We start from the raw sequence: 55026 nt of genomic DNA, 5'->3' as shown, positions 1-55026 counted from the left end.
CCGACCGCCCCGGCCTGAGCAGGCCGGGGCGCTGCCGGCTGCCAGTCACCGGAGCGGGTCGAAGGGGCGTATCTCGTTCGGAATGTGCCCGGTGGCGATTTGCTCGGCCAGCAACTTGCCGGTGGCCGGCCCCAGCACAATACCCCACATTCCGTGCCCGCCGGCAACGTAAACCCCGGGAGAACGGGTTGCGCCGACCACTGGCAGCCCGTCGGGTGTGACCGGACGGGACCCCACCCAAATGTCCTCAAGGTTCTCCAGGTCCATGTGGGTGAACAGCGGCCGGACGGAGGCGAGGATGGCGTCGATGCGTCCCGTCTGCAACGGCTCGTCCGGCCCGCGGAACTCCATGGTGCCGGCAATCCGAAGCCGGCCCTGGTAAGGCGTGCAGGCCACGCGGCGGGCCGGGAAGTAGATGGGAAACTCGGCGGGTTCGTCCGTGGCGACACTGAAGGAATAGCCACGGCCGGCCTGGACCCGGGTCTTCACGCCGAGCGGCTTGGCCAGCGCCGGCAGCCAGGCTCCGGTGGCCAGCACCACGACGTCGGCGTTGACCGGTTCCTGCCCGTGGCTGTCCACGGATATACCCTCCGGGCCGTGGCGCAGGGAACGCACCTCCCTGCCGTTCAGAATTCTTCCGCCGCGGGCCTGTACGGCATCGGCCAGCGCCTGAACAAACGGCCCGGGTTCGATGAAGCGCTGTTCCTCCAGCTCATACACGGTTGAGACACCGGCGGAGAGCTGCGGCACCTTGAGCTGCGGATTGTCGAGGCGCGTGAGCGGCACCTTCTGCCCGGCCTTCTCCACCTGCTGGATCTCGTGGATGAACGGCCTGCTTTCCTTTTCCTGCTCGAATCCGATAACGAAGGGCCCCTTCCGCGTCCACGCGTCCACGCCGCCGGAAGTCAGCTCGTCGAAGGCGTCCAGGGCCATCCGGTCAATCGGCGTCAGCGCAGCCATGGCCTTGCCCCAGGCCTTGGCAGTGGCGTGCAGGCCGAAGCGCGCCAGGAACGCCCACAGCTTGGGATCCAATCGGGCGGGGATATGCAGCGGCGCAGCAGCATCGAGCAGCGCCTTCGGGGCGTAGGACCACAAGGTCGGATCAGCCAGCGGCATGGCCATGCCTGGCGTGAGCCAGCCGGCGTTGCCCCACGAGGCGCCGGCGGCGACACCCGAGCGCTCGAGAACTGTCACCTCGATGCCGCGTTCCTGCAGATGCCAGGCCGTAGCAAGGCCCACCATTCCAGCACCGACAACGACGGCGGTGCTGGGCGACTGTGCACGTGAGTACATTTCCACTCTCCTTCAACCATGACGCATGCCATATTGCATTGGCCCCAGTCTGAACAATGTAAAAACGGACCTCAATTGATTCGGCAATCATTCTGGGCAAAGCTTTAATTATGTCAATTCATTCAGAAAGAGGCGGAACTTTTTCGCAGGAACCGAACAACAGTCGGCACCCGATTCTGGACGAAACGGACCGCCTCATCATTCAGTTGCTGCAGGCCGACGCGCGGATGCCAAACAATGCCATCGCCGCCGCTGCCGGCGTCGCCCCCTCCACCTGCCACGGCCGGATCCGCTCCCTTCAGGACCGGGGCATCATCCGCGGCTTCCACGCGGATGTAGATCCGGCGGCAGTGGGGCGCGGACTGCAGGCCCTGATCGCCATCCGGCTGCATGCCCATGCACGTGCCAACCTGACCGAGTTCGAAAAATATCTCGCCGGGCTGCCCGCCGTCGAAAGCATCTTCTTCGTCACCGGGGACCGGGACTTTCTCATTCACGTCGCCGTGGCTGATTCCGGGGCACTCCGTGAGCTGGTGGCCGCCAACCTCAGCCTCAGGCCAGAAGTGGCCGGGACCAACACCACCGTGATCTTTGAATACATACGGCCAACAGAGAGCTCGCCCGCCGCCTGATTCCATGTTCGGCGTCGCTTCAGGCGGGGGACGCCGTTACCAACCGCCGCGCGTGGGCGTGTGTCCCTTGCGGGCGTCGTCGGGCATTGCCATTTCGGCCCGCAGGCCCAGGAGCCGGATGGGTCGGTCCGGTTCGATTCCGGCCGCAAGATCCAGGGCGCGTGCAAGGATTTCGTTCCGATCGAAGGTCTCGGGGATCTTCTTCGCGTGGGTTGTGGTGAAGAACGGCGCGTACCGCACCTTGAGGGTCAGCCCCACCACGGGCCGGCCTTCGGCCACAACATCCTCCAAGACACGCGCAGTCAGTTCCCTGACGGCGTCGTCCACCTGGCCGGGCGTGGTCAGGTCCTGCTGGAAGGTGGTCTCCCGGCTGTGCCCGCGGGCCACCCACGGGGTGTCGTCCACAACACTGGCGCCGTCCCCGCGTCCGAGCTCCGCATACCAGGGACCCATCCTGGGGCCGAACTCCGGGACCAGGCCCTGGGGGTCGGACGCGGCGAGCTCGGCGACCGTGTTGATGCCGAGCTTGGCCAGCCGGGCAGACACTTTGGCCCCGACGCCCCAGAGGTCCCGGGTGGGCCGGAGGCCCATGACCTCGAGCCAGTTCCCGGCGGTCAGTCGGAAGACGCCGGCCGGTTTGCCGAAACCGGTGGCCACCTTGGCGCGGACCAGGGTGTCGCCGATACCCACGCTGCAATGCAGCTGCGTTTGTGCCAGGACGGCGGCCTGCACCTGCCGGGCGTAGGCTTCGGGATCCTCTGCCTCGGTGCCGATAAAGGCTTCATCCCAACCAAGCACCTGCACGGTGGCACCGGGCTGTGCTCGCAGGGTAGCCATGACGGTCTCAGATGCCGCAAGGTAGGCCTCGTGATCGACGGGCAGGATCACGGCGTCGGGCACTTTTCTGGCCGCAATGCGGAGAGGCATTCCGGAACCCACGCCGAACGCCCTGGCTTCGTAGGAGGCGGTGGACACCACAGCCCGTTCAGTGGGGTCGCCCCGACCTCCGACAATGATTGGCTTGCCCGCAAGCTCTGGGCGCCGGAGCACTTCGACCGCCGCGATGAACTGGTCGAGATCGACGTGCAGCACCCACCGGATTCCGCTCACGCCACCAGTCTGCCCTATACGTTGCCGGCAAGCATCGGCTGCCTCCACGGCAGCGCAAGATGTGAGACGCCACACATTCGTTGACTTTTAAAGTATTAGTGAGAAGATAGATGCATACGCATATACACGCGTACCGCGGGAAACCGGCACAACCGTGACCGCGAAAATCGCTTAGAGATTGGACTGACTCATGCAACTCGAGAACAAGGTCGCATTCATCACCGGCGGCGGATCGGGGCTCGGTCTCGCGACCGCAAAGAACTTCATTGCCGAAGGTGCGAAGGTCATGATCTTCGACTTCAACCCCAAGTCCCAGGAAGTCGCCGATGAGATCGGTGCGAAGTTCGTCCAGGGCGACGTCTCGAAGGCAGAGAGCGTCGAGTCCGCCGTCGCTAAGACGGTTGAGGAATTCGGAAGCCTTGACATTGCTGTCGCCTCCGCTGGTGTCGGCGGCGAGGGCGACGTTGTCACCTCGACGGTCGAAAACTGGGAGCGCACCAACGGCATCGACTACTCCGGCGTCTTCTACACCAACAAGTACGTCATCGAGCAGCTCCTCAAACAGGGCAACGGCGGCGTGGTTATCAACCTCGCGTCAATGTTCGGCCTCGTGGCCGTCTCGAACAACATTGCTTACTCGGCTTCCAAGGGCGGCGTCGTGAACATGACCCGCGCCGCCGGGACGATGTACGCAAAGGAGGGCATCCGCGTGAACGCTGTGGCCCCGGGCGTCATTCGCACCCCGCTCATCGACGAGCCCACCCTCGAACAGTATGCAAAACTGCACCCGGCCGGACGCGTCGGCGAGGCCCAGGAAGTTGCCGACCTCATCACCTTCCTGGCGAGCGACAAGGCGAAGTTCATCACAGGAGCCACCATCCCGATCGACGGCGGCTACACGGCCGTCTAGCTGAACACTGCAGCACACGAAAGCGCCCCCTCCACCGGAGGGGGCGCTTTCCGCTTTCCGGGCTGGGCGGCTACGCCTTGCGCCGCACCACCAGGCCGGTGCCGGCGGGAGCACCGCCGTCGGGCCCTGCCACCGCTTCCAGGCCCTCGATGGTGAGTTCATCGAGATCGGCCGCCGTATCCACGAGCACGGTATCGCCGTCCGCGATGTCACCGGACAGGATGGCCTTCGCCAGGCGATCGCCGATCTCCCGCTGCACGAGCCGGCGAAGCGGCCTGGCACCGTACGCGGGATCAAACCCGGACATGGCCAGCCAGGCGCGGGCGCCCTCGGACACTTCCAGCGTGAGCCGGCGGTCCTGCAGCCGCTTGCCGAGCTCGGCCACCTGCAGTTCCACGATGTGGGACAGCTCGTCCACGGTCAGGGCATCAAACAGGACCACTTCGTCCAACCGGTTCAGGAATTCCGGCTTGAAGGAGGCATTGACCGTGGCCATGACGGCGTTCCGCTTGGCCTGCGCATCCAGGGTCTGGTCCACCAGGAACTGGCTGCCGAGGTTGGAGGTCAGGACCAAGATGACGTTGCGGAAGTCCACGGTGCGGCCCTGGCCATCGGTGAGGCGACCGTCGTCGAGTACTTGCAGGAGGATGTCGAAGACCTCAGGATGCGCCTTCTCCACCTCGTCCAGCAGGATGACTGAATACGGCCGACGGCGGACCGCCTCGGTCAGCTGGCCGCCCTCCTCGTAGCCGACATAGCCCGGAGGGGCGCCGACGAGCCGGGCCACCGAATGCTTCTCGCCGTACTCGGACATGTCGATCCGCACCATGGCGCGTTCGTCATCGAACAGGAAGTCCGCGAGCGCCTTGGCGAGCTCCGTTTTGCCCACACCGGTTGGACCCAGGAACAGGAATGAGCCCGTGGGCCGGTTGGGATCGCTGATGCCGGCACGGGCGCGGCGGACGGCGTCGGACACGGCGGTAACGGCCTTTGACTGGCCGATCAGACGCTTGCCCAGCTCCTCCTCCATGTGCAGCAGCTTCTGGCTTTCCCCCTGCAGCATCCGCCCGGCGGGAATGCCGGTCCACGCGGAAATGACCTCCGCGATGTCGTCGGCGGTGACCTCCTCAGCAACCATTTGGGCGGGCTTATCCGTGACAGCCGCTTCGGCCGCGGCGGCGGCGCTCAGTTCGCGCTCGACGGCGGGGATCTCGCCGTAAAGGATCCGCGACGCCGTCTCCAGGTCACCTTCGCGCGCTGCCTTGTCGTAGGTGGAGCGCAGTTCGTCCAGCTTCGCCTTCAGGTCGCCGACGCGGTTCAGGCCTGCCTTCTCGGCTTCCCAGCGGGCGTTGAGCGCGTCCAGCTCTTCGGTCTTGTCCGCCTTGTCCGCGCGGAGGGCGGCCAACCGCTCCACGGAGGCAGCGTCCTTCTCGTTCTCGAGGGCAAGCTCCTCCATGGTGAGCCGGTCCACGGCACGGCGCAGCTGGTCGATCTCTTCAGGCGCGGAGTCGATCTCCATCCGCAGCCGGGAGGCGGCCTCGTCCACCAGGTCGATGGCCTTGTCCGGCAGCTGGCGGCCCGAAATGTAGCGGTTGGACAGCGTAGCGGCAGCCACCAGCGCGGCGTCCGCGATGGTCACCTTGTGGTGCGCCTCGTAGCGTTCCTTAAGGCCGCGGAGGATGCCGATGGTGTCCTCCACGCTCGGCTCCCCGACGTACACCTGCTGGAACCGGCGCTCCAGTGCCGGGTCCTTTTCGATGTTCTCGCGGTACTCATCCAGCGTTGTAGCGCCGATCAACCGCAGCTCGCCACGGGCCAGCATGGGCTTGAGCATGTTGCCGGCATCCATGGACGACTCTCCTGTGGCGCCCGCGCCCACCACCGTGTGTATCTCGTCAATGAAGGTGACGATCTGCCCTTCGGAGTTTTTGATTTCCTCCAGGACGGCCTTGAGCCGCTCCTCGAACTCGCCGCGGTACTTCGCGCCCGCCACCATGGAGGCGAGATCCAGGGCGATCAGGGTCTTGCCGCGGAGGCTTTCCGGCACGTCATTGGCCACGATGCGCTGGGCGAGGCCTTCGACGACGGCGGTCTTGCCCACGCCGGGCTCGCCAATGATGACCGGGTTGTTCTTGGTGCGGCGGCTCAGCACCTGGATGATGCGGCGGATCTCGGTGTCGCGGCCGATCACCGGGTCCAGCTTGCCCGAGCGCGCCATCGCGGTGAGGTCAGTGCCGAACTTCTCCAGGGACTGGAACGTGTTCTCGGGGTCCGGGCTGGTGACTTTACGGTCACCGCGGACACCCGGCAGGGCGGCCAGCAGCGCCTCATGGGAGGCACCGGCGTCGCGCATTAACCGCCCGACGGCGTCGCTTCCGGCAGAGAGGCCCAGCAGCAGCATTTCGGTGGACACAAAGGTGTCACCGAGGCGGTCGGCTTCGTTTTTGGCGTTTTGGATGGCCTGCAGCGCGGGCCGGGAGAGCTGGGCCTGCTGCGCGGAGCCGCCCGAGGTGGCAGGCAGGGCCTTAATGGCACTGCTCGCCTGGACACTGACGGCGTCCGGGTCAGCGCCCGTGGCGCGGAGGAGTGCAACGGCGACCCCCTCCCGCTGATCCATCAGGGCTTTGAGCAGATGTGCCGGTTCCACTTGGGGGTTGCCGATGGTGGAGGCATTCATGGCTGCTGCCGAAAGAGCCTCCTGGCTCTTGGTGGTGGGTTTGAAGTCCAAAGAGAGCTCCTTTCAAATGAGCATTTTCGCTAAGTTGAGTCTACTACGCTCAACTTTGATCTGAGCAACACCGAGAGGGTTTCTGCCCACGGCGAACCGGACATTTCCTGGCATTGCCTTGCAGCCTGAGAAGTAGTGTCCTTGCACTGTATCGCCGCCCCTTGGATCAACCTAGGATCGATGTGTGACCGGGGACCATAGCTCCACCGGCACACTCCAGCGGAGGTTTGCCATGAAGAAGTTTGCTGTTCTTTACATCGCACCCCAGTCAGCCCAGGCCCAGATGGAGCAAAGTTCGCCGGAGGCCGCGCAGGAAGGCATGAAGGCGTGGATGGAGTGGGCAGACCGTGCCGGAAGCGGCATTGTGGACATGGGCAGCCCCCTGGGAGAAGGCCGGGAAATTACGGCGACGGGCGCTTCAGAAGTCAGCAGCAGCAGCCATGTTGGCGGGTACGGCATCCTGCAGGCCGAGGACCTCGCCGGCGCCGAGTCGCTGCTCGAGGGGCACCCGCACCTCATGATGCCCGGCGCCAGCATCCAGGTCTACGAGTTCCTGGACATGCCAGGGATGTAACTGGGCACCTAGCCGGCGGCGGGTTTGGTCTCGATGTAGTTGATCACCAGGAACTCGCCTGCCGGGACCAGTTCCACATACCAGCGGGTTGGTTTGTCCAGGTCCTCCCAGTTGCCCTGCCCGGCCACCACGGGGCGGTAGACGGCGTCGAACTTCAGGAACGTTCCGCTGTCCGTGGCGCTTGAATCGATCTCCCGCAGCAGGTCAAATTTCCCGCGCCCGCCCGTGCCCGGCTCCCCAAGGCGGACCGCCGCCAGGTTCCGCTGGTTCATCGCTTTCACCGAGGCAAAGTATTCCTGCCACGCGACGTCGCCGTGGGTGGTGAACAGGGTGCTCGAGTAGGCCTCCGCATTCCGGGCCGCGAGCCGCTCAACACAATTTTCCGGGACCGCATTGCCGGGGCTCCAGGCGGTGACCAACTCGGAACCGGCGTTGAGCCAGCCGCTGTAGGCGTTCAGGACGCTGCCGATCGTCTCGCGCGGGGTGCCGATGGGGATCCGGACCGGTGTCAGGTCGTTCTGTCCGACGAAGGGGCATTCCGGCGGCAGCGCCGACACGGGCGTGGCCGGTGCGATGTCCGGCAGCGGCGCGGGCGACGGAAACAGACTGCAGCCCGTAAGGCCGGTCAGCAGCGCCAGGGCGGCAGCCGCCGTCGTCATTTTTCGGCCGCGCGCACGCCCGACTGGAACGTTCATGATTCTCCCCCAATACCGCCGCCCCGTCCGGACGACGCTGACCAGCCTACCCGCCCGTACACTGCCCGACGTGAGAGAGCGTTGGCCCAAAAGGCACATTAAGTGAGAGAGCGTTGGGGGGGTCAGCTCGCGTAGATGGACACGGCGCCGGCCTTGATCACGAAATACACCTGCATGCCCGGGGCGAGCCCCAGATCGGCGGCGGCGGCCGGGGTGATGTCGGCGCTCAGCCGCCCGTTTTCGCCGGCGCGGACGCGGACCTGGTCGCCGTGCGGCTCCAGGTCAGTGATGGCCACCGGAAAGGCATTGCGCGGGCTGCCGTGCGCCTCGGACAGGAAAACGGAAACGGCCGACGGCGGGAAGACGGCCACGCCGGGCTGCCCGGCCGGCAGCGGGCCGGGGACGTCGTGGTGCTGTCCGTAGAGTCTAAGCCCGCCGGATTGAAGGCCGTGTTCGGTGACGGTCCCGGCCACAAAGTTGAGCCCGGCGAGGCCTGCGGCAAAGCGGCTGCGCGGCCTTTGCAGGACCTCGCGGGTGGGGCCTTCCTCGCTGATCCGGCCGTTTTCCAGGATCACGACGCGGTCCGCCAGCATGAGGGCATCGAGGACGTCGTGCGTGATGATGATGGCGCGGCGCCCCGCCAGGACGCGCCTGAGGAGGCGCCGGAGCAGCGGCGCGGCATGGATATCCAGTGCGGCCATCGGCTCATCCAACAGGAGCAACCCGGGATCGGCGGCGAGCGCCCGGGCCACGGCCACCCGCTGCGCCTGCCCGCCGGACAGCTCGGCCGGGCGGCGGGTTTGGAGCTCAGTTGCCTCCACCTCGGCCAGCCAATGCTCGGCGGACCTCCTGGCGGCTTCCTTCGAGACGCCTGCGCTGCGCGGACCAAATGCTACGTTGTCCAATACGTTCAGGTGCGGGAACAGCAACGGTTCCTGGGCCAGGAGGGCGGTGCCGCGATGATGCGGCGCAGTCCATGTTGTGCGTCCGGCGGTGAGGTCGAACAAGGTCCTGCCGTCCAGTTCCGCCCTGCCCGAATCCGGGTGCAGCAGGCCCGCGATGACGTTCAGCAGGGTGGATTTGCCTGCTCCGTTGGCCCCCATGACGGCTACCGTCTCGGCAGGCCCGACGCTCAGGGCAACGTCGAATCCGCGCTGCTCCACCGCTGCCTGAACCAGAAACGTCACCGGACTTCACCGCCTGCGGCGGGCGCCGTCGTCGTACCCTCCGGCTTACTCACCCGCGGGCTGCGGTACGCGAGCGCCACCACGGCAATGGCGACGGACACCAGGACCAGGGAAAGCGCGACGGCGGCATCGGCGTCCGTCTCGCGCTGCAGGTAGATTTCCAGCGGCAGCGTCCGGGTCACCCCCTGCAGGCTCCCCGCGAATGTGAGGGTGGCGCCAAATTCGCCGAGGCTGCGCGCGAAGGAGAGAACCGCGCCGGACGCGAGGCCCGGCAGCACCAGCGGGAGCGTGACCCGGCGCAGCACGGTGCTGGGGCTGGCGCCGAGGGTGGCTGCCACGGCTTCGTACTTGGGCCCGGCGATGCGCAGGGCGCCCTCAAGGCTGACCACCAGGAACGGCAGGGCCACGAACGTCTGGGCCAGCACCACGGCGGTGGTGGAGAACGCGATCTGCAGCCCCGCCACCTCCAGCGTTCTGCCCAGCAGTCCCTGCCGGCCGAACGTGTACAGCAGCGCAATGCCGCCCACCACCGGCGGCAGCACCAACGGCAGCAGGACCAGCGAGCGCAGCACCCGCTGACCGGCAAAACTGCCGCGGGCCAGCACCAGGGCGAGCGGCACGCCCAAAATGATGCACAGGACCGTGCTCGCTGCCGAGGTGCGCAGGCTCAGACCCAGCGCAGTCAGCGAGGATTCGGACGTGACCAGGGGGATGAAGTTGGCCCAGTTGACCTTGGCCACCATGGCTGCCAGCGGAAGCACCACTAGGAGCCCCCCGGCAGCCGCGACGGCGTAGATCCAGGCGGGAATGCCCGTGTATGTGGCGGCTTGGCGGGCGGTCACGAGTTCACCTAGGGTTTGCCGAAGCCGGCGGCGGCCAGCGCAGCCTGGCCTTCAGGGCCCAGGACGAACTGTACAAACGCGTCCGCCGCGGGTTTGTTCCGGGCACCCTTCACCGCGGCAAGGGGATAAGTGTTGATGGCCTTGGCTGCCTCGGGGAACCTGACCTCTTCCACCTTTGAACCCGCGCTTCTGGCGTCGGTGACGTAGACCAGCCCCGCGTCGGCCTCCCCCGACGTGACCTTGCCCAGGACGTCGGTGACCGAGGATTCCTCGCTGACCGGGGTGAGGGTGGTGCCGGTTTCCTGCTCGATGGCTTTGGTGGCGGCGCCGCAGGGCACCTGGCCGGCGCAGGCCACCACCTTGACGCCGGACCGGGCGAGGTCACCGAAGCCGGTGATGCGGGCCGGGTTCCCGGGCGGGACCACGATGGTCAGCGTGTTCGTGGCGAAGTTGCCGGGTTGCCCGGCCACCAGGTCCTGGGCCTTGAGTTTATCCATGTTCCGCGTGTCTGCGGAGGCGAAGACGTCGGCCGGGGCGCCCTGGGTGATCTGGGTGACCAGGTCCGCCGAACCGGCGAAGCTGAGGGCGACACCTGTCCCCGGGTTGGCCGCCTCGAACTTTCCCGCGATGTCCGTGAAGGCCGTTTTGAGCGACGCCGCAGCGAAGACGGTGACGGTACCCGCGGTGCCGGACGCGCCGCCGTCGACCGTTCCGCCCGGGCCCGACCTCCCGCCCTGGCCTGCCGGGGAACAGCCCGCGAGCGCCAGCGCCAGCCCGAAGACCACTCCGGCGAGGGCGCGCCTCATGCGGAGCCCTTGCCGTGGGGCGTTTCGATGATGACGGTGGTGGCCTTGACTACGGCGGTGGCCACGGAGCCGAGTTCCAGGCCGAGGTCGCGGACGGCTTCGCTGCTCATCAGCGAGACCACTCTGAAGGGGCCGCACTGAAGCTCCACCTGCGCCATGACCTTGTCCGCGGTGATGCCGGTGACCAGGCCGACGAACCGGTTGCGCGCTGAGCTGCCGCTGCGGTGCGGATCGTCTGGAAGCTGGGCGAGCTTCTGGGCGTGCCGGGCCAGTTCCAAGCCGTCCACTGCCAGCCGGCCGGCGTCGTCCTTTATGGCGGTGAGGGTGCCGTTGTCCGTCCAGCGCCTGATGGTGTCATCACTGACGCCGAGGAACCGGGCCGCTTCGGAGACGCGAATAGTGGGCATTTACCCATAATAGTCCGCATTTGCGGTTCTGGGTCCTATTACAGGCTTTCCGGCAAGTGTTCCGGTCCGGGCGGGAGGTCTGCGGTGGCGGGTCCGTGGATGACGGTTCCGTCCGCGGCGAACCGGGAACCGTGGCAGGGGCAGTCCCAAGTGGTTTCTGCAGCGTTGAACTCGACGGTGCAGCCCAAGTGGGTGCAGATGGCAGAGAGGGAGTGGAGCTGCCCCTCCGCGTCCTTGTAAACGGCAGTGCTCTTGCCCGCGAGGTCGATGACCGTTCCTTCGCCGGGTGCCAGCGTCATGTGGCCGGGGTAGGGGGCGGCGCCGCCGGTCACGTCCGGCACTCGCTTCTCTTCCGCTGACCCGCTGGCCTTGGCTGCCGGCGTGGTTCGGTTGCTGTTGAACACTTCCGCCCAGGGGTTCTCCCGGCCGCTGATGAGGTCTGTGAGGATGAGGGCCGCAGCCGTTCCATTGGTCAGACCCCATTTGCGCAGCCCGGTCACGACGTACAGATGCTTGGCGTCCACGGACATGAGCCCGACGTAGGGCAGCCCGTCCGCCGGCAAATTGTCCTGGGTCGACCAGCGGTGGGTGACCTCACTGACGCCGAGCCTGTCACGGGCGAAGGAGGCTAGCCTGGCATACCGCCCGGCGGTGTCACCGGGCTCAGACGCAGGATGGCCTTCGCCGCCGGTCAGCACATAAGACCGGCCGTCGAGGCTGACGGTCAGGATGGAACGCATGGGTTCGTCCACGCTGATGAACGTGGCGCCAAGCGGCGGAGTGTCCACAAGTCCGGCCACGATGTAGGAACGGTGCGGCTGGCACCGGGCGTCGAAAGCGCCTTGGTCGCCGAACGGCACATTCGTGGCGACGATGATGTCGCGCGCCCGGACCGTGCCGCCCTCGGTGTCCACTACACCCGGGGTGCCGTCGTTGACCTGCAGCGCCCGGGTCTGTTCGAAGACGAAGCTGCCCTCGCCGTGGACTGCACGCGCCAGGCCCTGGAGGTACTTCACCGCATGGAACTGGGCCTGTCCGTCGAACCGGACCGCACCCTTGACGGGGAACGGCAGCCGCACGTCCGTGGTGAACGTCGAGGGAAGGCCGAGGTCCGCGGCGAGGTCCGCTTCGGCACGGACGAGTTCCAGGGCTTCGTCGGTTTCGGCATAGGTGTAATTGCTGACGAGGCGGAAGTCGCAGTCAATGCCCTCTGCAGACACCACCCGCTGGATATGTTCGAGGGCGCCCTGGTTGGCCTGGCCGTAGATGCGCGCGGTGTCCGTGCCGTGGTTGCGGGCGAGCTCGGTGTAGACAAGCCGGTGGAGGGAGGTGACCTTGCCGGTGGTGTGGCCGGTAACGCCGGTTCCCACCCGCGCCGCCTCGACGACCGCGACAGTGTGCCCGGCCCGCTTGAGGGCCAATGCGGCCGTCAGCCCGGCGACACCGGCTCCGATGACCGCGACGTCCGTCTCTATATCGTGGTCCAGCGCTGGATAGCCGGTCTCCCCGGTGGAGGCGAGCCAAAGGGATACCGGTTCACCTTGCAGCTGGGCGTCCCCTGACATCACCATGGAAAACCTCCCCTTTGCGGAACGCGCGGCGACATGTGTGCTGATCATCCGCCTTCCTCGGTGGAATATCAACGGCCCGGGCAGGCCACAGTCGGGCTGCATCGTCCACCCGCAGACCAGCCGAACTAGACTTCCCCCATGGCGATTTACTTGGATCCGCCCCTGTGGCCTGCCCACGACACGCACTTTTCACACCTGGTCTCGGACACCTCGCTGGCGGAACTCCACGCGTTCGCTGCGGCCGCCGGCATTCCGGACCGGGCGTTCGACGGCGACCACTACGACGTCCCGGAGCGCAGGTTTGAGGACCTCGTGGCCGCCGGCGCCATCCCGGTCGAGGGCCGGATCCTGGTCCGCAAGCTCATTGCCAGCGGGCTGCGCATCCCTGCCCGGCAGCGCAGCAAATCCCTCAAAGTGCCTCTCCTGCACCGCTGGGAAAGCATCATGCCCGGCCACGATGGCCTCTTCCTGGACCTCCTGGACCGGTGGGGTGAGGAGCACCGGAAGTACCACGGCCGGACCCACCTGTTGGCCGTACTCGAGGCCCTGGACCTGCTCACCGACCCCGCCGATCCGCCCCGGACCGTGCTGCTGGCGGCCTGGTTCCACGACGCCGTGTACCGCGGGGTCGCAGGCCAGGATGAAGAGGAATCAGCCCGGCTGGCCGAGGACCGGCTATCTGAGGCGGGGCTCCCGCCTGCCGAGGTGGAGGAGGTGGCGCGGCTGGTCATGCTGACGTCGGACCACCGCCCGGAACCAGGGGATGACGACGGCGCCCTCCTCTGCGACGCGGACCTCTCGGTCCTCGGCGGCGAACCGGAGCCGTACGCCCGGTATGTAGCCGCCGTCCGGGAAGACTACGCGCACATCGGGGACGCCGATTTCGCAGCCGGACGCGCCGCCGTCGTACGTCAATTGCTGGAACTGGATCCGCTCTTCCACAGCGAGCGGGCACGGGAACTGTGGCTCGAGGCGGCGCGGCGCAACCTTCAAAGCGAGCTCGCCTGACTCGCGCTGGGCTGCCTTGCGCTGGACTGCAGTGTCGGCCGGCAGGACAGACGGTCCGGCTGGATGGTTCGTCCAGCCGGACCGTCAGGGAAAAACCTCAGTCTACGACCGTGACCTCACCCACCATCCCCATGTAGTCATGCAGTGCGCAGATGTACTTGAAGGTGCCTGCCTTGGTGAACGTGACCTCGAAGGAAGAGGCCGGACCTGCATTCGCGGGAATGATTCCCGAATTGAGATCGCCGCCGCTGAAATGGGTGGGGTCACCTGACGGGGCGAAGACATTCGCCGGCTCAGTGCCGAAGGTGACCGTGTGGGGCGCATCCATTCCGGGGTTGCTGAACACCACTTTGTCGCCCACATGCACTGTCACATCTGGCTGGACGAAGCGCATGACCATCGCAACGCCGTCGTCGCCGCCTGCCAGCACCAGGTGATCAGTGGCTTGCTTGGCCAAGGAATGATTCAACTTGTAGCCGTCACGAAGGATGGACCGTTCCTGTTTTTGGGATGAGCGATCATAGTCCCGCTGGGAATAGGGGTAATCCGATCCTTCTTCCTGGACGTGCACCGTGCCCTTCATGGCCATGCCGTGAACCAGGCAGTAATACGTGAAGTCGCCCTCCTTGGGGAACGTCAGGCTGTAGCTCTCCACGACTTTAAAACCCGGAACTTCGACGTTGGACATGAGCCCCGAGTTGTAATACGACGTTCCGTCGTAGCTGTCCGTCCCGACCGGACCCAGTTGCTTGGGGTCAAACGGATCAAACGGCCGCAGCGATTGGCCTTGGGCGAGGAAGGACACGGTGTGTATTTCGGCCCCGTTCGCCTCCCAGTTGATGGTGTCCCCAGCGTTGACTGTGATGTCCGAGGGGAGGAAGGCCATGCCCTGAATTGCCTGGTCCCATGATTCGGAGCCGACTTGAACTGTCCAGGAATGCGTCCCCCAGCCGGATGCACCTGCCGGACCGGCGACGGCCACTGATGTCGCCAGCGCGGCGGCAGCCGCCAGGATGAATGGAAGTGTGTGGAATCTGGTGCGAATGCCCTTTATATGCTTCATCGCAATGCTCTCTTGTAAAGCGAACCGTTTTCGGCCATGACTGGCCCATGGATCATGGTGACCGGTTCACCCCAGCCGGGAGACATCCCAAACTGATCACTGTTTCTCGGCGGGCGAATCCTGGGACGCTCCTGCAAGAGCGCAGCAGCGTGGCAGCCAGAAAGATTCACTCGCCGGAAAGCACCACTACCGTGGTGCGGCGCAGATTTTCGATTTTGCAAGCGCCTTCGCTGGCGGGCGTGATAGCCGACGGGCGGAAGCTGAGGCGCAATTATTACACTCCTCCTGCGGCCCCAATTTGTCGAGGTTAATCCGCAGGTTTGATGTTTGTGCGTGGCCGCTTCAGCCTGATGGGCGGTGTCATCGCGCTCATCGCCGTACTGATGGTGATGCTCTCCGGCCTTTCCTCGGGCCTCGTCAACGATGGCGTGTCAGGCCTCAAGTCAATGCCCGCAGCCGCGAAGTCGTGGAACTCCTCGCCCGGCAAAGCCACGAGCACGGCGTCGCAACCGTCATGGTCACCCACGACCACGACGTCCTCGGCTACTGCGACCGCGTCGTTGAAATGGTGGACGGCCGCCTGGGCGCGCCGGCCCCGGTTCGCTAGCCGGACCACCAAAGGCACACGACGGCGGCCGGCTCGGCAGGCCGCCGTCGTGCGCCGTAGTCTTGATGCGTATCAGTCAGCGTCAAAGGACCAGCAAATGCCCAGAATCAGTGCCGCCACCGTCGCGGAGCACCGCGCCGCACAGGAGCGCGCACTACTGGATGCTGCCCACGAACTCCTGCAGGAAACCTCGGAAGCGCCGACCATGGCGGACGTGGCTTTGCGGGCCGGACTCTCGAGACCCAGCGTCTACCAGTACTTCGACTCCCGGCACGACCTCCTCCAGGCTCTGGTCCGCGACATCTTTCCGCGCTGGACCGAGCGTGTCACCGGCGCCATGGCCAACGCCCCCACCAAAGCAGACCGCATCCTGGCCTACGCCATGGCCAACGTGGACCTTGTCGCCGAAGGAGCCCACGCCGTCGGCGCGGCGCTAGCCGCGCTGACCCCCGGGGCCGAACTCGACGAGCAAGCCACCCGGATGCACCGCCAACTCCAGGAACCGCTCATAGAGACGCTCACAGAGCTCGGCGTTGCGGATCCGGAGTCGCTGGCAGAGATGATCAACGCCGTCGTTCACGCCGGCACCCGCATGCTCGAATCCGGGCAAACGCGCGAACAGGTCCACTCCCATCTCAGGACGCTGCTCGGGCCCTTCGTGACAGAACGCCAAAGCACCTAAGCCGCCGGCACGGGAGCCGGCTGGTTAATGCCGGTAGGCCGTGATAAACGGGGTGTTGGTGGGCACGATCTGCTTGCCCAGCGGCATCAGGCTCACCGGGATGAGCTTCAGGTTGGCGATGGCCAGCGGGATGCCGATGATGGTGACCGCCATGGCGAAGGCCGTGACCACGTGGCCGATCGCGATCCAGACGCCGGCCACCACCAGCCAGATGACGTTCCCCACGAGCGAGAACACGCCGGTCCCGCCCGGCTTGTCCACCACCATCCGCCCGAAGGGCCACAGCGTGTACGCCGCGATCCGGAACGAGGCGATGCCCCACGGGATGGTCACGATCAGCAGGCAGCAGATGATGCCCGCCGTGAAGTAGCCCAGGGCGAGCCAGAATCCGCCGAAAACGAGCCAGATGATGTTGAGCAATGTCTTCATCTGTCCATTGTGCCTTGCAGGGTCTGACAAAACCGTAGGGGTCTGCCCTGATTGACCCCTGACTTCCGGCTAAACCGCGGTTGGAGCCTCCGCCCTGCGCTCAGCCCTTGGCGGCCTTCACGAACGCGGCGATCTTGTCCAGGTCCTTCACCCCGCGCGAGGCCTCAACCCCGGAGGAAACGTCCACACCCCACGCGCCCGCTGCCGCGGCGGCCCCGCCGACGTTGCCGGCATTCAGTCCCCCGGCCAAGAGCCAGTTGCGCCCTTGAAGCTCCGTCACGTCCACCATGGAGGCGTAGTCCCACGTCTCGCCGGATCCGGGGACGGCGGCATCGATCAACAGGATGTCCTCACCCCAGTCGGCGAACGCGTCCGCAGTTGCCGCCATGGTGACCGCCCTGATCAGCTTCATGCCGGCGTCGTGCACTGTGGTGACGTCTTCCGGAGTGATATCCCCGTGGAGCTGGATCCACCCGAGTCCGGCGGAGCGGGCGATTGCAAGGGCATCGGCGACAGGTTCATGCCCGAATACGCCGATGGCAGTCACGCCGGCAGGCACGTCTGCCAACAGCCCTGAAACCTGGGACGGCGAGACTGCGCGCGGACTCGCAGTCAGGACAAACCCGACGGCGTCAGCCCCGGCGTCGACGGCAACGCGGACCGATTCCGGCGTGCTGAGACCACATATTTTGACGAACATTTTCGGCTCCTTGAGGCTTTCTGCGCAATGTCCCCCGGGAGGACATTAGCAGGGATTGCCGTCTGCACCGGCAAGACCCATCACCTCAGTGGCCCGACATCACGCGCTCCACCATGTTCCGCCCGGATTGTTCGAAGGCGGTATCCCCAACCTGGTTCGCCCACACCACCGTGCCGATGGCCTGATTGATGTTTTCCAACCGCCACATAGCGGCGTCGGCAGGTCCCACCATCTTGCCCAGTCCGTCATAAAAGGCCGCCTCCAGTTCGGGCCGGCCAACGAACTGCTGGTGGCTGAGCCGGACAAGGTCGTGCACCCACGGGCGCGGTTCCGCCCGGCCAAAATCGATGACTTTGACCTGCCCTTTTTCGTGCAACCAGTTCCGCGGCTGATAATCGCCGTGCGTAGTCACCAGTTGTGTGACGCCCGGTTCCAGCGTGCGCAACTCCCGCGCGAGCCTGGCGAGTTGGCTTTCCGGCACGAGCCCGTGGGCCCGGTCCATCCAAGACCAGGTTTTGGCGGCCAGAGCCTTGGCGTAGTGCATGGAGGTGCCGGCGGGACCGTGGATTTTCTTCAGGAGCGCCCCGGCCTGGCGGTACGTTTCAGGGTCATCCTCGGCCGGTGTTCCTTCCACGAGCGCCCCGGGCAGGAACTCGGTTATGAGGATCCCGGCTTCCGCCGAGGCGTGCCGCAGCTTGGGCACCCGGCCGGCCAGGCCTGTGCGATCGGCCAGGTCTTCGAATCCGGCGCCATGGGCTGCGATTTCGCGGCGGATGTGATGGCTGGTGGTGCTCGCCTTTACGATGAATTCTTCGCCGTACGCCGCCAGAACGTGGAGGACGGTGGTGTCCTGCAGGGGCCAGCTGTAGTCGCCCACCACGCGGAAGGAGCCGAGCCAGCACTTCAGGAGCCGGCTTTGTTCATCCGTGATCCCCCGACGCATCCACCCAGCATGCCACGCGTGGGCGCCCTGCCAAACGATCCGGCCCGACAAACTAGTCTGGACGGATGGAGATCATCCGCTTCGCAGAACTCAGGTCCGAACCGTGGCGCAACGGCGGCGGGGTAACCCGCGAACTGGCCAGCCATCCCAAGGCAGCCTCGGCGCAGGATGGCGCCTGGGACTGGCGCGTCAGCATCGCCGACGTCACCAAGGCCGGGGATTTCTCGGCGTTCCCCGGCATGGAGCGGGTGCTGACCGTGGTGGACGGCGAACTCCTCCTGCTCACCGTGGACGGCGCCGAGCATCCCCTGGAAAAGTACCGGCCCTTCAGGTTCTCCGGTGACGCTGCTGGGCGTGGCGCCCTGCCCACCGGTGACATCCGGGACCTCAACGTCATCACCCGGGCCGGTTCATTCAAGGGCTTCACCTCCATCATTGAACTCTCCAAGAAGCGCGCGCACCCGGTTTTTGCGGGTCAGCTCGCAGTGCTTTTGCAAGGCCAGGCCACGGTGAGCCCCGGCGAAGGTGCCGACGGGGAGGGCGCCGACGGCGAAGCTGCCGCGGCCCCCGCGCAACCCGAGGCACTCAGCCGCTATGACGCCGTCGTCGGTTCCGATTCGCGCTCCCCCGAAATCCTGGGCCGCGGCTTCCTGGCCGTGGTGTCGATCGACCGCGTGACGGGCTAAGCCGGCCCGCAGGCTAACCCCTGCCGGTGGTGAGGCTGGCCACCAACCGGGCCACCCGCCGTCGGGGTTTGCTACCCTGAAACTAAGGCTCCGCACACGGGCCTCCGGACGACGGTTCAGTACCCGGCACGCGACAAGACTGGCCAAAGGATCTGTCATGTCGTGGTTAATCCTCATTCTTTCCGGATCGCTGGAGGCCGTCTGGGCCGCCGCCCTGCACCGAACCTTCGAGTCAACAGGCCGGCGCCGCATCGCCCCGGCCTCCCTCTTCCTAGTCTCCGTCCTCGCCAGCATGGCCGGCCTCGCCATCGCCATGCAGTCCATCCCCACCGGGACTGCCTACGCCGTCTGGGTGGGCGTGGGCGTGGTGCTGACCTCCGCTTACGCGATCCTCACCAAGGCGGAACGCCCGACGACGGCACGCCTGCTGCTACTCACGGGCATCGCTGCGTCCGTGGTTGGGCTGAAGGTGGTGGCGTCATGAACTCGCGTTCCGTTGCGTGGCTGCTGCTGCTCGGCTCCGCCGTCCTCGAGGCCGTCTGGGCCACTGCATTGGGCCTGTCCGACGGCTTCACCCAGCTGCTGCCCACCGTTGTCTTCGCCGTGACCTCCACGCTGAGCATGATCGGCCTGGGGCTCGCCATCCGCAGCATTCCGCTCGGTACCGCCTACGCCGTCTGGGTGGGGATCGGGGCGGCGTTGACGGTCGGCTGGGCGATGGCCACCGGCGTCGAACCCTTCAGCCTGCTGAAAGTGCTGTTCATCGCCGGGATTGTGGGTTGCGCGGCTGGGCTGAAGTCGCTGCCTGCCGGTGACAAAACCCCTGCTGAGTCTCCCCACCTTTGAGGCCGGCCGTCGGCGTGTCCCTGAAACCTGCCGTCGTAAATCACCGGCGGAGCGCCAAAGTCGGGGAGACTCAGCGCCCGGTTTAGGCTTTTGCCATGGACTCCCCCGAAATCATCGCGGCCCTGACCGCCCTGAGGCCCAGGCTCGACGGCGGCCGCCGGACCCTGCTGGGCATCACCGGGGCGCCCGGCTCGGGCAAGTCCACGTTTGCCGCCCGCCTGCAGCAGGAGTTCGGCCCTGAGGTGGCCGTCGTGGTGCCGATGGACGGCTTCCACCTGGGCAACGCAATCATCGACGGCACACCGCTGCGGCAGCGTAAAGGGGCTATGGACACGTTCGACGTCGGCGGGTACCTGTCGCTGCTGCAGCGGCTGGTCCGGCGGGACGAAGCCGTGGTCTACGCTCCGGAGTTCCGGCGTACTCTGGACGAACCGGTGGCCGCGTCCATCGCCATCCCGGCAGCTGTTCCGTTAGTGATCACCGAGGGAAACTACCTTCTCGCGGACATGCCTGAGTGGAAGCACGTCCGGGCGCAGCTGGATGAGGTCTGGTTCATGGATACGCCTCCTGCGGTCCGGTTGGCCCGGCTGGTGGACCGGCATGTGGAGTTCGGCATGGAGCGGACCGCAGCGGAAGCATGGGCCTCGGGTCCGGATGAGACAAACGCCCGGCTTATCGAGGCCAGCCGCCAGTCAGCGGACCGGATCATCCCCTGGGTTTAGCCAACACACAAGAGTCCACAACGAACGGAGCACGCGCATGACTGCACCATCGGTACACCTGGGCGACGGCCTCAACGTCAGCCCCCTCGGCTTTGGCGGGATGGCCCTGACACCGGTTTACGGCGGAATTGACCAGGAGGATGCTCTCCAAACCCTGCACCATGCCGTGGATGCCGGTGTCAGCTTCATTGACACCGCGGATATCTATGGCGGGGGCAGCAACGAGGAACTCATCGCGAAGTTATTGAAGGACCGGCGGCAGGAGGTTCAGCTCGCCACCAAGTTCGGCCTCGTGGGCAACCCCACGGACGGCTACACGGACATCCGGGGCAACGCCGCCTATGTTCGGCAGGCCGTCGACGCCAGCCTGAAACGGCTCGGCACGGACGTGATCGACCTCTACTACATGCACCGCCGTGACCTCCGCGTTCCGATAGTGGAAACCGTGGAGGCCATGGCGGGGCTGGTACAGCAGGGCAAGGTCAAACACCTTGGCCTGTCTGAGGTGACCGCGCAGGAACTGGCCGAAGCCTACGCGGTACATCCGATCGCCGCGGTCCAAAGCGAGTGGTCCATCTGGAGCCGCGATGTGGAACGCAACGTAGTTCCGGCCGCGGCCAGCCTGGGCGTGGGCTTTGTGCCGTATTCGCCGCTGGGCCGGGGATTCCTCACCGGCACCGTGGACGCTTCGAGCCTGGGAGCAACTGACTTCCGACGCCGGATCCCCCGTTTCGCGGAGGGCGCCGCCGATGCCAACCAGGCAGTGGTGGCGGCGGTCCAGGCCGTGGCCACGGAGCTGTCCGCAACCCCGGCCCAAGCGGCGCTCGCCTGGCTGCTGGCCCAAGGGAGGCGACTGGGCCTGCCCGTGGTCCCCATCCCCGGCACGCGCAAAACGCACCGGATCGACGAGAACCTCGGCGCCCTGTCCCTCGTCCTGACCCCGGTGCAACTGGATGCGCTGGATCAGGCCGCGGAAGCCGTCGTCGGCTCCCGCTCCGCGGACCCCAAATGGGTGTCCCAGGGCCGCGAATAACCAGCGCCGTGAATAAACTGGGGCCCATGGACACGCTCATTCACGACTTACAGGACATCACCATCCGCCGGATTTCGGTCAGCGAGATGGACAACAACGTGTATCTGCTGACCGCCAAGGAGTCCGGCGCGCAGCTGCTGATCGACGCCGCGGACGATCTCCCCGCCATTCAGGAACTGCTGACGGACGCCGCTGCGGACACCGCCGCAACGCCCAAGCTCGAGCTGATCGCCACCACCCACCAGCACTGGGACCACGTGCGGGCGCTGCCTGAACTGGTGAAAGCGACGGGCGCCCCAACAGCTGCGGGAAATGACGACGCCGAGGCGTTGCCGGTTCCGGTGGACCGGACCCTGGAGCACGGGGATACCTGCGCCGTGGCCGGCTTTGAGCTGACGGCAGTGCACCTGCGCGGCCATACACCGGGGTCCATTGCGTTTGTCTATCAGGATCCGGCCGGTCCCACCCACATCTTCTCCGGGGATTCACTCTTTCCCGGCGGCGTGGGCAACACCCAGAAGGATCCTGAACGGTTCAACCAGCTGCTCAACGACGTCAGCGAGCGATTGTTCGAGGCCTACCCGGAGGACACCATAGTGCACCCGGGCCACGGCAACCCCACCACCCTCGGTTCGGAACGCCCGCACCTTGAAGAGTGGCGCGCCCGCGGCTGGTGAATCAGCGTTAAACCACTCATCGAGTGATCCGTAACTGCCGTTATGAACCTTCTAAACGGCGGTCACGGAGCACTCGATGGTGTCTAAGCAGGGGCCACGACCGCCGGGTTCCCTGACCGTGGATCCGCTCCGGCGAGGGACCCGGCCCGAGCTTGCGAGGGCAGGGAGCCGGTGTGGCCTTGCGAGGTTAGGAAGCGGTTGGGGATTTAGCGGCCGCGGCGTTCGTTCGACGCCGGAGCCGACGCGCGGCGGGGGCCGCTGCGTGCCGGACGGCCTTCACCGGAACGGCCGTTGCCGCCGCCGGCGTACGAGCCACCCGAAGTGCCACCGGTGTTCGAGGACCAGACAGCCTTGTTGCCGCCGGCTGCGCCCGCACCTGCAGAGCGCTGGCCGGAGCCACCTGCTCGGGAGCCTCCGGTCCGGGCGCCTGCTCCGGCGCCCGCACCTGCGGCTGCGCGCTGTCCGGTTGCCGGACGGCCGTTGCGCTGGCCGCCGGACGACGCCGGGCGGCCGGAGGAAGCCGGACGTCCGGTCCCGCCGCGGGGAGCATCGCTGCGAGTGATTCGGGAATCCGTGCGGCCGTCAGCGCTGCGTCCGTCTGAACCGCGGCCGGCCGATGCGCGGCCACCTGCTGCGGGGACGTCGTTGCGGTGCGTTGAACCAGTCGTACCGCGGGCGTTGCGGCGTGCAGCCGCCGCCGCGATGGCGCGGTCCTCGTTCTGCTCAGCCACGCGGTCGAATGCGGCGCGTGCCTCGGTGCGGCCTTCGTAAGCCACGGCGCGGCGCTCTGCGCGGGGAAGGTCGGTGCGGGGAGCCTCAGCTGAGACGCGTCCGCGACCTCCGCGTCCGCCACGGCCACCAGCGGCGGGTGCGGCCTGGCCGCTGCGGCGGGCGCGCTTGCGCTCGGCGTTGGCACCGGTGGAGGTGCCGCCGCCCTGCTGCTTGGCCTTGGTTGCCAGGAGTGCCGCACGGGTGCGGGGATCAATTTTGTCGGCCATTTCGCCCACGAGTTCAGCAACCAGCGGGGAGTTGGCGGTGACGCGCTCGAAGTTGACCTCGACGCCGGCAGCCTTCATCAGCTTCTTGACGTCGGACTGCTGCTCCGGGAGGGTCAGCGTGACAACGGTGCCGTCCGAACCGGCGCGGGCCGTACGGCCTGAGCGGTGCAGGTAGGCCTTGTGCTCTGTGGGCGGATCCACGTGGATCACCAGTTCGACGTCGTCCACGTGGACGCCGCGGGCTGCGACGTCGGTGGCCACCAGGACGCGAACGTCACCGGAGGAGAACTCGGCGAGGTTGCGGTCACGGGCATTCTGCGAGAGGTTGCCGTGCAGGTCGACGGCGGGGATCCCGGCGTCGGTCAGCGTTTTGGCGAGCTTGCGGGCGTGGTGCTTGGTCCGCATGAAAAGTACGCGGCGGCCGGCACCCGAGGCGAGCTCGACGATCAGCTGCTTCTTGACGGTCTGGTCGTTGACCACCAGCACGTGGTGCTCCATGGTGGTCACCGCGGCCTGCGGGTCATCCACGGAATGGGTCAGCGGGTTGGACAGGTAGCGCTGGACGATCTTGTCCACGCCGTTGTCCAGCGTGGCCGAGAACAGCAGGCGCTGGCCCTGGCTGGGGGTCATGTCCATGAGCTTCTTGACCACCGGGAGGAAGCCGAGGTCTGCCATGTGGTCGGCCTCATCCAGGACGGTGATCTCAACGGCTTCGAGGGTCAGGATGCGCTGGCGGATCAGGTCCTCCAGGCGGCCGGGGCAGGCGATGACAATGTCGACGCCGGCGCGCAGGGCCTTTTCCTGGCGGGCCTGGGAGATGCCGCCGTAGATCACGGTGGTGTTCAGGCCCATGGCCTTGGCCATCGGCTCGATAGTGGCGTTGATCTGGGTGGCCAGCTCGCGGGTCGGTGCGAGGACCAGGCCCATGGGGCGGCCGGGCTTGCGGAAGTGCTTGGCTTCCCGCTCAGCGAGTCGTGCTACAAGCGGGATGGCGAAAGCGATGGTCTTACCGGAGCCGGTGCGGCCGCGGCCCAGGACGTCGCGTCCGGCCAGGGTATCCGGGAGGGTCTTGACCTGGATGGGGAACGGCTCAACGATTCCCTGGGCTGTGAGGGTCTCGGCAAGTTCTTTGGGCGTGCCGAGGGCAGCAAAAGTAGTCATAGATTCAAGGTCTTTCAGGCGGTATCCGTGCGGATATCGGCCCCCGATGCCGGTTGGCTCAAGGGTTTCGCCGAAGAAAAGTCAGGTGATCAACCGGGCTGCTGCCCAATTCAGGGCGGCGGCTGGGACCAAATGGAACGCGTTCATCGACGCAGGATGTGCCTCTCACATGAAAAAACCCGCTTCCCAAATAATTGGGACTCCACAAATTCAGGAGCAAGCGGGCATCACTGCACATCAAGTCCCCTAAGCATACCATCCCGCCGCCCGCCGTCCCGATTCTTGCCCCCGTCACCCCCAACTAGGTAGCAGCAGGTGTCGGTTTGAGGCCCCATAACCGCATCTGCTGCTACCTAGTTGGGTTGGGGCCGCGGGACCGGACCGTTGCCTTCGACGCCGGGCCGGGGCAGGCTTGAGGCATGACGCACCAGGGCGAGGGCCACCACCACGGAACGCACGACGGCGACACTCGTCACGGAGATCAGCGGCAGCAAAGTGCGGCTGAAGCCTGGGACGAGAAATACGCCAGCAAGCCCCGGATCTGGAGCGGCAAACCCAACCCCCAGCTGGTCCGCGAAGGCGCCGGGCTGCGTCCGGGCAAAGCACTGGACCTGGGTTGCGGCGAAGGCGCCGACGCCATCTGGCTCGCGCAGCAGGGCTGGACTGTGACCGCCGTCGACGTTTCCGCCGTCGCACTGGAACGCGCAGCCAGGCACGAAAAAGATGCCCTGGACCGCGAAAGTGTGCACGCGGGCCCGGACGCCATCGCCAGCCGCATCCACTGGGAACAGTGCGACCTGGACGAGTGGCAGCCCTCGGAGACCTACGATCTGGTGTCGTCCCAGTTCCTGCATGGCCCCCAGCTGATCTGGCAGGGCCCGCTGCGGACCGCAGCTGCCGCAGTCAAGCCAGGGGGCACGCTGCTGATCGTGGGCCACCACCCCCACCGCCTGCCGCCCTGGGGAAACCACACCGCACCGGACATGTTCTATACACCGGCCCAGCTCGTGCAGGAACTGGGCATCGAATCCCCCGGTTGGCAGGTGGAGATCAGCACCACGCGGGAGCGGCCCGCCACGGGCCCGGATGGGCAGGAAGCCGTCATCGCCGATACCGTGCTCCGTGCCACCCGCCTTACCTGAGGGACACCCGCGGTGCGACGACAACCGCGGCGACGCCCACCACCGACGAAAGGGCGAAGACGCCCACGAACGATTCCGCCGTCGTCGTAAAGGCCGCAAAAACGATGCCTGTGGCGGCGAGGGCCAGCGCGCCGCCCAGCGAATCGGCGATGGACATCGCCGAACTGTTGAAGCCCTCGTTTTCCTTCGTGGACAAGGCCAGTGTCATCACGCTCAGCCGGGGATACAGAAGCCCCATGCCGCCGCCGGCGAAAGTCCACCCCGCGATCGCGACGGCGGCAGGCCAGTGGAGGGCCGCCGTCGCCAGCGTGAGTGCGATGGCTGCCAGCACCAGCGCTGAGCCGATGCGGACCGCAACCCGGTCCGGCAGCCGCGTGCCGAGCCGGCCCTGGATCGCGGCGGCACCGGCCCATGCCACGGCACCTGCCGTGAGGGCCAGGCCGGCGAATGTCGGCGCAAACGCATACTGGTCGATCAACAGGTACGGCAGGTACACCTCCGCGCCGAAAAACGCCGCTGCAGCCAGGCCACGGGTCAGGATGACGCTGGGCAGGCCACGGCGCGCGAGCAGCGTTCCCCGCGGCAGCAGCGGGCGGACCGCAACCAGGGCAATCACGACGGCGGCCGCCGCCAGGAGTGCCGGCGCTGCGGGAACACCCCCGATGGTGACGTCCGCGGAGAGGTTCAGGCCCAGCACGGCGAGCGCGGCGAGCGCAGCCCAGCCGATCCGGCCCACAGCCCACGGCGGAAGGGTCGCCTGCCCCGACTGACGGTCCATGCCGCGGAGCACCGGCACAATCATCACCATCGCAGGCACCACCAGCCCCACCACGCCGAGGAACACACAGTGCCAGCTCAGAACCTCCGCCACGATGCCTGCCGCGACAGGCCCTACCAGCGACGGAATGACCCACGCGGCGGAGAAGGCCGCGAAGATGCCCGGATGCAGAACGGCAGGGTAGACGCGGGCCACCACCACGTAGAGCGCCACGGTTAGGGCCCCGCCGCCAAGCCCCTGTACCAGGCGGCCTGCGACCAGCACAGGCATGGACAAAGCGGTCCCGGCGATGACCAGGCCGAGCACGAACAGGGCCACGGAAGCGTAGAGCGGCAGGGTTGGTCCCCGCCGGTCGGACCAGTTGCCGGCCGTCACCATCCCGATCACTCCGGTGGCCATGGGGCCGGCGAAAGCCAGCGCATAGAGGCTGGCCCCATTCAGCTCGCGGCTGACCACGGGCATGATGGTGGTCACCGCCAGCGATTCGAACGCTGCCAGGAACACCAGGGAACACGCGCCGATGGTCACCCACAGGTACGGCCGCTGCAGGATCCCGGCAGTGGTCCCCGTCGAGGGGAGGGTGGAGTCTCGCACGGCACCAGCCTGATCAGTAGTTGGACGCCACGGTATCAGGCAGGGGCACCTACCGGACGGCCAGCGCCTCCTGGACGCTCCCGGCCACGGCCCGGGCGCCGGCCTGGCCCATGACGATCGTGTAGTGGTTGACGTCGGGCACCTCCCGGACGCGCAGGGTCGGTAGCTTCTCGGCCCACTCCTCGAGGTAGCCGGGCGAGTACAGCGCGGCCGGTTCGTTGAGCAGGCCGCGCGGGGCCCGGAGCACCTGGGTATCAACGGCCAGCTCATCCAGTGCCTTGAGCAGCGACGCGCCCCGGTGCAGCTCGGCAGTGTCCTCGGCCATGGCCTGGTAGCGGGTGGCCGGTTTCAGTTCCGGCTCCTCGCCCGTCAGGTCGTAGTCCACGTACTCCTCCACGAGCGGGCTCCAGTCCGCGCTGAACGCCGGGTGCTGCCGCCAGAAGGACCGGTAGACCTCCCTGGTCGGGAAAGTGGCGTTCAGGCGTTCCGCGGCCGGGCCCAGCACGGCAGCCACCACATCCTCGTCCGAGATCCCGGCCGGAACCTGCAGCGGCAGCCCGCCGTCCACCAGCACCAGGGAACGCACCCGCTCGGGGAACAGGTTCGCCAGGACCAGTGCGGCGAAGGCACCCATGGAATGCCCGACGACGACCACCGGGCCCGTGGTGAGCGCAGCCAGGACGGCCGCAAGGTCGTTGGCGTGCGTGGGCATCCCGTAGGGGCCTGGCAGCGTATTGCTGCGCCCGCGGCCTCTAAGGTCCGGCGCGATGATCCGGACGCCGGGCAGTGCCTCGGCCAGGTACGGCCACGCCTTGTGGGACGACGTTACGCCATGGACGGCCAGGATGGTGGGCGTCTCAGGATCGTCCGGGCCCCACATAGCGGTGTGCAGGGTGCCGCCCCGGACCTCGACGTCGGTGGTCCGGTAGCCGGTGCTGTTGGCTGCTTGCGTCATGGAGCTTTCCCTTCCTGGAGCGGGGTGGAACTGGGGACGGGTGCGAGGGCCCGTTCGATGAACTGCATCATTTCCTCGAAGACTTCCTCCGGCACGTCCGGACGCGCACCGGGGACAGGCTCGGTACCTTCCTCATCCCAGAGCACCCAGCGCATGCCGATCAGTTCACCGATGCCCATCAGGGCCCAGGCCGCCACGGTGGGATCCATGTCCCGGACCTCGCCGCTGAGCTGCGCGGCCTTCAGCCCAGCAATGTAGCCGTCCACAATGCGCGTGTAGTGCAGCCGCAGGGCGCCGGGGGAAACGAACTCGGCCTGGCGGATGATCCGGTACAGGGCCGGGTGCTGCGCCGTGAACCGGAAGAACGCCCGGAAACCTGCGCGTTCGGCCTCGAGCCGGGTGCCGGCGCTGCGGGCGGCATCGGTCATGGCATGCCGGACCCGCCGGTTGAGGTCCTCCACCACCTCGTCAAAGATGGCCTGCTTGCCCTCGAAGTACAGGTAGAAAGTACCGAGTCCGACGCCGGCCTCTTCGGTGATCTTGACGATGGAGGCTTCGTGGTAGCCCACCGAGGCAAACACCGCTTCGGCTGCTTCGAGCAGTTTGGCCTTGGTCCGTGTGCCCCTGGCGGTGCGTGGCTGGGCGCTCATGGCCGGCTCCCTTCCGTGCGGGTGGCCTGGAGCGGTTCCCGGCCGGCGATTTCCTGCCGCAGCCTGGCACGCAGCACCTTGTTCAGTGCCGTCCGGGGCAGGGCCCCGACCATCGAGATCGTGGTGGGGACCTTGAAAGCGGACAGTTGCGCGGCGCAGTGCTCCAGCAGTTCCTGCTCATCGGTGGCCATTCCGGCGCGCACCACCACAAAGGCCACTCCGCTTTCGCCCCAGCGTTCGTCCTGAACACCGACGACGGCGGCCTGCGCCACTGCGGGGTGGGCCAGCAGCACGGCCTCGACCTCTGCCGGGGCGACGTTTTCGCCGCCGGAGATGTAGATGTCCTTGAGCCTGTCCACCACCCTGATGTACCCCTCGGCGTCACGTTCCACCAGGTCACCGGTGTGCAGCCAGCCGCCGGCGAGCACGGCCGCGGTGGCGGCGGGGTCGCGGAAATACCCGGCGAACACCCCGGGCCCGCCCACCAGGAGCTCACCGGTGGCGGCGCCGTCGTAGATTTCACCGGTTACCGGATCGGCAACCGCAACGGCGACGTGCGGGTACGCCTTTCCGGAGTAGCCCACCATGCGTTCGGCGTCCTCGTTGGCCAGGCACAGCACGTTGGGCGAAGCCTCTGTGAGCCCGTAGCCCTGGCTGAGTGCCACTCCCCGGCGGTGCCAGATCCGCAGCAGCGGCGCGGGCATCGGCGCGCCGCCCACCACGGCATGGCGGAGGCTGCTGAGGTCGCTCTGCGCGAAGTCCGGGTGCTCGGCCAGCATCAGGTATTGGGTGGGGACGCCCATCAGCATGGTGACGCGGCGCTCGGCGATCAGTTGCAGGACACGGCCCGGTTCGAAACCCCGTTCCAGGACCACCGTGGCACCGGCCCACCACGCCAGCAGCGGCTGGATGTTCCATCCACCCACATGGAACTGGGGCAGGACGGCCAGCACAACGTCGGTGCTGGCCATGTCCAGGGTCCGGGAGAGCGAAAGGTTGGTCCAGAAACAGTTCGCATGGGTCAGGACCGCGGCCTTGCTGGCCCCCTCGGTACCGGAGGTGAAGATCATGAGGAGGGCGTCGTCGTCGCGCACTGCCCGGGAAGGCGCGGCCGCAGCGAGCGCGCCCGTGGCAAGCTCTTTCGACAAGGCTGCCCGCGACGGTGCGGGGACGGACTTTTCAACGCCGCCGGGGCCGGGCGCCGTGATCCGCGGCGGTTGAGGGACCTGGGAGCACGCCGCGGCGGCCAGGGCGTCGAGGTCGTCTTCGACCAGCAGCAGCTGCGGGTCGGCCAGCTCCAGCTGCGCGGAGAGTTCGCGGGGCGAGAGGCGCCACGAGAGCGGCACCAGCACCAGCCCGGCCTTGGCGCAGGCGAAGAACACCACCACGTGGTCCGAGCTGTTTCCGGTCAGGGTGGCGATCCTGTCGCCCGTGACATAGCCGGCAGTACGCAGTGCTGCTGCGAGGTTGGCGGCCCGCCGTTCCAGCTCCGCATAGCTCAGTGTGAGTCCGCGGTCATCGATGGCAATCCGGTCCGGGGTGGCCAGGCTGCGGTCCGTGGTCCAGCGGCCCAGGGTGTGCAGGCCGTCCGCGTGGCCCTGCGCGGCTGCGCTGGTCACGCGGCCTCTTCCAGGATCTCGCGGGACTTCTGTACGCGGTCGCCACCGCGCCGGCTGCGGCGTTGGGCCAGCCGCTGGGCTGCGCCGGTCAGGCCGCCCGGGAGGAAGAGCACCACCAGGATGAACAGGGTGCCGAGGATAAAGAGCGGTTCGGACAGGGGCACGCGCAGGATGTCGGGCAGCGCGTCGATGGCGTCCGAGTTAGCGAGCGTGGTGAGTCGCTGGTCCAGGATCGTGTAGAAGACTCCGCCGATCACCGCGCCCCAGCGGGAGCCCACACCGCCCAGGACCACCATGACCAGCAGCGTGATGGTGAGGTCCGCGGACACGGCCCGCGGCACGGCACCGCTCTGCAGCAGCAGGAAGACCATCCCGATGATGCAGACCAGGACGGCGGAGACCACAAAGATCAGCAGCTTGACCAGGTACGGCTGCAGGCCAAGCACGCGGACGCGGAGTTCGTTCTCGCGGACGGCCGCCGCCACGTGCCCGGCACGGGAAGACTGGACCCAGGTCACGATGATGAACACGACCACCAGCACCGCCAACGCCAGCCAATAGAGATTACGGGTGTTGACCACTCCCACCAGGAAGTCCGGCAGGTTGTCCGTGCGCAGCGTGAGGCCTTCGTCTCCGCCGGTGATACCTTCCGGGTTGCGGCCCACCACCACGGAGCCGGCCTGCGCGAAGGCCAGGGTGACCATGGCGAACGGGATGCCGCTAACCCGCAGGCTGATGCTGCCCACCACGTGAGCCAGCACAATGACCACCAGCAGGGTCAGGCTCATGGCCGGCAGCAACGGGATGTCCAGGTTCTGCAGGATGATCGCGAGTCCGTAGACGCCGGCACCGAAGTACAGGGCGTGCCCGAAGGAGAGCAGGCCGGCGACGCCCAGCAGCAGGTGGTACGTCAGGGCGGCGGCGGCCATCAGCATGCACATGGCCAGCAGCTGCAGCGTCCCGGGCGTATACGTTGGGCCGGGCAACACGCCGGGCAGGGACAGGTTGAGCAGCGGCAGCAGGACCAGCAGGACAATTCCCGCGATTCCGACGGCGGCGCCCACCATCCTGCCGCGGGTCAGCCCGAGGCGCGAGCCACCGCCGTCGTCCGCGTGGCCGCGGCGCGACCCCGCCTGGTCCGGGGAGTTGCCCTGCTTATCCTGGGTGTCTGTGGCATCGGTTTCGGTGGTCATGAGGTTCTCCCGAGCAGGCCGGAGGGACGGAACAGCAGCACTAGCGCCAGAGCCAGCACCACAACGAAATCGCCGGTGCCGCCGAGGTAGAAGTTGGCGAACTGCTGCAGGACCGCGACGGCGACGGCGGCGATGGCCGCGCCGGTCAGGGATCCGAGTCCGCCGATGACGGTGACGATGAAGGCGAAGATGAGCAGCGAACCGCCCAGCAGCGGCGAGACGTAGCCGAAGTAGTGGGAGGCCAGGACGCCGCCCAGGCCGGCCGCCGCACCACCGATGGTGAAGACGAGGGTGAAGGCTTTGCGAACATCGATGCCGAGTGCGGTTACCATGGACCGGTTCTCGACGCCGGCCCGGATGATCATGCCGTAGCGGGTGTTTTTGAGGAAGAACACCAGGGCGAGCAGCACCAGCACGGCCGCGATGATGCAGATGAACCGGTCATTGGGGATGCGGGCACCCAGGATTTCGGTGGTGTCCTTGAACCAGGCCGGCCCCTGGATGAAGACGGGGTCGGTGCCCCAGATGCCGTCGAAGAGGGCCACCGCTGCGAGCGACAGGCCCACCGTGATCAGGACCTGTTCGATATGCCGCTGATACAGCCGGCGGATCAGGACAAACTCGGTGAACGCGGCAAACACGGCTCCGGCCACGGCACCCACCAGCAGGGACAACAGGAACGTCCACCAGTTGTCGGCGCCGGTCCGCCGGGCGATTTCCCAGCCGGTGAAGGCGCCGAGGGTAAGGAAAGCGCCGTGGGCAAAGTTCAGCACGCCCATCAGTCCGTAGATCAGGGACAGACCGGCGGCCACCAGGAAGTAGAGGGCCCCGAGGCCGAGCCCGGTGAACAGCAGCAGGACAAAGGTACTCACAGGGCCGCACCTTTCTCGTGGGAGTCCGCTGCCTGGGGTGCCGTCTCGGCGGAGACCCCCAGCAGCCGTTGCGTCAGCCCGTCGTCGTCCAGGAACTCGAGCGCGTTCCCGGTGTGGACCACCTTTCCGCCGGAGAGGACCACGGCGCCTTCCGCGAGCTGGCGGACCACCTGCAAATTCTGTTCCACCAGGAGGATGGGGACGGTCTTGGCGGCTTCGGCGAGCGTTTCGGCCACTTCGGCAACGATCTTGGGCGCGAGGCCCTTAGTGGGCTCGTCGACAAGGAGGATCTTGTTGGTGTTCAGCAGGGCGCGTGCCAGCGAGACCATCTGCTGCTGGCCGCCCGAGAGGGTGCCTGCCATCTGGCCGGAGCGGGCCAACAGGTCGGGAAAGAGTTCCTCGACGAGCTGCCGCCGGGGCGCGGCGTCGCGTTCGGCCAGTCTGAGGTTCTCGGCGACAGTGAGCTTGGAGAACACTTCGCGGTCTTCCGGGACATAACCCACGCCGCTGCGGATGATCTTGTACGTTGGCTCACTTTCGACCCGGACACCGTCGAGTTCCACCATGCCGCTGCGGTCAATCAGGCCGATGATGGCCTTGATGGTGCTGGTCTTGCCCACGCCGTTGCGGCCCAGCAGGGCCGTGATGCCGGTTGCCGGAACAGTGAAGGACACGTCCTCCACCACCTGCTGGCCGGCGATGTGGGCGTTAAGTCCCTCGATCCTGAGGATAGGGGCGGGTCCCTTGGGGGTGGGGCCCTTTGGCGTGGGGCTGGGTGCCGTTCCGGTGGTCATACGGGTTCTCCAAGGTAGGCACTTTGAACGGTGGGATCGGCCATCACGGCGTCGGGGCTGTCCAGGGCCAAGAGGCTGCCGTGGTGCATCACGGCCACCCGGTCCACAAGGCCCAGGACCACATCCATGTGGTGCTCCACCATCATCACGGTGCAGCCGCGGTCACGGTGCATGCCCCGGATGATCGCGGTGAGGGACGGGACGTCCCCCGACGCGACGCCCGCCATCGGCTCGTCCAGGAGGACGACGGCGGGATCGGTCGCCAGGAGCACGGCGATTTCCACCTTGCGTTTCTCGCCGTGCGAAAGGTCCCCCGCCGCCGTCGTCAGCTGTCCCGTAAGCCCCACTTCACTGATGGTGCCGCGGGCAATCCGGGTGGCTTCGTCGGACGCGGACGGGAAGCGCAGGAGGTTGAAGCTGCCGCCGATCTTGGCCTGCGCGGCGAGGCGGACGTTCTCCAGGACACTCAGCCGGGGGAACAGGTTGGAGGTCTGGAAGGTCCGCCCCAGCCCTGCCTTCGCCCTGCGGTGGATGGGCGCTGCCGTGATCTCCCTGCCGTTCAGGCTGACGCTGCCTTCGGTAGGCCGCATCACCCCGGAAATCAGGTTGAACAAGGTGGTCTTGCCGGCACCGTTGGGGCCGATCACGCCGATCATTTCGCCGGCGCCGACGGCGAAGCTCACATCCTGGAGGATGCGGGCGCCGCCGATCTGCAGACCGAGGCCGTCCACCGCGAGGGCAGGCAGGACTGGGGTATCCATGTTCGGATCCTTCGTGTTTTTCGCCTGATAGGCGAGCGTTCGGAAACTCGAGCTAAAAATGCGAGCGTTCTGAGCTGCGGGGGTTCCGGGCTGCGGGGGTTCCGGGCTGCCGGGGTTCCGGGCTGCCGGGGTTCGGGGCTGCCGTACCCGGGCGGGGCTGCCGCACCCGGGCGGGTAGGCGGCGCTACCGCTTTTCCGGGGGAGCCACCTCGTCTGCGGGAATCACGGCGACGACCTCGGGGGTCCAGGCGCCGTTCTTCTGCACCAGCTTGGCCTGGTACATGTTCTGTTCGAGAACGTGGTCCGTCGCCCGGACTGTCTCCTTGCCCTTGGGCCCGTCGAAAGTGAAGCCTTCCAGCGCCCCGACCATGAGTTCGGCGGATTCCCCGCCGCCCTGCTTGATGGCCTGGACAATCATCTGACCGGCAACGAAGCCGTCAGGAGTGAAGAGGTCTGCCTTGTGACCGGCCTTTTCGACGGCGGCGATCATCTTCTTCTCCACCTCGGTGCCGGAAGCGCCGGGGAAGTAATGGCTGAGGAAGCTGATCTTGGGGGTCGCCTCGCCGTACGCGCCGAACGTTGAGGCGTCCCCGAGGCCGGTAACCACGGTGGCGACGTCGAAGGCGCCCTGCTGGCTCAGGGTCTGCCACATGGTTCCTGAGGTCGCCCCTGCCCACGCCACAAAGATCATGTCCGGCTTGGCGTCGATGAGCTGGCGGGCGAAGGGGGTCAGTTCCTGTCCTTCGGGAACCAGGACGGCCTCAACAGTGGCGCCCTTGGCGCCGAGGACGGCCTTGACCGCGGCGACGTTGCCCTGCCCGAAGGCGTTGTCCTGTGCGAAAACTACGACCTTCTTGGCATTGGGATCGAGGAAGGACCCGGCAGTTGCCACGTCCTGGAGGCTCTGGCGGCCGGAGCGGAAGGTGTACTTGTTGATGCCCTGGATGGCATCGGTGGCGGCGGGCCCGGAAATGTAGAGGACGTTGTTTTGGGCGGCCTGTTCGGCCAGCTTCAACGCGATTCCGGAGACCACCGTGCCGCCGATGATCTTGTAGCCCTTGCCGATCAGGTCCTTGGCCGCCGTGACTGCCTTGTCCGGGTCGCCGCCGTCGTCCGCGTACGTCAGGTTGATCTTGGCGCCGTTGACTTCACCGGTGCCGCCGGTGGCGTAGTCGATACCCGCCTGCAGGCCTTGGTAGTAGGTCTCACCGTAGGCGGCGAGCGGACCGGTCTTGGAGTAGATAATGCCTACGTCTACCGGCTTGGCCTCGGCGTTGCCGGAGCCGGCCGGGGCAGTTGTACCCGGCGTGGGCGCACAGGCGCTAAGGGCCAGCCCCGCCGCCATAACGGCGGCCAGCAGGAACTTCTTTGTGTCCTTCACGGGATGCCTTTCGTTGAATACCGCAGAATCGGGACGAAATGCGGAGAAACCTGAGTGAACCTGAAAGGTGATTCACGTTACGGCAAATCTAGGGCGCGGCTCATTGCCTGTCAATGGATTTCCGGCCCGGCTTTCTAACGTTCCGGCAACGGACCAAGCACCCAAAGCCCTCTATACGGGGACGCTCTCTCAGTTAATGTCGTCTTTTGCCGGACGCTCTCTCACTTGCTTCAAGAAAGTGAGAGAGCATTGACGGAAAACCTGCATTAAGTGAGAGAGCGTCCGGGGTGGCTGGAGGTCGGGCGGAGCCGGGGTGCGGGCATGGGGGCCGCGGGACGGCTAGCCGCCGATGTACCTGTTCCGGCCGGCGCGGTATCCGAACACCGCGGCCAGCGTGCCCACCAGCAGGAACAGAAGTCCGGCGGCCGTGAAGGATCCTGTGGACTGGTGCAGCTGGCCCACCATGAGGGTGCCGGTGGAACCCAGCCCGTAACCCACGCCCTGCATCATCCCTGAAAGGTGCGCGGCGGTGTGCCCGTCGCGGGTACGGAGCATGATCATTGTCAGGGCTACTGCCGTGAGGCTTCCCTGCCCGAGGCCCAGCAGCCCGGTCCACACCCAGACGAGCTCCAGGGGCCCGAAGATGCTCAGCGCGAAGCCACCTCCGGTCATAAGGGCCACCACCACGTTGATGGCCCGCTGGTCCTTGAACCGCGCCGCCAGGGCAGGCGCGAACAGCGAGCCCAGCATCTGCAGCACGATCGAGGCGGAAACCATCAGCCCGGCGGTGCCGCCGTCCACTCCGCGTTCCCGCAGGATCGGCGCCAGCCAGGCGAACACGCTGAAGGACATCATGGCCTGCAGCACCATAAAGATGGTCACCTGCCAGGCCACCGCGGAGCGCCACACGTTCACACCGTCGGACACGGCCTGGTGCCGGACGGGGTGCTGCCGGAGCGCCACCGGAAGAAAGAGCACAAGAACGACGGCGGCGGGCAGCGCCCAGAACCAGAGCCCCGCCGTCCACTCCCCTGTGGCCGTGAAGACAGGGTAAGTCAGGCCGGCGCCCAGGGCGGCAGAGCCGCAGATCGCCGTGGTGTACAGGCCGCCCATGAGGCCCAGCCGGTGCGGGAAATCACGTTTCACCAGCCCGGGGAGGAGCACGTTGCAGAGGGCGATGGCGGCACCGCAGGCGGCCGTTCCCACCAGTAGGGTGGGGAGATGGCCGGCGCCCGGCACCAGCCCGCCAATGTCCGCGGGCCGGAGCAGCAGCCCTGCCGTGAGCACTGACATGGCGCCGAGCAGCACGCGCTCGGCACCGAACTTGCGGGCAAGGAAAGGTGCCAGCGGTGCGAAGACACCCAGAAGGGTGACGGGCACGGTGGTGAGCACAACCACCGCCCAGCCCGGCAGGCCGGCGTCGGACGTAATTTCCGGAAGTACCGCCGCGAAACTCGAGAAGACCGTCCGGAGGTTCAGGCCGATAAGCACCAGGCAGAGGCCCAGGTAGGCCAGGGCGCGGCGGCTGCGCGACCCCTCCGGGAGAGCAGTGGGGGACGCCGGGGGAACATCGTCGATCTCGGCGTCGACGAGCGTGCCTCGCTGGCCCTTCGCCGCAGGGTCGACAGCCCGTTGCTTCCTTGCCTCGGCGTTGGTTGCTTCCGTCACCCGCCCATTCTTGCAGGATGACGGGTCAGGCAGGCAAACGGTCAATAGTTATCCACATGCGGATGCCCCGTCCTGTTACGTCCTTTGCCGAGTGCCTAAGTTGAAGAAGACGGAGCAGCAGCCCGGCGCACCAGGTCAGGCCTGATCAAGTGGAGCGGCTGAACCAATAATCCGATTCAACCGCCACAGAACAGCGGGGAGAACATGAGCACGTCACAACCACCGGAGCCGGACATGAAACGGAATCCGTACCCTGAGCCGGGCATCGGCCGTCAACCCCCAATAGACCAGTCACCCGCAACGGACCACCCCTCCGAGGAACCCCCGTCGGGCGTCAACCGCGTGCAGCAACAGCCGCCGCCCCCACCCGGCTCCTCGGGCAAAGCAGTTGCCAGCCTTGTCCTGGCAATCTTTTCACCCTTGACCCTCGTTATCACAGCCCCGTTTGCCCGCTTCGCCATGCTGCTGACTTTTCCCTATGACGGACCTTCGAGATATCCATGGGCCGCCCCACTTGCCCTGTGGAGCCTTCCCCTGATTTTCGGCCTTATATCCATCGCCCTGGCCCTCGCTGCCCTGCGGAAGTCGGAGCGACGTTCCGAAACCCGGGGCCTGGCGGTGGCATCCCTCTGGATATGCGGCGTGATTTTCGTGATCGGCCTGATCTTGACCCTGCGGTTCGTGTACCTGATGCACCTCGGCTGACGCGCTTCCATTGAGGAACCGGGCTGCCGGCCGCCAGCCCGGCGCCCCCATTCCAGGGCATCGCCACACGCTGCGGGTATTCTGAAGGGGATGAGCGAATCCCCAGAATCTCCCCAGCCTCCGCATGTCCCGCGGCCGGTGACGCCCGGAACCCAGGCGTCTTTTGGCACCTACGGCGGCAGGCCGGTCAGCTTCGTCCGCCGCGGAACCCGCCTTCAGGGCCGCCGCCAGACGGCTTGGGAAGAGCATGCCGACCGCTGGGCCGTGGACGTGCCCCGGCACGTCGCCAACACCTCGGTCCACCCGGACTACACGTTCGACGCCGAGGCTGAGTTTGGCCGGAAGGCACCGTTGATCGTGGAGATCGGCTCCGGGCTGGGCGATGCCATCTGCCACGCCGCCGAGCAGAACCCGGACACCGATTTTTTGGCTGTGGAGGTCTACACGCCGGGCCTGGCCAACACCATCATCAAGATCAACAGCCGCGGGCTGAGCAACGTCCGGGTGGTGGAAGCCAACGCGCCCGAGGTGCTGGCCACCATGCTGCCGGCAGGCTCCGTCAGCGAACTCTGGGTGTTTTTTCCCGACCCCTGGCACAAGTCACGGCACCACAAACGGCGTCTGATCCAGCCGGAGTTCGCCCAGCTCGCCGCGCGGGCGCTCAAGCCGGGCGGCCTGTGGCGGATTGCCACGGACTGGTCCAACTACGCCGTCCACGTCCGCGACGTCCTGGCGGACTCCCCGGACTTCGAAAACCTCCACACCGGCGAGCGCCACGGCCCGGAAAGCCCCCTCACCCAGGTGTGGCAGTCCGGCGTCGAATCCCTGGTGGGTGGTGCGCCGGTCCGTGAAGGCAGGGCACCGGTCAGCACCGAACACACCGGCCCCAACGAGGGCGTGGATGAAACCGGGGGCTGGGCGCCGCGTTTCGAGGGCAGGATTCGCACCAGCTTCGAAGCTAAAGCGCATGAGGCCGGCCGGCTGATCTTCGACCTCTGCTATCGCCGGCGCTGAGCCTCCACACGTAAGTAGCGCCAACAGTCGTTTTGATAGCCCACAACGACAGTTAGCGCTGCCTAATCGGGTCAGGACACGCTGATCGAGGAAACGATCTCCTTCAGCATGTCCACCCGGGGTTCGATCTCCGGGTTGACGAAGGGCCAGATCACCACAACGCCGATAAACCGGTTGTTTTCCCAGACGCCTACGGTGGCTGCCACCCGCGCCGCGCCTTCGGGGTCCGAATAACCCACCAGGACGGCGTAGGCGGACTTGCCCGGCAGGTTCAGCTCGCCCTCGGTCAGGAGGGTACCGGCACGTTCGTCCCGGTAGAAATCTGACATGACATGCGCCCAGCCGTTGGCCCCGGGGGCATCCGTGACGGAGGTGTCGTCCTTGATCACGGTGACCAGGACGCCCCCGAGGAGGCCGTACTGCTCGGTGTTGGGCCCGGCGGCTGAATCCTCCAACACCTGGGTGTGCTCGGGAAAGTCTGCGCTATACCCCAAAGGGGATTCGATGTGAACTGACATGGTTGCTCCTTAGCGGTAAGTCTTGGGATCAGGCACGGCCACGTCAGAGCCGCTCAAGCTTGGTGTCGTTCGCGACCTTATAGTACGTGGACACGTTGGTGGTTGCCTTGTTCTCCGTCTTCAACTCCACTTCGCCCGCCTTGAAGTCCACACCGGCCTCGTTGGCCACCGTCACCACGTTGTTCACCTGAACGGTGGCCGAGCCTGCCTCGTACAACTTTGCGGCGTCCGCGGCCGCCGCGCTGTCGTTGCCAAGCGCCACATTGCGCATATAGCTGTCAATCACGGGCGCGTTGTCCGGCGTGTAGGCGACGTCGATCTTGACGGTGCTTTGCGTGCCCAGGGTCACGTTGGACTCGAGCTTGGCGCCCTGGAGGTCGGGGCCGGCGCTGGCTCCCTGCGCCACGCTGCCCTCCATGGACACCACGATCGACTTGATGCTGCTGTCCTTGTCCAGGTTTACCTCCAAGCCACCCTTGCCGGAGGCCGTGAACAACTGGCCGTCCAAATCCAGCTTCCCCTGGGCGGACACTTCGCCGCTGCCCTTGGCGGTGCCGTCCGTGAGGTTCCGCTCGTAGGCGAGGTCCAGTTTCGCGGAACCCGACGCGGGCCCGGCATCGCCCTTGGCCTCGAACGAGAGTGTTCCCTTGACCTTGTCGTCCCAGCTCGTCGCGCCGTTGTCGTTCGCGGCGTCCTGGATGGTGGCCGCGAGGTAGACGGGCGCGTTGGCGGCCACATCCTTGACCTCCCCGATGCTGTCCGGCGGAAGCTCCCGGTACATCTGGTTCCGGGCAGCCATGGCCTCTTCAACGCTGCCGAATTTGAACTCGCGTGATCCTTCTCCATTGAGGGTGACGCCAGCCGTTCCGGTATGGTCATTGACGCCCACCCCGATGTTTCCGTAGACCTTGAGCGTGGCCGAACCATCAGCATTCTCGTTCACCACCGTGCCCACTTCGGCGCCGGCATGGAACCAGGCAATCCGGCCGTCGATAGTGGCCTTGCCGCTCTCCGTATAAATAGCGGTGTCTGAGAGGGCAAGTTCCTGGAGATGGTCGGTGGCCTGCTCCTGGGCAGATTCGGGGATGCCACCGTCCATCTTCATCAGCTCAGCGGCGAGGGGTCCGTGCTCGCCTTCGCCTTCGATCAGGTACTGCCGGTCCGCCTCGGACAGGCCTGCCCACCACTGTGCCTGATCTTCCGGGCTGCCGTGGAGCGCCTCGTTAAGGCCCTGTTCGAGCTCCTGGCGGTGCGCCTGGGCCTCGGCAGCCTTCTGTATCTGTTCTTCGAGCCAGGTCTGGCCGCGGCCACCCAAACCTTGGAGCTTGTCCAGGAAGCTGCCGCCTCCCCCACTGGAGGAATCGGAGGCCTTTTCCTGCTCGTTCGCGTGCTGCAGGAGCAGCTGGGAGTTGTGGCGCAGGCTGGACGCAACACGCTCCAGGGTGGGGCGGTGGCTTCCGGCCCAGTCCTGCCGGAACCGCTCGCCGTCGAGACCCTTCCATGGTGCGGACTGGATCTGGCCCTGCAGGGAGCTGGCCCGGCTACTGAGCAGTGTGGCCGCCTTGTCAACGGCCTTCGCCAGCTCACGCAGTTGACTGACGTCCGCGCCGTAAAAAGTCATGGTGTCTCCCCCGAGAGTGATACGAGTGGGTTTATCGCTGAACATATGGTCGCACGGCGGCCAATGGCCCGCGATGGGGATCACTCCCCATCGGCGCAGCGGTATGGCGGGCTGTTGGAGGCAGTCTCCGCATGGCACGATGGGGATTGTGTTGGGGGCACACAATTTTGCGCCTCCCCGGGCGCCGGCATAAGGAACGATCATTAAAAGAGAATTAAGGCAGGCCGCGGACGCGGCGGAGGACGTCACCAACTCACACGCTTTGGAGTTGGTGGCACGGGCGGGGTTTGCGGCAAGCGGCATCCTGCATTTTCTGCTCGGGGCCATCGCCATCCGCCTCGCCATGGGCGGGACGGGGAATGCGGACTTCAGCGGGGCTGTGTCCGAACTTGCCAGCCAGCCCGCCGGCCCATTCCTGCTTTGGGCTAGCTTCGCCGCTTGCGCCGCACTGGCAGTGTGGCAGACCAGCGACGCCATCTTTGACTTCAACCACCTGCCTACCAAGAAAAAAGCCGGCAAAAAAGGCAAAGCAGCAGCCCAGGCACTCGTATACGCCGGATTGGCCCTGACGCTGTTCGCTTTTGCCAAGGGCCAGGGGTCCCCGGACGCCAACAAGCAGTCCGCTACCGACCTCACCCTGTCGGTGATGGAAGCCCCCGGCGGCGTGGCACTGCTGGTCCTGGTCGGGCTCGGTATTGCAGTCACCGGGGTCATCTACGGCATCCGCGGGCCCAAGAGGTCGTTCGAGAAACAACTCACAATGCCCGCCAACCCAAAAATCCGGACCGCCGTCACCGTCCTCGGCGTGGCCGGTTACCTCGCCAAGGGCGCGGTGCTCTTGCTGGCGGGCCTGCTGATCACCGTCGCCACATTGCGCGCCCACCCGGACGAATCCACCGGCCTGGACGGCGGACTCAAGGCCTTGCGCGATCAGCCGTTCGGCGTCTATCTCCTCGCTGCCGTGGGCGCCGGCCTGATCTGTTACGGCCTCTACATGGTGGTCCGGGCCCGGCTGGCCAAGATGTCCAAATAAGCTGACGCTGTGGCCTGGACTGGTGTGTCTAGGGAACGGTGATCACGGCGACGGTCTTCTCGTCGTCGTCGCGCAGCTCCACGGTGGCGATGCTGGCCAGCTGTACCGGGGTGGCGCCGGTGACTTTGACCCGGCCGCTGGGCGTAGCCGTCCAGGCGCAGGCACGGTCCTCCCCGCCGGCGCGGTCCCGCACCCACAATGAGTACGTCCCGCTCAGCGGCATGCTGCTGCCGTTCACCGCCAGTTCCGTGCCCCAGCTCTTCCGGGCCAGGTCCACGCTGAAGCGCAGGCCGCTATCGGCCTGGACCGAGTAGCTGGCGTCAGGCTGCGGAGGGCGGGTCAGCAGCGGCCCTGCTGCCACGCCCAACGCGAGGCAGGCGGCAGCGACGGCACCCACCAGTGCCGCCCACCGCCGTCGTGATTTACGACGACGGGCGGCCAGTTCAACCAGGACCGCCTTGGGTACGGAGGTGACAGGCGCCGCGGTGGGGGCGCTGCGAGAACTTCCGGTGAGTGCCACCGCATCCGGCACCGGGAGCGCGTCCAGCAGGGCCGGCAGGCTTTCCAGTTCGGCGAGGTCCGCCCTGCACTCTGCACAGTCCTGGAGATGGGCTTCGAAGCGCTGCGAATCGGCGGAATCAAGTCCCCCCAGCACGTAGGCGCCCAGCAAGTGGTGCAGGTCCGCGACGTTCACCGTTCCACCCCCATCTCATCCAAAATGGTCCGCAACGCGCGGACCGCGTAGTACGCCCGCGACTTCACGGTTCCGCTGGGAATGTTCAGCTGCACGGCGGCCTCGTTGACGGTGAAGCGGCGGTAGTGGAGCGCCACCAGAACTTCCCGGTGTTCGCTGCTGAGGCGGAGCAGGGCCTCCTCCATGAGCACCCGGTTGAGCAGCTCATCCACCCTCTCAACGGCTTCGGCGGGATCGGCGACGTCGCGTTCCGTGGCCTCGGCAGGCCTCCGCTGGGCTTTCCGGTAGTTGTCGATCATGATGTTCCGCGCCGTCCGGAAGAGGTAGCTGCGCAGGCTGCCGGTGATGTCCGGGGCCTGCTGCCAGACCCGAAGCACCGTCTCCTGGACCACGTCCTCGGCAAGCTGCGGATCCCGTGAGGCGCTGAGCACGAACCGGCGCAGGGCGGAGCCGTGGTCGCGGTAGATCGCGGCCACCACGTCCTCGTCCAGCGGCATGCCCGCCCCTCCCGTCACTGGTGCTTCCGGCTGATACGACGTCCGCCCCGGGCAAACGGTTCACTGGCGGTAAATCAACCCGCCTGGCGGCCAAAAAAGGGGGGCAACATCTTGAACCATTCTTCACCTTGGGGCGTCGTACCGGTTAGCGTCCGGCAATCCGACGCCGGGCCACCAGCCGAGGGAGCAGTTCCATGAAAAAGCATCTGGGCACCAGTCTTGCGGCCATGGCCCTCATGGCCGCACTGGCAGGCTGCGGCGGCAGCCCGGGAACCACCACCACCACGGCCGCGCCCGCCACGAGTCCCGCCAATACCAGTCCCGCCACATCCGCGGCACCGACCGCCACCACCACCGCAGCACCCGCCGTCGACCTCATGACCGCATCCTCAAGCGCAGGCAAGATCGTGGTGGACGCCAAGGGCATGAGCCTTTATGTCTTCACCAAGGATACGAAGGGCTCGGGCACCAGCGCCTGCACGGCAGGGTGCCTGACAACATGGCCGCGGGCCCTCACGGTCGCTGCCACCCCTTCCGCTGAAGGGGTCACCGGAGCGCTGGGTACCATCACGACGCCGGACGGGGCAAAGCAGCTGACTTTGAATGGACTGCCGCTGTACTACTACGCGAAAGACAAGAAACCGGGCGACGTGGGGGGTCAGGGCGTTGGCGGCGCCTGGTACCTGTTGGACCCGGCCGGAGAAATGATCAAGACGGCGGCACCTGGCTACTGAGGGTAGCCGACTAAAACTCCGGTTATGGCTGGACGCCGGGCAGAGGGACTGGAGGGGTGGGCGGCAGGGGCAGAGCTGGGGGCTGTCCCACGCCGTTTGGCAGCCGGTCCGGGACCCGCGGGAGGCCCGGCGTGAGGTCTTGCGGGGCAGGCAGGTGCGGGACGGGCCCGGCCGGGGTGTGGGACGAGTGGCCAGGCGACTCGGCCGGGGCCCTGCCGGAGGTGGCTGGCGGAGCCGCCGGAACCGGCTGCGTGACGGCCGGTACGGCGGGCGGCACGGCGGGCACTGTAGCCGGGGAGACCGGCTTGGCCGGCAACCGCGCCGGCGTTTCCGGCGTTGCCTGATCGTGGCCGCCGCCCACCGTGGCCACGAACGAGCTGACCGCCTGGTTCACGTGGCCGATGGAATCGCGGAGGCCCTGGTCGGAGGCCACGGCGACGGCGCCGCCGGCCGCCAGCGAGACGGCTACAGACAGCGTGGTGAGGGTGATCCGGCGCTTGGCACGACGGCGGGCGGCGAGTTCGTCAGTTGCCATCGGAATTGCCTCGGCAGGCGCAGCAGTGGGCCGGGTCTGAGTCATGGCATCCGGTTCGGAGAGCGGAGCCGGGACGGCGGCGAGGTGACGGGTGGCTGCCGGGACCATCAGTGCGGCGACAGCGGCGGAGGGTTCGGGATGCCCGCCGGCGGCCAGGCCGCGGAGGTCCTGCAGGGCGGAACGGAGCACAGCGTCGTCGTCGAGCCCGGCATCACGGAGCAGCCTGTCGACGGTAGCGTCGCTGCTGGAGCCTGCGATGTCACTCATGATCTGCCTGGTTTCTTCCGAGGGTCCGGTCCTTGAGGTTTTTCAGCGCCCTGCGTTGGAGCTGCTTGATGGCACCCTGGGATTTGCCCATGATGCCGGCCACCTGTTCGATGGATAGATCGGCCACGACCCTCAGCGCCAGGACTTCGCGGTGGTCGTCGGCCAGGCCGTCGAGCATGCCCGCCGCGCCGCTGGTGTACCCGAGGGCGTGGTCCTCTGCGGAGGCCGTGCTGCGCGCGTCCTGCAGGGGGTCGTAAGGCGTGAAGGCCGGCCTGCGTTCCACGCGCCGGTAGTGGTCCACCATCCGGGCGTGGGCGATGGAAAACACCAACGACTTGGCGCCCTGCAGCCCGCCGGTCAGGTCGCCGATTTTGGGGAATAACGCCAGGAAGACGTCCTGGGTCACTGCCTCGGGATCGTCGACGCCGCGGGCCTTGAGGTAACCCAGGACTGCGCCGGCAAAGGTGCGGTAGACAACGCCGAAGAGCACGGCCGGATCAGCGCCGGCAGTGTCCGCAAATATCTCGATGTCTTCTTCGGCCAAAGTGTCTTGCACCAGTGGCTCCTCCGTCCCGGGGCCGTTGGTCTGCTTCATCCCGGCGTTCTGGACTGCGGGCAACCCCTGGGGGCCGTTTTCCCGCAGTCCAGCCTAGCCGAGAGGGTCCTAGCGGCCCGAAACGGCGGGAACGTCTACGTTGTGGCCGGCCACCGCGGGCACTGCAGGGACGGCCGGAGCAGCAGGAACGGCGGGAACGGCGGACTTGCCGTTGACGCCAGGTACGGCAGGAACCGCGGGAACTGCCGGCAGCTCGGGGCGCTCGGCGTGGACGGCTGCAGAGCCCTCTGCAGCAGCCTTGGCTTCAGCGGCAGCAGTGCCCTTGGCAGCGACGTCGGCGCAGAAGGCTGCGACGTTGCCTTCGCCCTTGGCGGCAACGACCAGCGAGGAGAAGCCTTCGGAGGATGCGTTGAGTCCGCCGTTCGTGAAGGCGGTGCAGAGGCCGAAGGCTGCGGCACCGGCGGCGTCCACGGCGGTGCCGGCAGCTGCGGAGACGTTGGCCCCGGCCGCCAGCTTGTCTGCGGATACGGCCGCGTTGCCGTTCACAGCCGCGTCAGCCTTCACTGCCGCGTCGCCGGAGGCGTTGCCTGTCGCCTTTTCAGAAGCCTTGTCGGAAGTCTTGCCGGAAGCCTTGGCTGAAGCGTTCGCCAGGGCAGCATCCGCGGCGTCCGCGGTGAGCTTCGGGGCCGGGGCACCGAGCAGTTCGTGAGCGGTCTGCTGCGCGTCGGCCGGGAGGACGCCGGAAACAGCTGCGACGCCGGTTCCGCCCACGGCCAAGGTGCCTGCGGCGAGGACTCCGGCTGCGACTTTGCTGGTGGCGAGAACAGTGAACAACGACATAAGACACTCCAAAAACTAGAGAACATTTTGAGATCCGGTTCCGTTGGGAACCCATCACGCCCTACATCGCTGGCCGGAGCGGGAAAGTTACGGCCTTTCGAAAATTTCTTTCCGGGACCTGTCTATGAGCCGCTGCGGTCCGCGCGCAGCCTGCTCGTTCCGGGTGGCCAGGTCACTGGCAGTGGATTAGCGGTTCAGGCCAGAAAGGCAGGGCCGCTTGCCCCCTTGCCGGGTATCCTCCTGCGGTTCCATAGTTTGTGTTAAGAGTGTGTTCTTCACGGTATCCAGCGGGGAGAGAAGCGCAAGATGGCCAAGCTCAGTGTGGACAATTTCCCGGCCTCCGCCGGTCCCGGCCCGGTGACTTTGGTTCAGGGGACGTCATTCTGCATTTCTGCTGCTAACGGCGACATGTGGACCAGCCAGCCGCAGGGAGTGTTCTTCCAGGACACCAGGTTCATCAGCGCTTGGAGCCTCACCGTGAACGGTCAGAGAGTTGAACCGCTGTCCGCTACGACTCCCGAGCCCTTCCACGGAGTATTCATTGGAAGACCCCTTCGGCACGACCATGCCGACTCCACATTTCTGATTGAGCGGGAACGCAAGCTTGATACAGGTCTGACCGAGATTGTTACAGTCCACAACTACTCCCGCTCGCCGGTGTTATGCCGTGTGGAACTATCCGCCGACACGGACTTTGCGGGGCTGTTCGAGGTGAAAGACGGGCGCCAGGACCCCGTTGGGAACCGGATCCGCCGTGGGGGTCCGGAGCAGTTGACCCTGGAATCGGAACGGGATGGCCACCAGCGCAGCATAACTGTCACCTTCCCGGGTTCCCGTCTGGAGCGGGAGAACCTGGCAGCTGAACTGACGGTCCCTGCCCACGGAGAGCGGTCCGTGACCATCTCGGCCATCCCCGTGTTGGAGGGGCCGGACGGCCGGTCCAACGCAAAGGTTGCTGCCGGCCCGGATTCCTACCGGCGGGTCATGCAGTGGCACGCCGCCATGCCGACCCCGGACTTGCAGGACGAGGCAGTGGAGAAAGTCATCAAGCGCAGCCAGGAGGACCTGGGGTCGTTGCGGATTTTTCATGCCGATCACCCGGACCGCGCTGTGGTGGCTGCTGGTGCGCCGTGGTTCATGGCGTTATTTGGACGGGACAGTTTGCTCGCCTCGTTCATGTCCTTGCTCCTGGACCCGGAACTGGCGAAAGGAACACTCCTGACCCTGGCTGAACACCAGGGAACAATAGTGGACGCGTCAACGGAGGAGGAGCCGGGGCGCATCCTTCATGAGGTGCGGCTCGGGGCTACCACCGGCTTGGCGCTGGGGGGCAGCCATGTGTACTACGGCAGCATCGATGCAACACCGCTCTTTGTCACCGTTCTGGCCGAGCTGAGCCGGTGGGGGTTGGACGATGCCGCTATGCGCGAACTCCTTCCCGCAGCAGACCGGGCACTGGCGTGGATGGAGGAATACGGTGACCGCGACGGTGACGGATTCATTGAGTATCACAGGAAGACGGATCATGGCCTGCGCAATCAGGGGTGGAAGGACTCCGGAGACGGGATCAACTTCGCCGACGGAACGTTGGCTGAACCGCCGATAGCGCTCTGTGAGGTGCAGGGCTATGCGTATGCGGCCTACATCGGACGGGCCCTGATCGCCACCGTCCTCGGCGACACCGGAACTGCAGATGCCTGCGTGGCCAAGGCGGCCCGCCTTAAGGAAGCGTTCAACGACCGGTTCTGGCTGCCCGAGCGGGGGTACTTTGCCATCGCCCTGGACCGGGACAAAAAACCGGTCGACGCTCTCGCCTCGAACATGGCCCACTGCCTGTGGGCTGGAATCGTTGACGATGACAAAGCGGCCAACCTGGCCGCCCACCTGATGTCCCCGGAGATGTTCACCGGGTGGGGCATCCGGACCCTGGCATCAAACATGGGCGCCTACAACCCGGCCAGTTACCACAACGGATCCGTCTGGCCGCACGATAACGCCCTGGCTGCCGCCGGGCTCATGCGATACGGCTTCGTCCACGAAGCTCAGAAGATTGCCTATGCACTCTTCGAAGCCGCGGGCTACTTCAACGGTCGGCTTCCCGAGCTTTTTTGTGGCTTGGACCGTGGCAGGCATCCGGTGCCAGTGCCCTACCCTGCCTCGTGTTCCCCGCAGGCTTGGGCATCCGCAGCGCCGGTGCAGCTGATCAGGACCCTCCTCCGATTTGATCCGGGGCTCCCCTGGGAGGAATTGTGGCTCGCCCCGACGCTGCCCCCGGAGGATACGCGTTTCCACCTGGACAATGTGCCGTTCTCAGGGGACGGCCGGCTTTCGATCCATATCGACGGCGGCTCCGTCACCGTCCAGGGACTGCCCCACAACATTGAGTTGCGTTCGGAGGCACGGCCCACGCTCCGGGAACTCCTTAAGCTGAGCCAGCGGCCAAAAGATGCTGACCAGGCATGAACCTTGGCCCGGCATCAATGCTTCCTCCTCGTGCCAGGACTCAGCCCCACCGGTGAGATCTGCTGCCTCTAGCGCTCCGTCCCCTTCTCCTTCTCGGATTTTCGGGCGGGATGCACGGCACCGTCCGCCCCATGGTCCCCTTCTGTATAGCGGCCGGCTTTGGATTCGGCGCCGCGGCCCGGTGCGGAACCGGCACCGCCGTAGTTGGCCTTGATGTAGCGTCCGGATTCCCGGGCCTTGTTTCCCAAGGGTTCAGGCAGTCCACCTTCGCTGCCTGCCTCACCGTAATCCCCTTCGACGTATTGGCCTTCCTCATCGTCCGCATGGCGGCCGGACTGCGCACCGGCTTTGCCAAAATTGCCCTCGATATACCGGCCACGCAGGTCGGGTTCTTCCGGCTTCTTTCCCGTATTTGTCTCATCCGTGGCATCTTCGAAGCCGCTATTCTCGGTCATGACCGTGCCTTTCCCGAAACCAACTCCGCGTCTTTCCGGCGCAATTTAAGTCTAGCGAGGGTCCGTCCACTTCGACAGGATCCACCTCCACATGCCCAGGACGGCACACGAAGCCCAGTGCACCCAGCACAACGGCCGCCGTCGAAATCGCCGGAACGCAGCGGGGTCGCCGGAACTTCCCGGCGGCCCCGCACTCTTCCGGCGAACCCAGGACCACGGCGAACCCGGCCCGCATTAAGGTGAGGCGCGCTACGCCTCGATCATCTCGTCGTCGTCCACTTCTTCGAACTCAACGGCGGCAACAATCTCCTGCGTCTCCGGGTTGATCATGAACGCCTCGTCCTCTTCCTCCACCATGAGGAAGTCGCCGTGGTCCGTGCTGAAGTGCCAGGCCAGCGTCTTCTCGCCGTTGTGGACGTAGTTGGGGTCGCCCATGGTGATCTTTTCGAGTTCGTAACCGGCAACGTCGCACAGTTCCCGGATGATGATTTCAAAATCCGGGGCGTCATCCAGCGCTTCCTCATCGGCGCGGGCCTGGCGCTCCTCGAGGTCGGGAAGGAGCGCCACCTGGCGTTCGATGTAGGCGCTGAGCTCCTCGTCGTCCAGCACCAGCAGGCTTTCCTGGCCAAGGAGCCACGCGGCGTTGAGCGCGGTGATGTTCTCGGTTTCGAACAGTTCCTCGAATTCGCCGTCGAGTTCTTCCATGGCGCGTACGGCGTCGGTGGACTCTTCCTCGGCGTCCAGGTCGCCGTCGAGGTAGCGCTCCTCGTCCTCCTCGGACAGCGCATCAAACACCGCAACGGTCCGGTTGAAGAGCTCCAGGTGCGCCGTTGCGCCCATGCTCTCCAGGCCCTCGCGGATCAACTGGTCCACTTCGTCGCGATCGGCGGTGAACACGTACTGGGCGAAGCCGCCCTCCAGGGACTGAGTGACGTAAAAGTCGACGTAGTAGCTGCGGAGCGCCACGGGTGCGATCTCACGGGAGTCGAGCAGGCTCCCGTACATGGCGTTCACCACGTGAACGTTGGCGTCGACAACTTCCTCGCTGCCGGCTTCGATGCTGGCCTTGGTCAGGACGACAGGGTTCTGGCTCGTGGTCATGGGATTCCTTACTGCTGAAAGCCGGATGTTGCTCTGGACACTTTCACGCTACGTGGGCTGGGACAGCGGGCGGTTGTGGCGGAAGTGAACGTCAGGCGAAGTTTCAGGCCCCCGCCGGGCGAACTAAGATGAATCAGATAACCACCGATCGGACGCGGCCCCGCCGTGGCCACTGAAAGTAGCGCGCACCATGCCATCCCAACCGGACGAGAGTGCGGCACTGGCAATACAGACTCCCGCCATCAACGACCGTTCCCTCGCGGCCGGTCTGGCGTATGCCATGGGCAGCCGGGTCTCCGGCATCTCGTTCGACGCCGCCACCGGGCTCATGCTGGGCAAGGTCCGCGGAGGCGCGGACGTGCCGTACTCCACCACGGCCAAGCTGGTCCGGAAAACGGGCGGGTGGAGCTGTACCGTGGGCGTCTGCAGCTGCCCCGTCCGCAAGGACTGCAAACATGTAGCGGCGCTGCTCTTCGCCGCCGAGGACAACCCCGCCATCCGCGTCCAGCTCCTGGCGCCTGCGGAGGTCTCCCGGCTTTCCCGCCAGCCCGCCAGCGTGGATCTGGCCGACTGGGAACAGGCCCTCAGCCCGCTCATTTCGCAGCCCGGCATCACCCAGTCCAGCAACGGCATCCCCCTGGCCCTCCAGTTCGAGATCGAGGAACCGGCCCCGCACTTCTCCTACACAGGCCGCCGCGACCCGCTGCGCAGCGTGCGCCAGCTCAAGGCCCGGCCCGTGATCATGGGCGCCAAGGGCAAATGGATCCGCGGCGACGTCTCCTGGAACACGCTGAGTTACCTGAACTTCCGGCGCGAATGCAACGAGGCGCACATCGAGTGGATGCAGACGTTCCTCGCCGCGCACACGGCCGCCGCCAACCGGGTCCACAACTCCTCCGCGCTCTGGCTGGGCCTGAACACCTTCGCCGGCAAGAACATGTGGGGGCTGCTCGCGGACGCTCAGAAGATCGGCCTCGCCCTGGTCCACAGCCGCGGCACTGAACCGGTGCGGCTCGCGGAGTCTCCCGCCGCCGTCGGGCTTAACCTGAGCCGCTACGGGTCGCCGGTTGAAGCTGCAGCCGGCGGCCTGGGCGCCGCCGCTGCGGTGAATGCCGCTCAAACAGCCGACGACGGCGGGCTGGAGCTCGCGCCCACCATCACCGTTGAGGGGCAAGAGGTTGATCCGGCGTCGGTGGGCACCATCGGCCGCCCCGCCCACGGCATTTTCCTGACCACCGGCGGCGAGGCACTGCCCGGGGTGGCTACGGACAGCGTGATCACGCTCGCGCCGCTCGAAAGTGGCCTCAGCGAGGAGCTGCTGACCTTCGTGACGGCCGGCAGCACCCTGCACATTCCCGCGAAGGATGAGACCCGCTTCCTCACCGGCTTCTACCCGAAGCTCAAGCAGACGGCCCGGGTCACCGCAAAAGATGAATCGGTGCAGTTGCCGGCCCTGGCCGTCCCCACACTCTCGCTGCTGGCCAACTACGGCGCGGACCATCGCGTGCGGCTGCACTGGGAATGGCATTACAAGTCAGGGAACATGGTCACCTCCCAGCCGCTTTGGCGGCACCCCGGAGACCACGGCTACCGTGACGATACCGCCGAGGCCCGCATCCTGGAAGGCATTGGCCAGCCGTGGGACGTTGTCCCGGCCCTGGGCGAATCGGCCACCGGCGGCTGGGGAACGCCGCGCCTGTCGGCTTCGGCGGAACTGAGCGGCCTGGACACCCTGGCGTTTACCGAGGAAGTCCTGCCCTTGTTGCGCCAGGCACCGGATGTTTCCGTGGACACCGCTGGCGACATCGCTGATTACCGCGAGGCCGAGGAAGCCCCGGTGGTTTCCATCTCCACCAAGGCCACCGAACAGCGCGACTGGTTCGACCTTGGCATCCAGATTTCGTTGGAGGGCCAGCCTGTCTCCTTCGCCGCCGTGTTCTCGGCACTGGCAGCCGGTCAGACCAAGATGCTCCTGCCCAGCGGCGCCTACTTCTCGCTGGACCTGCCCGAACTGCACCAGCTGCGGGCCCTGATCGAAGAAGCCCGCTCGCTGCAGGACAACAAGGATGCGCCGCTGCAGATCAGCCGCTTCCAGGCCGGGCTCTGGGACGAGCTGGCCCAGCTGGGCATCGTGGACGAGCAGGCTGCTGCATGGCGCTCCGCGGTGGGTGGCCTGCTTGAGGGCGGGATCGACGGGCTGCCACTGCCTGCCTCATTGAACGCCGAGCTGCGGCCCTACCAGCTTGAGGGTTTCAACTGGCTCAGCTTCCTCTACAAACACAGCCTGGGCGGGGTCCTCGCCGACGACATGGGCCTGGGCAAGACCGTGCAGGCCCTCGCGCTGATGTGCGCGGCGAAGGAGCAGGCTATGCAGCTTGCGGCTGCTGGAACTCCCGCGTCCGACGGCGGGACTCCCTTTCTGGTGGTGGCCCCCACCAGCGTGGTGGGCAACTGGGCGGCCGAAGCCGAACGCTTCGCCCCTGGCCTGACGGTCCGCACCGTCAGCGAGACCTTTGCCAAGAATGGACAGGACGCGGCGGTTGAACTGGGCGGCGCAGACATCGTCATCACCTCCTACGCCCTGTTCAGGATCGACTACGAGTCGTACGCCTCCAGGACCTGGGCTGGGTTGGTTTTGGATGAGGCCCAGTTCGTGAAGAACCACCAGTCCAAGGCGTACCAGTGCGCCCGGAAGCTGCCGGCGGCGTTCAAGCTGGCCATCACGGGCACCCCGCTGGAGAACAACCTCATGGAGTTCTGGGCACTGACCTCCATCGTGGCGCCGGGGCTGTTCGCGAGCCCCAAGCGGTTCGCCGAGTACTACCAAAAGCCGGTCGAAAAGAACGGCGACAAGGGGCAATTGGAGAAGCTCCGCCGTCGGGTCCGTCCGCTCATGATGCGCCGCACCAAGGACCAGGTCATCAAGGACCTGCCGCCCAAACAGGAGCAGATTCTGGAGGTGGTGCTGAACCCGCGCCACCAGAAGGTCTACCAAACGCACCTGCAGCGCGAACGGCAGAAGATCCTGGGCCTGATCGAGGACGTCAACAAGAACCGGTTCACCATCTTCCAGTCGCTCACGCTGCTGCGCCAGCTCAGCTTGGACGCATCCTTGGTGGATCCGTCGCTCTCAGCCGTCCGCTCTTCGAAGCTGGACGTGCTCTTCGAGCAGTTGGAGGACCTGGTGGCCGAGGGGCACCGGGCGTTGATCTTCAGCCAGTTCACCGGGTTCCTCGGCAAGGTCCGCGAACGCCTTGTGGAGGAGAAGATCGAGTTCTGCTATCTCGACGGCGGCACCCGGAACCGTACCGACGTCGTCAATGAATTCAAGAACGGGAGTGCGCCCGTGTTCCTGATTTCACTCAAGGCCGGCGGCTTTGGGCTGAACCTGACCGAGGCCGACTACGTCTTCCTGCTGGATCCCTGGTGGAACCCCGCGTCGGAGGCACAGGCCGTGGACCGGACCCACCGGATCGGACAGGCCCGGAATGTGATGGTGTACCGGCTGGTGGCCAAGGACACCATCGAGGAAAAGGTCATGGCCCTGAAGGCCCGGAAATCGCAGCTGTTCGCGGACGTCATGGAAGGCGACGCACTCTCCGGCGGCGGGATCACGGCCGAGGATCTGGCAGGGCTGTTCAAGGACTGAGCTCCCCGGGGGTTGGCTAGCCGCAGGTGGCGAGAATCCCGGCGATCGCGTCGTGCTCGGCTTGGGTGGCCCACAGGTGGTACTTGGCTTTGACCGCGGTCTGGCGGACGACGTATTCGCAGCGGAACGCTTTGTTGGGCGGGAGCCAGGTTGCCGCATCCTTGTCGCCCTTGGCGCCGTTCGTGGGCCCGTCTGCAGCCATGAGGTTCAGGGGATCGTTAGCCAGATCCTCCCGCTGTTCTGCGCTGAGCTGTTGCGCGCCCTTCTGCCAGGCATCGCTGAGTGCTACAAGGTGGTCAATCTGGATGGCGGTGCTGGTGGTGTTGCCGCGGACAAAATTGATCGTTGTGCCGGTGTACTTGTCAGCCAGCACACCGCTAGCAACAACGCAGTTCTGAGTGCCCGGCTTGAACGTCTCTCCTTCGAGGTCCCTGGCGAGAATGTCGTTTCGGGTGTCACAGCCGTTTCGGTCGACGTCCGCCCAGGCGGGGCCGAACTCTTCGCGGCTGTAGCCGGTCTTGGGGGCGCGTCCTTTCACCGGGAGAGTTCCCAGTTGTGCAGTGGCTGTGGACAGTTCGGTTGAGCTTACAGATGAGTCTGCGGAGTTACCTGACGGGACTTCCCTGGCCCCTTCGGCCATCCTGGTTGCGGCCTGCCCGGCAGCTTGCGCTGCGGCATCACAACCGGCGAGGGTGCCTGCGAGAAGCAGGCTGGTGAACAGGGTGAGCGCCTTGGTGGCGGCGGAACAGTTGATCTTCGGGTCCTTCAGGATTGGGGCGGCGGCATGGGTCCGGCGCAGCCGGAGTGCGCGGCGGTGAACAGGCTACTAGCGCCGGCCGTCCTGATCTGTCAGGCCTGTAGGTGGAGTCCGTCACGCCGCGTTGTCAGCGCGCTCATGCCGCGGCTCCAGCCAGGATCCGGCGCCCCGCTGCGTCGCCGTCGACCCGAGAGGTCCGCCCGGTGAAATAGCTCGAAATTCTTTGGGGGTGGTCCTGCTGTCAGCCTTAGATGTCGTACCCCCTCGACATGATGGAGGTATGGAAAGCACGGCGGCGGGCGAACGGTCGGCAGGGGCGGTGGCGGCGGACGCCGGCCCGGCTGCCGCCGCGGTGCCTGCCGACGACGGCTCCGCAGCCCCTGGGTCGGCAGCCCCTGGGTCGGCGGATGCGGCGTTTGAGGCCGTAGCGGCTGCCGTTTCCGTGCTGGCCGAACTTCGCCGCCGGCAGCGTGAGGAACCTGCCGGGCCGGATCCGCTGCGCCACGGTGTCGACGTTTCCCTGGACCGCCTCGCCGCGATCTCCCGGCTCGAAGCAAGCACCGCCGCGTTCAAAGTCCTCACCGCCACGGAATACACGGACGCCACAACGGCGCTGACCCCGCCCGCCGCGTCCCCGCAGGAGAACACGGCCCACGAAATGGCCGCCATCGCCGAGCTCGCCTGCGTCCTGACCGTCAGCGAACCGAACGCCGCAACACTGCTCTCCACCTCCCGCCGGCTCACCACCGCCCTGCCCCTGACCCTGGCCGCCCTCCAGACAGGAACCCTGTCCTGGCAGCACGCCCGGACCATGGTCGACGAAACCCTCAACCTCGACCCCGCCGGCGCCCAAGCTCTGGAAGCGCACTT

At 66.5% G+C, this 55026-nt stretch carries 54 protein-coding genes, 1 pseudogene and 1 riboswitch (1 of these 56 only partly in view); of the genes and pseudogenes, 21 read left to right on the top strand and 34 right to left on the bottom strand.

Features of this window, described 5'->3' with window-relative positions:
- A protein-coding gene (locus tag AB4Y73_RS19095) for a hypothetical protein (RefSeq protein ID WP_441874021.1) crosses the window boundary here: on the top strand, nucleotides 1–18 show its end. It extends 807 nt beyond the left edge of the window; the window shows 18 of its 825 coding nt (coding positions 808–825); its start codon lies off the left edge, out of view; its stop codon occupies nucleotides 16–18.
- Between the two features lie 27 nt (nucleotides 19–45).
- On the opposite strand, the gene AB4Y73_RS19090 is transcribed toward AB4Y73_RS19095, so the two are convergent.
- A complete protein-coding gene (locus AB4Y73_RS19090; protein ID WP_441874018.1) occupies nucleotides 46–1293 on the bottom strand; it encodes an NAD(P)/FAD-dependent oxidoreductase in 1248 nt (415 codons plus the stop codon).
- A 110-nt stretch (nucleotides 1294–1403) separates the two neighbouring features.
- Here AB4Y73_RS19090 and AB4Y73_RS19085 point away from each other — a divergent pair, with 110 nt between their 5' ends.
- Entirely contained in the window at nucleotides 1404–1925 is a 522-nt protein-coding gene (locus AB4Y73_RS19085; RefSeq protein ID WP_441874015.1) for an Lrp/AsnC family transcriptional regulator, read from the top strand.
- 36 nt (nucleotides 1926–1961) lie between these two features.
- Here the strand turns inward: AB4Y73_RS19085 and AB4Y73_RS19080 are convergent, their stop codons facing one another.
- Nucleotides 1962–3035, bottom strand: a complete 1074-nt coding sequence (locus AB4Y73_RS19080) for a DNA polymerase IV (protein WP_441874012.1) — start codon at nucleotides 3033–3035, stop codon at nucleotides 1962–1964.
- A gap of 190 nt (nucleotides 3036–3225) precedes the next feature.
- Here AB4Y73_RS19080 and AB4Y73_RS19075 point away from each other — a divergent pair, with 190 nt between their 5' ends.
- The gene (locus tag AB4Y73_RS19075; RefSeq protein WP_441874009.1) at nucleotides 3226–3945 is read left to right on the top strand and encodes an SDR family NAD(P)-dependent oxidoreductase; all 720 of its coding nucleotides are present in this window, start codon (nucleotides 3226–3228) and stop codon (nucleotides 3943–3945) included.
- A gap of 70 nt (nucleotides 3946–4015) precedes the next feature.
- On the opposite strand, the gene clpB is transcribed toward AB4Y73_RS19075, so the two are convergent.
- Nucleotides 4016–6673: an ATP-dependent chaperone ClpB gene (clpB, locus tag AB4Y73_RS19070; RefSeq protein ID WP_441874006.1), complete on the bottom strand. Its 2658-nt coding sequence runs from the start codon at nucleotides 6671–6673 to the stop codon at nucleotides 4016–4018.
- 184 nt (nucleotides 6674–6857) lie between these two features.
- Here clpB and AB4Y73_RS19065 point away from each other — a divergent pair, with 184 nt between their 5' ends.
- The gene (locus AB4Y73_RS19065) at nucleotides 6858–7247 is read left to right on the top strand and encodes a hypothetical protein (protein WP_441874003.1); all 390 of its coding nucleotides are present in this window, start codon (nucleotides 6858–6860) and stop codon (nucleotides 7245–7247) included.
- An 8-nt stretch (nucleotides 7248–7255) separates the two neighbouring features.
- Here AB4Y73_RS19065 and AB4Y73_RS19060 read toward each other — a convergent pair whose 3' ends face one another.
- From AB4Y73_RS19060 to AB4Y73_RS19035, 6 genes are all read right to left on the bottom strand, one after another.
- Nucleotides 7256–7942 carry a hypothetical protein gene (locus AB4Y73_RS19060; protein WP_441874001.1) on the bottom strand — a complete coding sequence of 229 codons (687 nt, stop codon included), beginning with the start codon at nucleotides 7940–7942 and terminating at the stop codon, nucleotides 7256–7258.
- A gap of 122 nt (nucleotides 7943–8064) precedes the next feature.
- Nucleotides 8065–9129 (bottom strand): sulfate/molybdate ABC transporter ATP-binding protein, encoded by a 1065-nt coding sequence (locus AB4Y73_RS19055; RefSeq protein WP_441873998.1) that lies wholly within the window; start codon nucleotides 9127–9129, stop codon nucleotides 8065–8067.
- On the bottom strand, nucleotides 9126–9971 hold the full coding sequence (locus AB4Y73_RS19050) for an ABC transporter permease (RefSeq protein WP_441873996.1): 846 nt from the start codon (nucleotides 9969–9971) through the stop codon (nucleotides 9126–9128). Before AB4Y73_RS19050 ends, AB4Y73_RS19055 begins: the two co-directional genes overlap by 4 nt.
- An 8-nt stretch (nucleotides 9972–9979) precedes the next feature.
- Nucleotides 9980–10777, bottom strand: coding sequence for a molybdate ABC transporter substrate-binding protein (modA, locus tag AB4Y73_RS19045; RefSeq protein ID WP_441873994.1), 798 nt, complete (start codon nucleotides 10775–10777; stop codon nucleotides 9980–9982).
- Nucleotides 10774–11184, bottom strand: coding sequence for a TOBE domain-containing protein (locus AB4Y73_RS19040; RefSeq protein ID WP_441873992.1), 411 nt, complete (start codon nucleotides 11182–11184; stop codon nucleotides 10774–10776). Before AB4Y73_RS19040 ends, modA begins: the two co-directional genes overlap by 4 nt.
- Before the next feature lie 38 nt (nucleotides 11185–11222).
- Nucleotides 11223–12803 carry an FAD-dependent oxidoreductase gene (locus AB4Y73_RS19035; RefSeq protein ID WP_441873990.1) on the bottom strand — a complete coding sequence of 527 codons (1581 nt, stop codon included), beginning with the start codon at nucleotides 12801–12803 and terminating at the stop codon, nucleotides 11223–11225.
- Nucleotides 12804–12893: 90 nt separating this feature from the next.
- Between AB4Y73_RS19035 and AB4Y73_RS19030 the strand changes: the two genes are divergently transcribed.
- The gene (locus AB4Y73_RS19030; protein ID WP_441873988.1) at nucleotides 12894–13763 is read left to right on the top strand and encodes a DUF4031 domain-containing protein; all 870 of its coding nucleotides are present in this window, start codon (nucleotides 12894–12896) and stop codon (nucleotides 13761–13763) included.
- Between the two features lie 97 nt (nucleotides 13764–13860).
- Here the strand turns inward: AB4Y73_RS19030 and AB4Y73_RS19025 are convergent, their stop codons facing one another.
- Entirely contained in the window at nucleotides 13861–14826 is a 966-nt protein-coding gene (locus tag AB4Y73_RS19025; protein WP_441873986.1) for a cupredoxin domain-containing protein, read from the bottom strand.
- 466 nt (nucleotides 14827–15292) lie between these two features.
- On the opposite strand from AB4Y73_RS19025, the gene AB4Y73_RS19020 reads away from it, so the two are divergent.
- Both AB4Y73_RS19020 and AB4Y73_RS19015 read left to right on the top strand, forming a co-directional pair.
- On the top strand, nucleotides 15293–15433 hold the full coding sequence (locus tag AB4Y73_RS19020; RefSeq protein ID WP_441873984.1) for a hypothetical protein: 141 nt from the start codon (nucleotides 15293–15295) through the stop codon (nucleotides 15431–15433).
- Between the two features lie 97 nt (nucleotides 15434–15530).
- The gene (locus tag AB4Y73_RS19015) at nucleotides 15531–16115 is read left to right on the top strand and encodes a TetR/AcrR family transcriptional regulator (protein ID WP_441873982.1); all 585 of its coding nucleotides are present in this window, start codon (nucleotides 15531–15533) and stop codon (nucleotides 16113–16115) included.
- A 24-nt stretch (nucleotides 16116–16139) separates the two neighbouring features.
- On the opposite strand, the gene AB4Y73_RS19010 is transcribed toward AB4Y73_RS19015, so the two are convergent.
- The 3 genes from AB4Y73_RS19010 to AB4Y73_RS19000 form a co-directional block, all read right to left on the bottom strand.
- Nucleotides 16140–16544 (bottom strand): YccF domain-containing protein, encoded by a 405-nt coding sequence (locus tag AB4Y73_RS19010; RefSeq protein ID WP_441873980.1) that lies wholly within the window; start codon nucleotides 16542–16544, stop codon nucleotides 16140–16142.
- Nucleotides 16545–16644: 100 nt separating this feature from the next.
- Nucleotides 16645–17244 (bottom strand): phosphoribosylanthranilate isomerase, encoded by a 600-nt coding sequence (locus AB4Y73_RS19005; protein ID WP_441873978.1) that lies wholly within the window; start codon nucleotides 17242–17244, stop codon nucleotides 16645–16647.
- A gap of 85 nt (nucleotides 17245–17329) precedes the next feature.
- Nucleotides 17330–18187 carry a phosphotransferase family protein gene (locus AB4Y73_RS19000; RefSeq protein WP_441873976.1) on the bottom strand — a complete coding sequence of 286 codons (858 nt, stop codon included), beginning with the start codon at nucleotides 18185–18187 and terminating at the stop codon, nucleotides 17330–17332.
- 65 nt (nucleotides 18188–18252) lie between these two features.
- On the opposite strand from AB4Y73_RS19000, the gene AB4Y73_RS18995 reads away from it, so the two are divergent.
- The 6 genes from AB4Y73_RS18995 to AB4Y73_RS18970 all read left to right on the top strand — a co-directional run bounded on the left by AB4Y73_RS18995 (nucleotide 18253) and on the right by AB4Y73_RS18970 (nucleotide 22151).
- A complete protein-coding gene (locus AB4Y73_RS18995) occupies nucleotides 18253–18873 on the top strand; it encodes a HutD/Ves family protein (protein ID WP_441873974.1) in 621 nt (206 codons plus the stop codon).
- 81 nt (nucleotides 18874–18954) lie between these two features.
- Nucleotides 18955–19021: riboswitch (guanidine-III (ykkC-III) riboswitch) on the top strand.
- Nucleotides 19022–19030: 9 nt separating this feature from the next.
- A complete protein-coding gene (locus AB4Y73_RS18990; RefSeq protein WP_441873972.1) occupies nucleotides 19031–19357 on the top strand; it encodes a DMT family transporter in 327 nt (108 codons plus the stop codon).
- A complete protein-coding gene (locus AB4Y73_RS18985) occupies nucleotides 19354–19719 on the top strand; it encodes a DMT family transporter (protein ID WP_441873970.1) in 366 nt (121 codons plus the stop codon). Before AB4Y73_RS18990 ends, AB4Y73_RS18985 begins: the two co-directional genes overlap by 4 nt.
- A 95-nt stretch (nucleotides 19720–19814) precedes the next feature.
- Nucleotides 19815–20441 carry a nucleoside/nucleotide kinase family protein gene (locus AB4Y73_RS18980; protein ID WP_441873968.1) on the top strand — a complete coding sequence of 209 codons (627 nt, stop codon included), beginning with the start codon at nucleotides 19815–19817 and terminating at the stop codon, nucleotides 20439–20441.
- Nucleotides 20442–20478: 37 nt separating this feature from the next.
- The gene (locus AB4Y73_RS18975; RefSeq protein WP_441873966.1) at nucleotides 20479–21474 is read left to right on the top strand and encodes an aldo/keto reductase; all 996 of its coding nucleotides are present in this window, start codon (nucleotides 20479–20481) and stop codon (nucleotides 21472–21474) included.
- 26 nt (nucleotides 21475–21500) lie between these two features.
- Complete coding sequence (locus AB4Y73_RS18970; RefSeq protein ID WP_441873964.1) at nucleotides 21501–22151, top strand: MBL fold metallo-hydrolase; 651 nt, start codon at nucleotides 21501–21503, stop codon at nucleotides 22149–22151.
- Between the two features lie 206 nt (nucleotides 22152–22357).
- Here the strand turns inward: AB4Y73_RS18970 and AB4Y73_RS18965 are convergent, their stop codons facing one another.
- Nucleotides 22358–24310, bottom strand: coding sequence for a DEAD/DEAH box helicase (locus tag AB4Y73_RS18965; protein ID WP_441873962.1), 1953 nt, complete (start codon nucleotides 24308–24310; stop codon nucleotides 22358–22360).
- Nucleotides 24311–24729: 419 nt separating this feature from the next.
- Between AB4Y73_RS18965 and AB4Y73_RS18960 the strand changes: the two genes are divergently transcribed.
- Nucleotides 24730–25452, top strand: coding sequence for a class I SAM-dependent methyltransferase (locus AB4Y73_RS18960; protein ID WP_441873960.1), 723 nt, complete (start codon nucleotides 24730–24732; stop codon nucleotides 25450–25452).
- Here AB4Y73_RS18960 and AB4Y73_RS18955 read toward each other — a convergent pair.
- The 10 genes from AB4Y73_RS18955 to AB4Y73_RS18910 all read right to left on the bottom strand — a co-directional run bounded on the left by AB4Y73_RS18955 (nucleotide 25445) and on the right by AB4Y73_RS18910 (nucleotide 36717).
- A complete protein-coding gene (locus tag AB4Y73_RS18955; protein ID WP_441873958.1) occupies nucleotides 25445–26824 on the bottom strand; it encodes an MFS transporter in 1380 nt (459 codons plus the stop codon). The genes AB4Y73_RS18960 and AB4Y73_RS18955 overlap by 8 nt on opposite strands.
- Nucleotides 26825–26873: 49 nt before the next feature.
- Entirely contained in the window at nucleotides 26874–27779 is a 906-nt protein-coding gene (locus tag AB4Y73_RS18950) for an alpha/beta hydrolase (RefSeq protein ID WP_441873956.1), read from the bottom strand.
- Complete coding sequence (locus AB4Y73_RS18945) at nucleotides 27776–28429, bottom strand: TetR/AcrR family transcriptional regulator (RefSeq protein ID WP_441873954.1); 654 nt, start codon at nucleotides 28427–28429, stop codon at nucleotides 27776–27778. The genes AB4Y73_RS18950 and AB4Y73_RS18945 overlap by 4 nt, the downstream gene beginning before the upstream one ends.
- Nucleotides 28426–30048 carry a class I adenylate-forming enzyme family protein gene (locus AB4Y73_RS18940; RefSeq protein WP_441873952.1) on the bottom strand — a complete coding sequence of 541 codons (1623 nt, stop codon included), beginning with the start codon at nucleotides 30046–30048 and terminating at the stop codon, nucleotides 28426–28428. The genes AB4Y73_RS18945 and AB4Y73_RS18940 overlap by 4 nt, the downstream gene beginning before the upstream one ends.
- A complete protein-coding gene (locus AB4Y73_RS18935) occupies nucleotides 30045–31115 on the bottom strand; it encodes a branched-chain amino acid ABC transporter permease (protein WP_441874077.1) in 1071 nt (356 codons plus the stop codon). The genes AB4Y73_RS18940 and AB4Y73_RS18935 overlap by 4 nt, the downstream gene beginning before the upstream one ends.
- Before the next feature lie 122 nt (nucleotides 31116–31237).
- Nucleotides 31238–32113 (bottom strand): branched-chain amino acid ABC transporter permease, encoded by an 876-nt coding sequence (locus tag AB4Y73_RS18930; protein ID WP_441873950.1) that lies wholly within the window; start codon nucleotides 32111–32113, stop codon nucleotides 31238–31240.
- On the bottom strand, nucleotides 32110–32907 hold the full coding sequence (locus AB4Y73_RS18925; protein ID WP_441873948.1) for an ABC transporter ATP-binding protein: 798 nt from the start codon (nucleotides 32905–32907) through the stop codon (nucleotides 32110–32112). The genes AB4Y73_RS18930 and AB4Y73_RS18925 overlap by 4 nt, the downstream gene beginning before the upstream one ends.
- Complete coding sequence (locus AB4Y73_RS18920) at nucleotides 32904–33668, bottom strand: ABC transporter ATP-binding protein (protein ID WP_441873946.1); 765 nt, start codon at nucleotides 33666–33668, stop codon at nucleotides 32904–32906. The genes AB4Y73_RS18925 and AB4Y73_RS18920 overlap by 4 nt, the downstream gene beginning before the upstream one ends.
- A 184-nt stretch (nucleotides 33669–33852) precedes the next feature.
- Nucleotides 33853–35049, bottom strand: coding sequence for a substrate-binding domain-containing protein (locus AB4Y73_RS18915; protein WP_441873944.1), 1197 nt, complete (start codon nucleotides 35047–35049; stop codon nucleotides 33853–33855).
- Nucleotides 35050–35388: 339 nt separating this feature from the next.
- Nucleotides 35389–36717, bottom strand: a complete 1329-nt coding sequence (locus tag AB4Y73_RS18910) for an MFS transporter (RefSeq protein WP_441873942.1) — start codon at nucleotides 36715–36717, stop codon at nucleotides 35389–35391.
- Nucleotides 36718–36951: 234 nt separating this feature from the next.
- Between AB4Y73_RS18910 and AB4Y73_RS18905 the strand changes: the two genes are divergently transcribed.
- Nucleotides 36952–37422, top strand: a complete 471-nt coding sequence (locus AB4Y73_RS18905) for a hypothetical protein (RefSeq protein WP_441873940.1) — start codon at nucleotides 36952–36954, stop codon at nucleotides 37420–37422.
- A 90-nt stretch (nucleotides 37423–37512) separates the two neighbouring features.
- Nucleotides 37513–38436, top strand: coding sequence for a tRNA (guanosine(46)-N7)-methyltransferase TrmB (gene trmB / locus AB4Y73_RS18900; protein ID WP_441873938.1), 924 nt, complete (start codon nucleotides 37513–37515; stop codon nucleotides 38434–38436).
- Nucleotides 38437–38507: 71 nt separating this feature from the next.
- Here the strand turns inward: trmB and AB4Y73_RS18895 are convergent, their stop codons facing one another.
- Both AB4Y73_RS18895 and AB4Y73_RS18890 read right to left on the bottom strand, forming a co-directional pair.
- Nucleotides 38508–38954: a hypothetical protein gene (locus AB4Y73_RS18895; RefSeq protein WP_441873936.1), complete on the bottom strand. Its 447-nt coding sequence runs from the start codon at nucleotides 38952–38954 to the stop codon at nucleotides 38508–38510.
- A gap of 43 nt (nucleotides 38955–38997) precedes the next feature.
- The gene (locus AB4Y73_RS18890; RefSeq protein ID WP_441873934.1) at nucleotides 38998–40575 is read right to left on the bottom strand and encodes a hypothetical protein; all 1578 of its coding nucleotides are present in this window, start codon (nucleotides 40573–40575) and stop codon (nucleotides 38998–39000) included.
- A gap of 262 nt (nucleotides 40576–40837) precedes the next feature.
- Here AB4Y73_RS18890 and AB4Y73_RS18885 point away from each other — a divergent pair, with 262 nt between their 5' ends.
- Complete coding sequence (locus tag AB4Y73_RS18885; protein ID WP_441873932.1) at nucleotides 40838–41608, top strand: DUF1206 domain-containing protein; 771 nt, start codon at nucleotides 40838–40840, stop codon at nucleotides 41606–41608.
- Nucleotides 41609–41636: 28 nt separating this feature from the next.
- Here the strand turns inward: AB4Y73_RS18885 and AB4Y73_RS18880 are convergent, their stop codons facing one another.
- Both AB4Y73_RS18880 and AB4Y73_RS18875 read right to left on the bottom strand, forming a co-directional pair.
- On the bottom strand, nucleotides 41637–42302 hold the full coding sequence (locus tag AB4Y73_RS18880; RefSeq protein ID WP_441873930.1) for an anti-sigma factor family protein: 666 nt from the start codon (nucleotides 42300–42302) through the stop codon (nucleotides 41637–41639).
- Nucleotides 42299–42799: a sigma-70 family RNA polymerase sigma factor gene (locus tag AB4Y73_RS18875; protein ID WP_441873928.1), complete on the bottom strand. Its 501-nt coding sequence runs from the start codon at nucleotides 42797–42799 to the stop codon at nucleotides 42299–42301. Before AB4Y73_RS18875 ends, AB4Y73_RS18880 begins: the two co-directional genes overlap by 4 nt.
- A 194-nt stretch (nucleotides 42800–42993) precedes the next feature.
- On the opposite strand from AB4Y73_RS18875, the gene AB4Y73_RS18870 reads away from it, so the two are divergent.
- Nucleotides 42994–43533 carry a COG4315 family predicted lipoprotein gene (locus AB4Y73_RS18870; RefSeq protein WP_441873926.1) on the top strand — a complete coding sequence of 180 codons (540 nt, stop codon included), beginning with the start codon at nucleotides 42994–42996 and terminating at the stop codon, nucleotides 43531–43533.
- 22 nt (nucleotides 43534–43555) lie between these two features.
- On the opposite strand, the gene AB4Y73_RS18865 is transcribed toward AB4Y73_RS18870, so the two are convergent.
- The 3 genes from AB4Y73_RS18865 to AB4Y73_RS18855 all read right to left on the bottom strand — a co-directional run bounded on the left by AB4Y73_RS18865 (nucleotide 43556) and on the right by AB4Y73_RS18855 (nucleotide 45731).
- Nucleotides 43556–44335 (bottom strand): hypothetical protein, encoded by a 780-nt coding sequence (locus AB4Y73_RS18865; RefSeq protein ID WP_441873924.1) that lies wholly within the window; start codon nucleotides 44333–44335, stop codon nucleotides 43556–43558.
- Nucleotides 44328–44891, bottom strand: a complete 564-nt coding sequence (locus AB4Y73_RS18860) for an RNA polymerase sigma factor (protein ID WP_441873922.1) — start codon at nucleotides 44889–44891, stop codon at nucleotides 44328–44330. Before AB4Y73_RS18860 ends, AB4Y73_RS18865 begins: the two co-directional genes overlap by 8 nt.
- A gap of 108 nt (nucleotides 44892–44999) precedes the next feature.
- Nucleotides 45000–45731, bottom strand: coding sequence for a protein tyrosine phosphatase (locus AB4Y73_RS18855; RefSeq protein ID WP_441873920.1), 732 nt, complete (start codon nucleotides 45729–45731; stop codon nucleotides 45000–45002).
- Between the two features lie 306 nt (nucleotides 45732–46037).
- On the opposite strand from AB4Y73_RS18855, the gene AB4Y73_RS18850 reads away from it, so the two are divergent.
- Entirely contained in the window at nucleotides 46038–48194 is a 2157-nt protein-coding gene (locus tag AB4Y73_RS18850) for an amylo-alpha-1,6-glucosidase (RefSeq protein WP_441873918.1), read from the top strand.
- A gap of 68 nt (nucleotides 48195–48262) precedes the next feature.
- Here the strand turns inward: AB4Y73_RS18850 and AB4Y73_RS18845 are convergent, their stop codons facing one another.
- Both AB4Y73_RS18845 and AB4Y73_RS18840 read right to left on the bottom strand, forming a co-directional pair.
- The gene (locus AB4Y73_RS18845) at nucleotides 48263–48649 is read right to left on the bottom strand and encodes a hypothetical protein (RefSeq protein ID WP_441873916.1); all 387 of its coding nucleotides are present in this window, start codon (nucleotides 48647–48649) and stop codon (nucleotides 48263–48265) included.
- Between the two features lie 249 nt (nucleotides 48650–48898).
- The gene (locus AB4Y73_RS18840; protein ID WP_441873914.1) at nucleotides 48899–49750 is read right to left on the bottom strand and encodes a DMP19 family protein; all 852 of its coding nucleotides are present in this window, start codon (nucleotides 49748–49750) and stop codon (nucleotides 48899–48901) included.
- 190 nt (nucleotides 49751–49940) lie between these two features.
- On the opposite strand from AB4Y73_RS18840, the gene AB4Y73_RS18835 reads away from it, so the two are divergent.
- The gene (locus tag AB4Y73_RS18835; protein ID WP_441873912.1) at nucleotides 49941–53399 is read left to right on the top strand and encodes a DEAD/DEAH box helicase; all 3459 of its coding nucleotides are present in this window, start codon (nucleotides 49941–49943) and stop codon (nucleotides 53397–53399) included.
- A gap of 16 nt (nucleotides 53400–53415) precedes the next feature.
- Here the strand turns inward: AB4Y73_RS18835 and AB4Y73_RS18830 are convergent, their stop codons facing one another.
- Complete coding sequence (locus AB4Y73_RS18830) at nucleotides 53416–54153, bottom strand: HNH endonuclease family protein (RefSeq protein WP_441874075.1); 738 nt, start codon at nucleotides 54151–54153, stop codon at nucleotides 53416–53418.
- A 283-nt stretch (nucleotides 54154–54436) separates the two neighbouring features.
- Here AB4Y73_RS18830 and AB4Y73_RS18825 point away from each other — a divergent pair.
- Nucleotides 54437–55026 (top strand): annotated as a pseudogene (locus AB4Y73_RS18825) (hypothetical protein); the annotation flags it as partial.

It is taken from the genome of Pseudarthrobacter sp. TAF60_1, from assembly GCF_052113505.1.
In the GTDB taxonomy this organism is placed as follows: Bacteria; Actinomycetota; Actinomycetes; order Actinomycetales; family Micrococcaceae; genus Arthrobacter.
The sequence above is the reverse complement of the archived record's forward strand: the minus strand, read 5'-3'. Positions and strand labels throughout refer to the sequence as shown.

Bases quoted from the DNA above. Each gene is read 5' to 3' on its own strand.
- AB4Y73_RS19090 (WP_441874018.1), bottom strand. From the start codon at position 1,293: ATGTACTCACGTGCACAGTCGCCCAGCACCGCCGTCGTTGTCGGTGCT.
- AB4Y73_RS19085 (WP_441874015.1), top strand. From the start codon at position 1,404: ATGTCAATTCATTCAGAAAGAGGCGGAACTTTTTCGCAGGAACCGAAC.
- AB4Y73_RS19075 (WP_441874009.1), top strand. From the start codon at position 3,226: ATGCAACTCGAGAACAAGGTCGCATTCATCACCGGCGGCGGATCGGGG.
- AB4Y73_RS19060 (WP_441874001.1), bottom strand. From the start codon at position 7,942: ATGAACGTTCCAGTCGGGCGTGCGCGCGGCCGAAAAATGACGACGGCG.
- modA (WP_441873994.1), bottom strand. From the start codon at position 10,777: ATGAGGCGCGCCCTCGCCGGAGTGGTCTTCGGGCTGGCGCTGGCGCTC.
- AB4Y73_RS19040 (WP_441873992.1), bottom strand. From the start codon at position 11,184: ATGCCCACTATTCGCGTCTCCGAAGCGGCCCGGTTCCTCGGCGTCAGT.
- AB4Y73_RS19035 (WP_441873990.1), bottom strand. From the start codon at position 12,803: ATGATCAGCACACATGTCGCCGCGCGTTCCGCAAAGGGGAGGTTTTCC.
- AB4Y73_RS19030 (WP_441873988.1), top strand. From the start codon at position 12,894: ATGGCGATTTACTTGGATCCGCCCCTGTGGCCTGCCCACGACACGCAC.
- AB4Y73_RS19025 (WP_441873986.1), bottom strand. From the start codon at position 14,826: ATGAAGCATATAAAGGGCATTCGCACCAGATTCCACACACTTCCATTC.
- AB4Y73_RS19015 (WP_441873982.1), top strand. From the start codon at position 15,531: ATGCCCAGAATCAGTGCCGCCACCGTCGCGGAGCACCGCGCCGCACAG.
- AB4Y73_RS19010 (WP_441873980.1), bottom strand. From the start codon at position 16,544: ATGAAGACATTGCTCAACATCATCTGGCTCGTTTTCGGCGGATTCTGG.
- AB4Y73_RS19005 (WP_441873978.1), bottom strand. From the start codon at position 17,244: ATGTTCGTCAAAATATGTGGTCTCAGCACGCCGGAATCGGTCCGCGTT.
- AB4Y73_RS19000 (WP_441873976.1), bottom strand. From the start codon at position 18,187: ATGCGTCGGGGGATCACGGATGAACAAAGCCGGCTCCTGAAGTGCTGG.
- AB4Y73_RS18995 (WP_441873974.1), top strand. From the start codon at position 18,253: ATGGAGATCATCCGCTTCGCAGAACTCAGGTCCGAACCGTGGCGCAAC.
- AB4Y73_RS18990 (WP_441873972.1), top strand. From the start codon at position 19,031: ATGTCGTGGTTAATCCTCATTCTTTCCGGATCGCTGGAGGCCGTCTGG.
- AB4Y73_RS18985 (WP_441873970.1), top strand. From the start codon at position 19,354: ATGAACTCGCGTTCCGTTGCGTGGCTGCTGCTGCTCGGCTCCGCCGTC.
- AB4Y73_RS18980 (WP_441873968.1), top strand. From the start codon at position 19,815: ATGGACTCCCCCGAAATCATCGCGGCCCTGACCGCCCTGAGGCCCAGG.
- AB4Y73_RS18975 (WP_441873966.1), top strand. From the start codon at position 20,479: ATGACTGCACCATCGGTACACCTGGGCGACGGCCTCAACGTCAGCCCC.
- AB4Y73_RS18970 (WP_441873964.1), top strand. From the start codon at position 21,501: ATGGACACGCTCATTCACGACTTACAGGACATCACCATCCGCCGGATT.
- AB4Y73_RS18965 (WP_441873962.1), bottom strand. From the start codon at position 24,310: ATGACTACTTTTGCTGCCCTCGGCACGCCCAAAGAACTTGCCGAGACC.
- AB4Y73_RS18960 (WP_441873960.1), top strand. From the start codon at position 24,730: ATGACGCACCAGGGCGAGGGCCACCACCACGGAACGCACGACGGCGAC.
- AB4Y73_RS18950 (WP_441873956.1), bottom strand. From the start codon at position 27,779: ATGACGCAAGCAGCCAACAGCACCGGCTACCGGACCACCGACGTCGAG.
- AB4Y73_RS18945 (WP_441873954.1), bottom strand. From the start codon at position 28,429: ATGAGCGCCCAGCCACGCACCGCCAGGGGCACACGGACCAAGGCCAAA.
- AB4Y73_RS18935 (WP_441874077.1), bottom strand. From the start codon at position 31,115: ATGGTGGGCGCCGCCGTCGGAATCGCGGGAATTGTCCTGCTGGTCCTG.
- AB4Y73_RS18925 (WP_441873948.1), bottom strand. From the start codon at position 32,907: ATGACCACCGGAACGGCACCCAGCCCCACGCCAAAGGGCCCCACCCCC.
- AB4Y73_RS18920 (WP_441873946.1), bottom strand. From the start codon at position 33,668: ATGGATACCCCAGTCCTGCCTGCCCTCGCGGTGGACGGCCTCGGTCTG.
- AB4Y73_RS18905 (WP_441873940.1), top strand. From the start codon at position 36,952: ATGAAACGGAATCCGTACCCTGAGCCGGGCATCGGCCGTCAACCCCCA.
- trmB (WP_441873938.1), top strand. From the start codon at position 37,513: ATGAGCGAATCCCCAGAATCTCCCCAGCCTCCGCATGTCCCGCGGCCG.
- AB4Y73_RS18895 (WP_441873936.1), bottom strand. From the start codon at position 38,954: ATGTCAGTTCACATCGAATCCCCTTTGGGGTATAGCGCAGACTTTCCC.
- AB4Y73_RS18890 (WP_441873934.1), bottom strand. From the start codon at position 40,575: ATGACTTTTTACGGCGCGGACGTCAGTCAACTGCGTGAGCTGGCGAAG.
- AB4Y73_RS18875 (WP_441873928.1), bottom strand. From the start codon at position 42,799: ATGCCGCTGGACGAGGACGTGGTGGCCGCGATCTACCGCGACCACGGC.
- AB4Y73_RS18870 (WP_441873926.1), top strand. From the start codon at position 42,994: ATGAAAAAGCATCTGGGCACCAGTCTTGCGGCCATGGCCCTCATGGCC.
- AB4Y73_RS18865 (WP_441873924.1), bottom strand. From the start codon at position 44,335: ATGAGTGACATCGCAGGCTCCAGCAGCGACGCTACCGTCGACAGGCTG.
- AB4Y73_RS18855 (WP_441873920.1), bottom strand. From the start codon at position 45,731: ATGTCGTTGTTCACTGTTCTCGCCACCAGCAAAGTCGCAGCCGGAGTC.
- AB4Y73_RS18850 (WP_441873918.1), top strand. From the start codon at position 46,038: ATGGCCAAGCTCAGTGTGGACAATTTCCCGGCCTCCGCCGGTCCCGGC.
- AB4Y73_RS18845 (WP_441873916.1), bottom strand. From the start codon at position 48,649: ATGACCGAGAATAGCGGCTTCGAAGATGCCACGGATGAGACAAATACG.
- AB4Y73_RS18840 (WP_441873914.1), bottom strand. From the start codon at position 49,750: ATGACCACGAGCCAGAACCCTGTCGTCCTGACCAAGGCCAGCATCGAA.
- AB4Y73_RS18835 (WP_441873912.1), top strand. From the start codon at position 49,941: ATGCCATCCCAACCGGACGAGAGTGCGGCACTGGCAATACAGACTCCC.